Source organism: Streptomyces violaceusniger Tu 4113 (genome assembly GCF_000147815.2).
Taxonomy (GTDB): Bacteria; Actinomycetota; Actinomycetes; order Streptomycetales; family Streptomycetaceae; genus Streptomyces; species Streptomyces violaceusniger_A.
The window spans coordinates 6068228-6125898 of the sequence record NC_015957.1 but is presented as its reverse complement, the minus strand read 5'-3'; the positions used below and the strand labels follow the sequence as shown (position 1 = coordinate 6125898).

33 protein-coding genes and 7 pseudogenes (2 of these 40 running past the window's edge) are annotated in these 57671 nt (G+C 71.2%); 20 read left to right on the top strand and 20 right to left on the bottom strand.

The features are described 5' to 3' along the window. The 6 genes and pseudogenes from STRVI_RS54770 to STRVI_RS25100 all read left to right on the top strand — a co-directional run. Positions 1–4483 (top strand): annotated as a pseudogene (locus STRVI_RS54770) (type I polyketide synthase); its annotated part reaches 26804 nt to the left of the window's first position; the annotation flags it as partial. 105 nt (positions 4484–4588) lie between these two features. Beyond that, a pseudogene (locus tag STRVI_RS56465) lies at positions 4589–4927 on the top strand (polyketide synthase dehydratase domain-containing protein); the annotation flags it as partial. Beyond that, a pseudogene (locus tag STRVI_RS56460) lies at positions 4910–5440 on the top strand (SpnB-like Rossmann fold domain-containing protein); the annotation flags it as partial. The pseudogenes STRVI_RS56465 and STRVI_RS56460, both read left to right, overlap by 18 nt. Continuing rightward, positions 5441–5959, top strand: a pseudogene (locus STRVI_RS56455) (KR domain-containing protein); the annotation flags it as partial. A gap of 123 nt (positions 5960–6082) precedes the next feature. Then, complete coding sequence (locus STRVI_RS56450; protein WP_435532624.1) at positions 6083–6553, top strand: acyl carrier protein; 471 nt, start codon at positions 6083–6085, stop codon at positions 6551–6553. 116 nt (positions 6554–6669) lie between these two features. Next, positions 6670–7863 carry a cytochrome P450 gene (locus STRVI_RS25100; RefSeq protein WP_014058436.1) on the top strand — a complete coding sequence of 398 codons (1194 nt, stop codon included), beginning with the start codon at positions 6670–6672 and terminating at the stop codon, positions 7861–7863. A gap of 83 nt (positions 7864–7946) precedes the next feature. Here STRVI_RS25100 and STRVI_RS25095 read toward each other — a convergent pair whose 3' ends face one another. The 7 genes and pseudogenes from STRVI_RS25095 to STRVI_RS25065 form a co-directional block, all read right to left on the bottom strand. Then, positions 7947–8378, bottom strand: a complete 432-nt coding sequence (locus tag STRVI_RS25095; protein ID WP_014058435.1) for a hypothetical protein — start codon at positions 8376–8378, stop codon at positions 7947–7949. 76 nt (positions 8379–8454) lie between these two features. After that, entirely contained in the window at positions 8455–9168 is a 714-nt protein-coding gene (locus tag STRVI_RS25090; protein ID WP_014058434.1) for a DUF1775 domain-containing protein, read from the bottom strand. Positions 9169–9637: 469 nt separating this feature from the next. Then, entirely contained in the window at positions 9638–10921 is a 1284-nt protein-coding gene (locus tag STRVI_RS25085; protein ID WP_014058432.1) for a lanthionine synthetase C family protein, read from the bottom strand. Further along, on the bottom strand, positions 10918–14040 hold the full coding sequence (locus tag STRVI_RS25080) for a lantibiotic dehydratase (RefSeq protein WP_251982733.1): 3123 nt from the start codon (positions 14038–14040) through the stop codon (positions 10918–10920). Before STRVI_RS25080 ends, STRVI_RS25085 begins: the two co-directional genes overlap by 4 nt. Before the next feature lie 144 nt (positions 14041–14184). After that, a complete protein-coding gene (locus STRVI_RS25075) occupies positions 14185–14367 on the bottom strand; it encodes a hypothetical protein (RefSeq protein WP_014058430.1) in 183 nt (60 codons plus the stop codon). A 210-nt stretch (positions 14368–14577) separates the two neighbouring features. Continuing rightward, positions 14578–14873: pseudogene (locus STRVI_RS25070) on the bottom strand (MFS transporter); the annotation flags it as partial. Positions 14874–14903: 30 nt separating this feature from the next. Further along, positions 14904–15758: a LysR family transcriptional regulator gene (locus tag STRVI_RS25065; RefSeq protein ID WP_014058429.1), complete on the bottom strand. Its 855-nt coding sequence runs from the start codon at positions 15756–15758 to the stop codon at positions 14904–14906. Between the two features lie 68 nt (positions 15759–15826). On the opposite strand from STRVI_RS25065, the gene STRVI_RS25060 reads away from it, so the two are divergent. From STRVI_RS25060 to STRVI_RS25045, 4 genes are all read left to right on the top strand, one after another. Beyond that, positions 15827–16834 carry an EamA family transporter gene (locus STRVI_RS25060; RefSeq protein ID WP_014058428.1) on the top strand — a complete coding sequence of 336 codons (1008 nt, stop codon included), beginning with the start codon at positions 15827–15829 and terminating at the stop codon, positions 16832–16834. A 174-nt stretch (positions 16835–17008) separates the two neighbouring features. Continuing rightward, complete coding sequence (locus STRVI_RS25055) at positions 17009–17527, top strand: hypothetical protein (RefSeq protein WP_014058427.1); 519 nt, start codon at positions 17009–17011, stop codon at positions 17525–17527. 68 nt (positions 17528–17595) lie between these two features. Continuing rightward, the gene (locus STRVI_RS25050; RefSeq protein WP_150112916.1) at positions 17596–18804 is read left to right on the top strand and encodes a sensor histidine kinase; all 1209 of its coding nucleotides are present in this window, start codon (positions 17596–17598) and stop codon (positions 18802–18804) included. Further along, the gene (locus STRVI_RS25045) at positions 18795–19430 is read left to right on the top strand and encodes a response regulator (protein ID WP_014058425.1); all 636 of its coding nucleotides are present in this window, start codon (positions 18795–18797) and stop codon (positions 19428–19430) included. The genes STRVI_RS25050 and STRVI_RS25045 overlap by 10 nt, the downstream gene beginning before the upstream one ends. Positions 19431–19647: 217 nt before the next feature. Here STRVI_RS25045 and STRVI_RS25040 read toward each other — a convergent pair whose 3' ends face one another. Together STRVI_RS25040 and STRVI_RS25035 are read right to left on the bottom strand one after the other, a co-directional pair. Then, positions 19648–20406, bottom strand: coding sequence for a nucleotidyltransferase domain-containing protein (locus STRVI_RS25040; RefSeq protein WP_014058424.1), 759 nt, complete (start codon positions 20404–20406; stop codon positions 19648–19650). Positions 20407–20695: 289 nt separating this feature from the next. Beyond that, positions 20696–23104 (bottom strand): beta-L-arabinofuranosidase domain-containing protein, encoded by a 2409-nt coding sequence (locus STRVI_RS25035; protein WP_014058423.1) that lies wholly within the window; start codon positions 23102–23104, stop codon positions 20696–20698. Positions 23105–23304: 200 nt separating this feature from the next. On the opposite strand from STRVI_RS25035, the gene STRVI_RS25030 reads away from it, so the two are divergent. Together STRVI_RS25030 and STRVI_RS25025 are read left to right on the top strand one after the other, a co-directional pair. Continuing rightward, positions 23305–24036 (top strand): class I SAM-dependent methyltransferase, encoded by a 732-nt coding sequence (locus STRVI_RS25030; RefSeq protein ID WP_043239731.1) that lies wholly within the window; start codon positions 23305–23307, stop codon positions 24034–24036. A 134-nt stretch (positions 24037–24170) separates the two neighbouring features. Further along, a complete protein-coding gene (locus tag STRVI_RS25025; RefSeq protein ID WP_014058421.1) occupies positions 24171–25025 on the top strand; it encodes a hypothetical protein in 855 nt (284 codons plus the stop codon). Between the two features lie 108 nt (positions 25026–25133). Here the strand turns inward: STRVI_RS25025 and STRVI_RS25020 are convergent, their stop codons facing one another. Both STRVI_RS25020 and STRVI_RS25015 read right to left on the bottom strand, forming a co-directional pair. After that, complete coding sequence (locus STRVI_RS25020; RefSeq protein WP_014058420.1) at positions 25134–25529, bottom strand: hypothetical protein; 396 nt, start codon at positions 25527–25529, stop codon at positions 25134–25136. A gap of 106 nt (positions 25530–25635) precedes the next feature. Then, complete coding sequence (locus tag STRVI_RS25015; protein ID WP_251982732.1) at positions 25636–27222, bottom strand: glycoside hydrolase family 43 protein; 1587 nt, start codon at positions 27220–27222, stop codon at positions 25636–25638. A gap of 360 nt (positions 27223–27582) precedes the next feature. On the opposite strand from STRVI_RS25015, the pseudogene STRVI_RS25010 reads away from it, so the two are divergent. Beyond that, a pseudogene (locus STRVI_RS25010) lies at positions 27583–28644 on the top strand (pectate lyase family protein); the annotation flags it as partial. Positions 28645–28683: 39 nt separating this feature from the next. Here the strand turns inward: STRVI_RS25010 and STRVI_RS25005 are convergent. Continuing rightward, positions 28684–29394 (bottom strand): annotated as a pseudogene (locus STRVI_RS25005) (FAD-dependent oxidoreductase); the annotation flags it as partial. On the opposite strand from STRVI_RS25005, the gene STRVI_RS25000 reads away from it, so the two are divergent. Then, the gene (locus STRVI_RS25000; protein WP_050993747.1) at positions 29393–29626 is read left to right on the top strand and encodes a MarR family winged helix-turn-helix transcriptional regulator; all 234 of its coding nucleotides are present in this window, start codon (positions 29393–29395) and stop codon (positions 29624–29626) included. The pseudogene STRVI_RS25005 and the gene STRVI_RS25000 sit on opposite strands and share 2 nt — an antisense overlap. A gap of 2 nt (positions 29627–29628) precedes the next feature. On the opposite strand, the gene STRVI_RS24995 is transcribed toward STRVI_RS25000, so the two are convergent. Beyond that, the gene (locus STRVI_RS24995) at positions 29629–31158 is read right to left on the bottom strand and encodes an FAD-dependent oxidoreductase (protein ID WP_014058417.1); all 1530 of its coding nucleotides are present in this window, start codon (positions 31156–31158) and stop codon (positions 29629–29631) included. A gap of 108 nt (positions 31159–31266) precedes the next feature. Between STRVI_RS24995 and STRVI_RS24990 the strand changes: the two genes are divergently transcribed. Next, entirely contained in the window at positions 31267–31971 is a 705-nt protein-coding gene (locus tag STRVI_RS24990; RefSeq protein WP_014058416.1) for a TetR/AcrR family transcriptional regulator, read from the top strand. 12 nt (positions 31972–31983) lie between these two features. On the opposite strand, the gene STRVI_RS24985 is transcribed toward STRVI_RS24990, so the two are convergent. From STRVI_RS24985 to STRVI_RS24965, 5 genes are all read right to left on the bottom strand, one after another. Beyond that, a complete protein-coding gene (locus tag STRVI_RS24985) occupies positions 31984–32457 on the bottom strand; it encodes an SRPBCC domain-containing protein (RefSeq protein WP_014058415.1) in 474 nt (157 codons plus the stop codon). A 161-nt stretch (positions 32458–32618) separates the two neighbouring features. Then, positions 32619–33365 (bottom strand): succinate dehydrogenase/fumarate reductase iron-sulfur subunit, encoded by a 747-nt coding sequence (locus tag STRVI_RS24980; protein WP_014058414.1) that lies wholly within the window; start codon positions 33363–33365, stop codon positions 32619–32621. Next, positions 33362–35320 (bottom strand): fumarate reductase/succinate dehydrogenase flavoprotein subunit, encoded by a 1959-nt coding sequence (locus STRVI_RS24975; protein ID WP_014058413.1) that lies wholly within the window; start codon positions 35318–35320, stop codon positions 33362–33364. Before STRVI_RS24975 ends, STRVI_RS24980 begins: the two co-directional genes overlap by 4 nt. Before the next feature lie 2 nt (positions 35321–35322). Continuing rightward, the gene (locus STRVI_RS24970) at positions 35323–36051 is read right to left on the bottom strand and encodes a succinate dehydrogenase (protein ID WP_043239718.1); all 729 of its coding nucleotides are present in this window, start codon (positions 36049–36051) and stop codon (positions 35323–35325) included. A 146-nt stretch (positions 36052–36197) separates the two neighbouring features. After that, positions 36198–36779 carry a TetR/AcrR family transcriptional regulator gene (locus STRVI_RS24965; RefSeq protein WP_014058411.1) on the bottom strand — a complete coding sequence of 194 codons (582 nt, stop codon included), beginning with the start codon at positions 36777–36779 and terminating at the stop codon, positions 36198–36200. 160 nt (positions 36780–36939) lie between these two features. Here STRVI_RS24965 and STRVI_RS24960 point away from each other — a divergent pair, with 160 nt between their 5' ends. Together STRVI_RS24960 and STRVI_RS24955 are read left to right on the top strand one after the other, a co-directional pair. Continuing rightward, positions 36940–38763 (top strand): flavin-containing monooxygenase, encoded by a 1824-nt coding sequence (locus tag STRVI_RS24960; protein WP_014058410.1) that lies wholly within the window; start codon positions 36940–36942, stop codon positions 38761–38763. Between the two features lie 35 nt (positions 38764–38798). Further along, positions 38799–40466 (top strand): hypothetical protein, encoded by a 1668-nt coding sequence (locus tag STRVI_RS24955; protein WP_014058409.1) that lies wholly within the window; start codon positions 38799–38801, stop codon positions 40464–40466. 64 nt (positions 40467–40530) lie between these two features. On the opposite strand, the gene STRVI_RS24950 is transcribed toward STRVI_RS24955, so the two are convergent. After that, positions 40531–41493, bottom strand: coding sequence for a zinc-dependent alcohol dehydrogenase (locus STRVI_RS24950; RefSeq protein ID WP_014058408.1), 963 nt, complete (start codon positions 41491–41493; stop codon positions 40531–40533). A gap of 191 nt (positions 41494–41684) precedes the next feature. Here STRVI_RS24950 and STRVI_RS24945 point away from each other — a divergent pair, with 191 nt between their 5' ends. Together STRVI_RS24945 and STRVI_RS24940 are read left to right on the top strand one after the other, a co-directional pair. Then, positions 41685–42314, top strand: coding sequence for a malonic semialdehyde reductase (locus STRVI_RS24945; RefSeq protein ID WP_014058407.1), 630 nt, complete (start codon positions 41685–41687; stop codon positions 42312–42314). A gap of 587 nt (positions 42315–42901) precedes the next feature. After that, positions 42902–45775 (top strand): helix-turn-helix transcriptional regulator, encoded by a 2874-nt coding sequence (locus STRVI_RS24940; protein WP_014058406.1) that lies wholly within the window; start codon positions 42902–42904, stop codon positions 45773–45775. Here STRVI_RS24940 and STRVI_RS24935 read toward each other — a convergent pair. After that, complete coding sequence (locus tag STRVI_RS24935) at positions 45772–47439, bottom strand: bifunctional 3-(3-hydroxy-phenyl)propionate/3-hydroxycinnamic acid hydroxylase (protein WP_014058405.1); 1668 nt, start codon at positions 47437–47439, stop codon at positions 45772–45774. The two genes, STRVI_RS24940 and STRVI_RS24935, sit on opposite strands and share 4 nt — an antisense overlap. 223 nt (positions 47440–47662) lie before the next feature. Between STRVI_RS24935 and STRVI_RS54765 the strand changes: the two genes are divergently transcribed. Then, positions 47663–57671, top strand: partial view of a type I polyketide synthase gene (locus tag STRVI_RS54765; RefSeq protein WP_014058404.1) — the 5' portion only. Its footprint extends 6431 nt past the window's final position; only the first 10009 of its 16440 coding nucleotides appear in the window; it begins with the start codon at positions 47663–47665; its stop codon lies off the right edge, out of view.

The following is a 57671-nucleotide window of genomic DNA, read 5'->3' as shown; positions in this document are numbered from 1 at the left end:
CTTCGACCGGGTGGACGTGGTGCTGAACTCGCTCGCGGGCGAGTACGTGGACGCGTCGCTCGGTCTGCTCGCCGACGGTGGCCGTTTCCTGGAGATGGGCAAGACCGACATCCGCGACGGTGAGCGCGTCGCCGCCGAGCACGGGGTGCGCTACCAGGCGTTCGATCTCATGGACGCGGGCCCCGACCGGATCGGGGAACTGCTCCAGTTGCTGGTGTCGCTCTTCGAGCAGGGGGTCTTCACTCCGCTGCCGACCCGGTTCTGGGACGTCCGGCGGGCGGGCGACGCGCTGCGTTTCCTCTCGCAGGCGCGCCACATCGGCAAGCTGGTGCTCTCCGTTCCGCAGCCGCTGCGGGAGCGGGACACCGTGCTCATCACCGGCGGCACCGGCACCCTGGGCGGGTTGGTCGCCCGTCACCTGGTCGAACGGCACGGGGTACGGGACGTCGTCCTGGCCGGACGGCGGGGGCCGGACGCCCCGGGCGCGGCCGAACTCGCCGCCGCCCTGCGGGAATCGGGTGCCCAGGTGCGGGTGGTGGCCTGTGATGTGGCCGATCGGGACGAGCTGGCCCGGCTGCTGGACACCATGCCCGGTCTGCGGATGGTGGTGCACACCGCGGGCGTGCTCGACGACGGGGTGGTGGAGTCGCTCACCGCGGAGCGGGTGCGCGAGGTCCTGCGGCCGAAGGTGGACGCCGCATGGCATCTGCACGAGCTGACGGCCGGTCGTGAGCTGGCGGAATTCGTGGTGTTCTCCTCGGCCGCGGGTGTTCTGGGCAGCCCGGGACAGGGCGCCTACGCGGCGGCGAATGCCTGGCTGGACGCGCTGATGGCGCATCGCCGCGCCGCCGGGCTGCCGGGTGTCTCCGTGGCATGGGGACTGTGGGCCGAACGCAGTGGGATGACCGGCCACCTGTCGGACCGGGATCTCGCCCGGATGGCGAGGGCCGGTGCCACTCCCCTCGCCACCGATCAGGGGCTCCGCCTCCTGGACAGCGCCAGGGCGGCCACCGAGGCGGTCGTGCTGGCGACACCGCTGGACGCCGCGGCACTGCGAGCGCAGGCCGATGCCGGTGCGCTGCCCGCGCTCTTCCACGGTCTGGTCCGCGCGCCGATCCGCCGCGCGACCGGCGCGGGCTCGGGCGAAGACGCGTCGTCACTGCGCGACCGGATGACCGCGATGCCGGTGGTCGAGCGCGAACAGCATGTGCTCGACCTGGTCCGTACGCATGTGGCGACCGTGCTGGGACACGGCACCCCCGCCGATGTCGACACGGCGCGTACCTTCGCGGAGACCGGATTCGACTCGCTCACGGCCGTCGAGTTGCGCAACCGGCTGCGCACCGCCACCGGGGTCGGACTGCCGGCCACCGCGATCTTCGACTACCCGACACCGGCGGTCCTGGCCGGTCGTCTCCTCCGGGAACTGGACGGCACCGTCGACGAGGCCGTGCCGCCGCCCGCCGCCCCGGCGGCCACCGGCCACGACCCGGTCGTGATCGTCGGGATGGCCTGCCGCTATCCGGGCGGGGTGACCTCGCCCGAGGAGCTGTGGGAACTGCTGGACACCGGGCGTGACGCGGTCTCGGATCTGCCCGACGACCGCGGCTGGGACCTGGACGGCCTGTACAGCGCCGATCCGGACAGCACGGGAACCTCGTACGTCCGCGCCGGTGGCTTTGTCTACGACGCGGGGGAGTTCGACGCCGGGTTCTTCGGGATCTCGCCGCGTGAGGCGCTGGCGATGGATCCGCAGCAGCGGCTGCTGCTGGAGGTGGCCTGGGAGGCGGTGGAGCGGGCCGGTATCCCGGCGGCGTCGCTGAAGGGAAGCCAGACCGGGGTGTTCGTCGGCGCCGCATCGCAGGGCTACGGAACGGGAGCCGGCCAGGCGGCCGAGGGGTCCGAGGGCTATTTCCTGACCGGTGGCGCCGGCAGCGTGGTCTCCGGCCGGCTCTCGTACACCTTCGGTCTGGAAGGGCCGGCGGTCACCGTGGACACCGCCTGCTCGTCGTCGCTGGTGGCGTTGCACCTGGCGGCGCAGGCGCTGCGGTCCGGCGAGTGCTCCCTCGCCCTGGCCGGCGGGGTGACGGTGATGGCGAACCCGGGCATCTTCGTGGAGTTCTCCCGGCAGCGCGGACTGGCCGCCGACGGCCGCTGCAAGGCGTTCGCCGACGCGGCGGACGGCACCGGCTGGGGCGAAGGCGTCGGCCTGCTGCTGCTGGAACGGCTGTCCGACGCCCGCCGCAACGGCCATCGGGTCCTCGCGGTCGTACGGGGCTCCGCCGTCAATCAGGACGGCGCCTCGAACGGCCTGACCGCGCCGAACGGACCCTCGCAGCAGCGGGTGATCCGGGCCGCGCTGGCCGGCGCCGGGCTGGCCACCTCGGACGTGGACGCGGTGGAGGCACACGGCACCGGCACCAGTCTGGGCGACCCGATCGAGGCACAGGCGCTGCTGGCCACCTACGGGCAGAAGCGCGAACGCCCGCTGCTGCTGGGTTCCATCAAGTCGAACATCGGGCACACCCAGTCGGCCGCTGGGGTGGCCGGTGTGATCAAGATGGTGCTGGCGATGGGGCACGAGATGCTGCCCCGGACCCTCCACCTGGACCAGCCGTCGACCCATGTGGACTGGTCGGCCGGTGCGGTGGAGCTGCTGACCGAGCCCGTGGAGTGGCCGTCGGTCTCCCGCGTCCGCCGGGCCGGGGTGTCCTCTTTCGGGGTGAGCGGGACCAACGCCCATGTGATCCTCGAACAGCCCCCCGCGGAGCCGGGGGCCGATCCGGAGCCGGCACCCGAGCCCGCCCCGGCACCCGAGCCCGCCCCGGCACCCGAGCCCGCCCCGGCGGTGCTGCCATGGGTGCTGTCCGGCCGGGGCGAGCACGGACTGCGGGCGCAGGCCGCCCGGTTGCGGTCCTTCCTGGCCGCGCACCCCGGACCCGACCCGGTGGACGTGGGCTGGTCGCTGGCCACCACCCGTTCGGCGCTCTCGCACCGCGCCGCGGTGGTCGGCGCGGACCGGGCGGAGCTGCTGGACGGACTGGCCGCGCTGGCGGCCGGCGAGCCCACGCCGGGCGTGGTCCTGGGCACCGCGGGCCCCGGCCGGGTGGCCCTGCTCTTCGCGGGCCAGGGTGCGCAACGCCCCCGTATGGGACGGGAGTTGTACGAGACGTTCCCGGTGTTCGCGGTGGCGTGGGACGAGGTCTGCGCCGCGCTCGACCCGTATCTGGACCGTCCGCTCGACGAGGTGGTGTCCGACGCCACCGGCGCGCTGGACGCCACCGCGTATGCGCAGGCGGGCCTGTTCGCCCTCGAGGTGGCGTTGTTCCGGTTGGTGTCCTCCTGGGGTGTGCGCCCGGACTATCTGCTGGGCCACTCCGTCGGAGAGCTGGCCGCAGCGTATGTGGCCGGCCTCTGGTCGCTGGAGGACGCCGCCAAGGTGGTCGCGGCCCGGGGCCGCCTCATGGGCGCGCTGCCCCCGGGCGGCGCGATGGTGGCCCTGGCCGTACCGGAGGACCAGGCACGGCCGTTCCTGACCGACCGGGTCGCCCTTGCGGCCGTGAACGGACCGTCGTCGGTCGTGGTGTCCGGGGACGAGGACGCGGTGAACGGCGTGGCCGAGGCAATGGCCGCCCGTGGGGTGAAGACGCGATGGCTGCGGGTCAGCCACGCCTTCCACTCACCGCTGATGGACGAGATGCTCACCGCGTTCGCCGAGGTGCTCGGCACCGTGGACTTCCGCACCCCGCGGATACCGGTGGTCTCGGACCTCACGGGCTCGGTGGCGGGGGAGGAGCTGTGCTCTCCCGCGTACTGGGTGCGGCAGGTGCGTGAGACGGTGCGGTTCTCCGACGGGCTGGACCGGCTGCGGGAGCTCGGCACCGGCACCTTCCTCGAACTCGGACCGGACGGCACCCTCACCGCCCTGGCGCAGGCCCAGGTCACCGGGGCCGACGCCGAGTTCATCCCCACCCTGCGCGCCGACCGGCCCGAGCCGGTCACGGTCACCACCGCCCTCGGCCAACTGCACACCCGCGGGGTGGAGCTGGACTGGGCCGCCGTCTTCCCCGGCACCCGGCGGGTCGAGCTGCCGACCTACGCCTTCCAGCGCTCCCGGTTCTGGCTGGAGCCCTCCCGTACCCCCGGCGACGCGGCCGGTCTCGGGCTCGGCGCGCTGGACCATCCGCTGGTCGGTGCGACGGTGCCGCTGCCGGACGCGGACGGTGTCCTCCTCACCGGCCGTATCTCCGCCGACGCGCACTCCTGGCCGACCGGTCGGCGGGCCCTGGGCGTGCCCCTGTTCCCGGCGGCCGGCTTCCTGGAGCTGGTGCTCCAGGCGGGGCTTCAGTTCGACTGCCGGACGGTGGACGAACTCACCCTCCATGAACCCCTTGTCCTCCCCGAACGGGGCGGGGCCGAGGTGCAGGTGTCCGTCCGTGACGCGGACGAGTCCGGCCGCCGCCCGGTCACCGTCTACTGCCGCCGGGACCGGCGGTGGGTCCGCCACGCCACCGCCGTCCTCGGCGCGGATCAGCCGCCCGCGCCGGCGTCGCACACCGAGAGCTGGCCGCCCACCGGCGCCCGCCCGCTGGAGTCCACCGGGACACCGGCGTGGCGCCGCGGCGACGAGGTCTTCCTCGACATCGAGCTGCCGGAGACCTCCGGGGCCAAGGCCGGGCGATGGACCCTGCATCCCGCCCTGCTCGACCGGGCCCTGTGCGCGGAGGCGCTGGCCGGGCTGGTCACCGAGCCCGAGCGGACCCATCTGCCGTTCTCCTGGACGGGGATCACCCTGCACACGGAGGGTGCCACGAGACTGCGGGTCACCCTCGCGCCCACCGGCCCGGACACGGTCTCGCTCCAGGCGGCCGACACCGCCGGTACTCCCGTGTTGTCGGTGGACTCGCTGGTGCTGCGCCCGGTATCCGGGCAGCGGCTGCGGCAGGCCAACGCATCACTGTTCAGGACGGCGTGGACGGTGTGTGCTGCGCCGTCCGAACCGGACCTCGGCCTTGTCCGGTGGGGGCTCGTCGGCGACCCGGACGCCTGGAAGCCGGACACGCTCGGCGCGCCGGTCGCGGTGTATCCGGACCTGGCGGCCATCGAGGATGTGCCGGACGTCGTGCTCCTCCCGTGCGTGTCCGAGGGCGCGACGGCGTCCGAGGTGGCCCTCCGGACCGCCGCTGCCGTACGGACGTGGCTGGACGAGGAACGCTTCACCCCCGCACGTCTGGTGCTGGTGACCGGGCGCGCGCTCGCCGTGGCGTCCGGTGAGGAGGTCGAGGACCTGGCCGCGGCCGCGGTGTGGTCGCTGGTCGAGGGCGTCCAGGCGGCCCACGCGGGACGGATCACACTTGTCGACACCGATGCGTGCGATCTGCGTCTGCTGCCCGCCGCGGTGGCCGTGGGGAAGGGCCGGATCGCGGTCCGGGCGTCGGCGGTGCTGGTACCCGAGCTGGCCGCGGCGGCGGTCACCGAGCAGAACCCGCCCGTCTGGGGGCCGGGCACGGTGCTGGTGACCGGCGGGTCGGCCATGGACGTGGCCCGGCACCTGATCGTCGAGCGAGGCGTGAACGACCTGGTCGTGGCCGGGGAGGGCGACACGGCCCGGAACGGCGACACGGCCGGGCTGGAAGCCCTCGGCGCGACGGTCCGGCTCGCCCCATGCGATCCGGCGGACCGTCAGGCGCTGGCAGGGCTGCTGGAGACGATTCCGCGGCTGCGGAGCGTGGTGCACACCGCGGCCGCGGACCCGGAGCGGACACCGGCCCACGCACTCACCCCGGAAATCCTGCGGGCACGGCTGCGGTCGGGGCTTGAGGCGGCGTGGAATCTGCACCTTGCCACGCGGGACCTGGAGCTGGACCGCTTTGTGCTGCTCACCTCCGCCGACGGGACACTGACCCCCGCGTACGCCGACGCGCTGGCCGCATACCGGCGGGCCCTGGGACTGCCCGCGGTCTCCGTCTCCACCGACCTGGGCCTCGCCCTGTTCGACGCGGCATGCGCCGGGCCCGGGGAGGCGGTCCGGGTCACCACCGCGGCAGCGGTCCCGGCCCGCACCGAACCGGCCCAGCGGCCGGTGGATCAACCCGTGGCGGCCGAGGTGTCCGCGACCACACTGCTGGAGCGGCTGGCCGGGCGGTCGGAGGACGAGCAGGAGGAGATCCTGCTGGAGCTGGTCCGCGACCAGGTCGCGACGGTCCTCGGCCATCCGGATGCCGCCATGGTCGACCCGGACCGGGGTTTCGTCGATATGGGCTTCGACTCGGTGGCGGCCGTGAAGCTGCGAAACCAACTGACCCGGGCCACCCGGCTCGAACTGCCCGCCAGCCTCACCTTCGACCACCCCACGGCCGTCGAACTCGCCCGCCATCTGCGTACCGAAATGCTGCCGGACGACGCGGCGGCCGCCATTCTCGTGCTCGAAGAGCTCAACAAACTCGACGAGTCGATCCTCGACCTCGACCCGGCAAGCGCGGCACGGGTGCGGATCTCGACCCTGCTCCAGGATCTGTCCGCGAAATGGATCGAGCGGACGGATCATCCATGACCACACATCCATGACCACACATCCATGACCACACATCCATGACCACATACGAGCGGACACACCGCATCGTCCCTGACGCACCATCCGCCCCTGAGGCACATACGAGGGAGTCAACAGTGAGCGAGACCTTGCCCCTTCCCGGGACCGTGAAGGCCGAACGGCGTTGTCCGTACGACCCTCCGGAGAACCACCGCCGACTGCGGGACGCGGGTGAACTGGGCAAACTGGAGCTGCCCGGCGGCCTGGTGATGTGGTTTCTGACCAAGCACGACGACATCAGGGCCATGCTGGCGGACTCCCGGTTCAGCGGCTCCAGGGTGCCGTTCCCGGCGATGAGCCCGGAGATACCGGCGGGCTTCTTCTTCTCCATGGATCCGCCGGACCACACCCGCTACCGCCGCACGCTCACCGCCGAGTTCTCGGTACGCGGTGCGCGCGAACTGACCGGCCGGATCGAGCGGCTGGCCGACCAGCACCTCGACGCCATGGAGGCGATGGGCACGAGCGCCGATCTCGTGGCGGCCTATGCCAACCCGGTGCCCGCGATGGTGATCTCCGAAATTCTCGGAGTGCCGTACACCTACCACCAGAAGTTCGACCACGAGGTACGCACGCTCAGGGAGACCGGCGGCGACGACCAGGCCGTCGGCGCGATGGCGACCGCGTGGTGGGACGAGATGCGCGGATTCGTACGCGCCAAGCGGGCCGAGCCCGCGGACGACATGATCAGCAGGATGCTGCATGGCGAGGTCGAGGGCGGGGCGCTGACCGACGAGGAGGTGGTCGGCATCGCCATGACCATCATTTTCGCCGGTCATGAACCCGTGGAGAACCTGATCGGCCTCGGCATGCTGGCGCTGTTCGAGGACCCTGAGCAATTGACCCGGCTGCGTGAGAATCCCGACCTGCTCGACGACGCCGTAGAGGAGTTTCTCCGCTACTTCCCGGTCAACAACTTCGGCACCGTGCGCACCGCCACCGAGGACGCCGTGATCAACGGTCATCCCATCGCGAAGGGCGAGATGGTGGCCGGTCTGGTGTCCACCGCCAATCGGGACCCCGAGCGCTTCGCCGACCCCGACCGCCTCGCCCTCGACCGGCCGCACGCCTCCCATCTCGCGTTCGGACACGGTGTGCATCAGTGTCTGGGCCAGCAGTTGGCGAGGGTTGAACTGAAGGTGCTCCTGCAACGGTTGCTCGCCAGGTTCCCCAGCCTGCGTCTGGCGGTGGCCCCGGAGGAGATCCGGTACCGGGAGAACACCTCGTTCTACGGTGTCCACGAGCTGCCGGCGACCTGGGCGGCCGAGTAGCCCCAGCCGGTGGCCGGAAGGTCAGGGGCCGGCGGCGGTGGCCGGCGCGGTGGGAAAGAGGCCGCGTACGCCGACGGCGGTCCTCAGACGCCGAGCCGGCCACCGGTCAGCCGTGCGAGCGGGCGGCGGCGACGTGCGGCGCGCCTGCGCAGGACCACCGCGGTGGCGCCCGCCGCGGCGGCCCCCGCACCGGCGACGGCTGCCTGGACCTTCCGCGCCTTGAGCGCCATCCAGGCCGAACCGGCCGCCGCGGCCGCCTTCTTGGGGGCCTCGGCCGCCACGGTACGACCCGTGGCCACGGCCTTCTCGGCAGCCACATAGGCCTTGTCGGCGGCGATATGAGCGGTGTGCGCGGCCGTCGTCGCGGCGCTCGCGACGGCGGTCTTCGCCGTGGTCTCCGCCTCGCCCGCGGTGTCCTTGGCCTTTGCTGTCGTCTCCTTGGCCTTGGTGGTGGTCGCCTTCGCGTGCGCGTTGGCGCTCCTGACACTTGTGTGTGCGTTCTTCTTCTCGGTCATGTCCACCGCGTTACCACTCGGCCGGACAGCAAACCCGGGGCGCGGGGCCGTCGGCGCGGCGGGACGCCGCCTTGGCTCATTCGGTGCCCGAGCCGCGCCGCTGCTGGAACAGCACGAAACCTCCGGCCAGGGCGACCAGACAGACGCCGATGATGACTCCCACGGCGGGCCACGGGGACCCGTCGTCCGAGGTCGCTGCCTTCGAGGGCGACTTGCCGTCCGAGTCCGGCGCCTCGCTCTCCGGCCGCGGGGAGGCCGAGGGCGAGGCGGTCGGGGCGCCGCCGGCGGCCGCGGACTCGACCCTCAGCAGCGGGGCGGGATTCTCCGGCTTCGGCTCGCCCTCTGGGGCCACCTTGATCCAGCGGGACACCTTGCCGCCTTCGTAGGTGTCGACGGTCTTGAAGGCCAGCGACGTGGCATCGGGCAACTGCCTCACCACGACGCTGTGTTCGGCGTTCTCGCCGAGCGCGAGCGCCGGGCCGCCGACGGTGTGGCCGTCATCGGTGCGCTTCAACTTCCAGCCCTTCGGGGCCTGTTTCAGTTCCACGTCGCCGGGGCCGATGCCCTTGGGCAGGACGGTCCGGATCTCGGTGAAGCCGGCCTTCTCGGCCTCCGCCTCCGACTCGAACGTCAGCGTGACGTTCTTCGCCAGGGCGCGGGAGTCGGAGGTGCTCACTTCGGTGTGGGCCAGGGCGGGGGCGGCCGTGGTGAGGACGAGTGCCGACGTGGCGAAGGCCAGGGCGCCGATCCGCCGTGGTCGCGGGCGGGACGGCAGATGATGTGCGTTCACGGTATCTCTCCTCGTCAAAGGGGCGGACACCCGAGCCCTCCTCACCGGTCACCAGGTTTGTTCACCAGGTGTGTCACACGTGGCGGTACGTACGGCCCGGGCGTGATGTTCACCGTGCCCGGGCAGGGAGGACCACGCCATGCGCGGGTGGCGGGCTACGAGGAGGAGGCGGTCCAGACCGTCCCGCGCGTCGAACAACGCGATGTGCACGCGCAGCGGTCCGCTCCGCCGTGGCGCGGCCGTCGCCGTTCTGGTGTTCACGGCGGTGGCCGTGAGTGGCCCGGCGGCGATGGCCGCCCCGCCCGCCGCTGTCGTCCGGCTGAGAAAGCGTCCGCGTCCCATCGGAGTGCCTCCTGTCACTCGCGGTCGTACCCGTTCAGTATTCGGACCGGGGAGGGAGGAGTTCCGGCGTCTTCGTGGATCGCTTCATGGTCCACGAAAGGCGGATCGAGGGGTCAGGGCCGAGGGGTCAGGACAGCATGAGGGCCGCGTCCCAGTGTGGTGGTGTGTCGGGTCGGTGGAGAGCGAGAGCCACTCCCGCGGCGCCTTCCAGGAACGTGGGGGCGTCATAGGGGGCCGGATGCGTCACAGTGGGGTAGCCGAAGGCCGTGTCCGGGGCGAAGCCCGCGCGCAGGCGTTCGGTGAGGGCGTCCGCGTGGCCGGTCAGGGCCGGGTCCTGGAGGTCGGAGGCGATGACGCGGGTGATGTAGGCAAGACCGGCCAGGCCGTGGCACAGGCCCGGGTCCGTCAGGTCGGTGAGACCGCCGGGGCGGCGGTGGACGGCGTGCATGGCGTCCGTCGCCGAGCGCACCCACTCCTCCTCGCCCAGCGCGGCGCCGGCGAGCTGCATCGCCCGTGCCACGCCCGGTGTGCCGTAGCACCAGCTGGGGCGGTGCGGGGGCCGCGGCGCACGGTGTTCGGCGAGTTCCTCCTGGGCCGGGAACAGCGCGGGCCAGTAGGGGCCGCTGTCGTCGGATTGCCGCCAACTCATCAGCCACTCGGCGATGCGCAGGATGGCGGTGTCCTGGTCCGGCACCCTGATGCCCCGGGTCCAGCACAGGGACAGCAGGGCCAGCGGGCCCGCGGCGCCGTGCCCCAGGCCCAGATCGATCTGGTCGCCGTCCGTCTCCCGGCTCGGCCAGGGGGTTGCGGTCCAGCCGGGCAGCGTGTGTCCGTGGCGGCGGATCGGCTCGGTCAGGGCGGTGAGATAGCGCAGGACCTCGCGGACGGGTTCCGGATCCGCCGGCTCGGCAAGGAAGTAGCGGGCCAGTCCACTCGCGCCGTTGATCACGTCGAACCGCTCCCGTGGCGCCGGCTCCGTGCCGTCCGCCATCCGGGCGTGTTCCAGGTCGAGGATGTGCTGGAGCCGGTCGCGCACGACGGCGTTCAGCTGGGTCAGCACGGTGGCGTAGTCGCCGGGGGCGCGCACGGCCGCCTTGATGGCGAACGCCAGCCCCGCCAGGCCGTCGTAGAGGCCGTGACCCCCGGATCCCGGGGCGGAGCCGATCGTCTTCGCCGCGGCGGCCAGCCGGGCGTGAGCGGTCGGCCTGAGCGCGGGATCGTCCCTGCTGAGCTCGACGAACAGCAGGGCGGTACCGGCCGAACCGCCCGCCAGCCCGATCGGCAGGTCGGCCGGTGGAGTCCACGCTTCGGCCCGCCCCGCGATCTCCGCGACCACGGCCTCTCGGCTCATACCGACGGTCATCGAGGTGGCCGGGTGCGGTGCCCCGGACGGGCTGCCGGTCGTGTTCATCGGTGGTTCCTCCTGCGGTCCCGCTCGGTGGCTGCCATGCCGCGGGCCACCGCGAGCGAGCGCAGCTCCGCGTCACGCCGGACACCGGCCAGCCGGTTGTGGTGCATGTGAAGGACGCTGGCCAGAACGGCGCGCCGGGACGCCGCGGGAAAGTCACGCAGTGCCTGTGCCCGTGCGGCGCGGCTGCTCACGTCGAGGGCTCCCTCGACGAGGAGGCCGAGCGCCGTCGACCGGTGCTTACGGAAGAAGGGGTGGTGCTCGTCGTCGCGCGGCATGGCGAGGAACCAGTCGGGCCAGTCCTCCCCGTGGACCTGCCGCACCAGGTCCACGTAATGGGCGGCGACGAGGACGCCGGTCGCAGTGGTGTCGGCGCCGGAGGCCAGCCGGGTCAGCTGCTCGATCACGCTCAGGCTGTCGTGGTGGAAGAACCGCTCCGCCGCGTCAATGGCCTCCGGGCCCCCGTAACGGACGGTCTCGGGCTCGTAGGTGTCCACCACCATGCGCCCGGCCAGCCGCTGCCCGTGCAGGTCGTCGGCCCAGTCCAGGACGGTCGGCGCGATCCGCGACCACACCAGGTCCGGGTCGCCGTGGAACCGCAGCCGCAGATGGGGATGGGGATCGGCGTACCGGATGAAGAACCACCGGCCGCCGTCGTTCGGCAGGGCCGCGAGCAGCCGCGGCAGATGGTCGACCAGCACCTCCTCCTGCTGGGCGGTGGCGGTGTAGAGCTTGCCGTAGAACCAGGAGCGGTGGCGGCGGTCGTCCTTGCCGACGGGCCGGAGTGTCACGGTGCCCGTGGTGCCGCTCCCCGGGCGGGGCACTGCCTCGTCGGCGGTGCGCGCCGTGGTGCCGGCCGTGTGGCCGGGCAGGACGGGGATGAGCAGTTCGCTGCGGTGCGGGTTGCCACGGTCGTCGCACAGCCAGTTCTCGCCATGCCCGCAGGCCTCGGGCGTCTCGTGCACCACCAGCTCGCCACCACGTGCCAGATCGCGCCGGAGCAGGGCCCGATGCAGCGGTGCCGACAGGTCGAGCACCACCCGGCGGTCGGAAAACCCCACGCTCACCTGCCGGGGAACGTTCCAGCGGCCGCGCCACGCGTCCAGCGCCCGGCCCCACACCTCGTCGGTGGCCGTCGAGTCGGTCAGCGCGGGCTCGGACAGCCTCCAGCGCGCGGCGGCCAGGATCGTACGGCCGTAGCGGACCCTGGGCAGGTGGGGGGCGTTCTCCAGCGCACCCCACGACCATACCGACCACACAGGCCGGCCCATCGCGGGGATCTCACGCAGCAGCCGTACGGCGGCCGGTGCCATGGCGAAGTTCAGCACGGTGGCGGACTGCGGCACGATCTCCTGTCCGGTAGCCGTGTCCACCACGTACAGCCGCTGCTCGTCGGCGGCCAGGGCCACGTCGGCGACGCCCTGTACGGTCACACCGGGCGGGGTGTCCGGGAAACATCCGGCCGACAGCCGCCGGTCCCAGAACGCGGGCACTCGGGCGACGTTCGCGGCCCCGCCCGACATCGGCTGGAAGTCCAGGAGAACCGGCTCGGCCTGGGGACGGCACGCCGATGCGGCGGCTTCCCGTGCCAGTCGGGCCACCGGCTCGGGGTCGTCGAGCAGATACGCGAACCGGCCGAACATCCCGCCGGGCGTGGCCGATCCGGTCGTCTGCGACAGGACGAGGGAGAACTCCCCGCGCTCGAGATCCTCCGGAGACGGCGCGGTCAGGTGGGCACACAGCTCCGCCGCGACCGGCGGTATCCGCCGCACCGTGCCGGACAGCCGCTCCAGCGCGGCGTCGTCCAGGACGATCTCCCGCTGTCCCGCGGCGATCGCGGACAGTGCCCACTCCGTCAGCACCTCGTCGCGGGCCGCGTTCCGGTCGGCGGCCTCGGGCGTCAACTGCCGTTCGCTGGCGGGATATTCATAACTGGCCGGCGGGCCCAGCCCGGTGTGCGGGTCCAGCACGTCCATCAGCGGTACCGCCTGACCGGTGCCGTACCGTTCCATGAACGCCTGGTGATACTCGGTCAGGTGCCGTACAGACTCGTTCTTTGCGGCCGCCCGCCACAGCGCTGTCGCGGCTCGCTCCGCCTCACGCAGCACCTCCCGCGGCAGCACGACCTCGGCGTCCATCCGTACATCGACCTGTAGCGGCCGGTCGTGCCGGTACAGCGACCGCAACTCCCCCATCGCGGCCTGCCAACGGGACACGCCCGCGCCGAGTGGTTCGGCCTCACAGCCCTCCGTCAGCTTCGCCACCCGGGCGATGGTGTCGGCCTTCTCGCTCTCCCCGAGGGACGTCAGAACGTCGCGGAGATAGGACAGCGGGTCGGTGCGGGTCAGTGGCGGACGCAGCTCGGTGAGCAGGAAACCCTGCTGTACGAGGCCGACGAGCAGCCCTTCCACGACCGGCCTTCCAACCGCCGGGTACGCTGCCGTCAACCGCTCGACGATCTCTCCGGCGGTGCGGGGCCGTTGCGCGCACTCGAGCGCCAGCTCGACCGCGGGAGTACCGCGTACGGAGACCTCCTCGGTGCGCGAGGTCGGCACATCGCTCTCGTCGGGAGCGGGCGCGAACGGGAGCACCCAGCGCCCGCCGCGCCGGAACGCCAGGCCGTTGGTGACCACGCGCAGCTTGCACAGCACCTCCGGATCGCTCTCCCACGGCCGGATCAGCCCGAGCAGCCAGCCGCCGTCCGGCCGTACCGCGCCACGATGCGCGTCGCCCACCCGCACCCGGGCCTCGTCCGCGAAGGCAACCGGCGCGACACCGGCCATCAGGCCGAACGGGGTGGGACGGCCGGCCGCACGCAGGACGTAGCGCGTCGCCCCCAACACCAGTTTGCGCAAGGCTGCCGGTTTCATCGGCGCCCCGCTGAACAGGGTGTGCAGGGCGTGGTCGAGCGATGGGCTGGAGATGGCGAGCGCCTCGCGGATCCGCTCGTCGGCGGTGAGCGCGGTGAGGTAGCGCTCGGCCTGCCGTCTGTCGCGAGGATCGAGTCCCACGTCCGCCGCGACGGTCTTCTCGACCATGGTGTGCGGCAACAACGGCATGCGGAGCATGCCGACTTCAGCGGCACGGAACGAAACGCTGTCGCCGGACGAAGACACGGCCACTCTCTCTCCCTCGCGCGTCCGCGGTCCGCGAACGGCCTCGCAGTGCATGAGTCCCTCTGGCAAAGGTGGTGCGGAGCCGGTCCGAGGCTCGGTGGCCTCGGACCGGCCCTGCACCGTTGTGCAATCAGGAGCTGACGTCAGGCATCAGCACCCCGAGAGCACCGAGCAGAAACACGAGCTGGTGAAGGGGCCGTTGGGGATCGAGACGCTCTTCGCCGCCGTCGCCCCCTTGTTGTCTTCCAGGTCACGGAGGCTGGAACGGATGTCCAGGTCGAAGTCCGCATTCGCGGAGTCCACGGCAGCCTGGCCCTCTACACGCGTCGTCATATTGGTTCCTTTCCCGATCAGGTGAATTCAGCTGGCCCGAGGAGTGATCGAACAATTTTCCTCAGAATCCAACAAGGACATGTCAGTCTGTGGTTGCATCTGACAACCTGTCCAACCCTGACCGCGCAATCTAGGGACAACACCAGTGATCTTGGGCATGATCATGCCGCCCTCTTATGGAGGGCCGCCTGCCGCCGGTGGGCAGGGGGTGGTGACGGGTGTGGCGCCGAGGGCATCGGCGCCGGCCGCGAGACCGGGCCCGCGGTCGGCGGGCAGGCGGACAGGACGACCGCGGGTGTCACCAGTCCGATCGGCAGATTGATCAGGAAGATCCAGTGCCAGCTGAGCGCGTCGGTGAGCAGGCCGCCGAGCACCTGGTCGGTCGAGGCTCCGGCGGCGCCGGTGAAGCTGAACACGGCGATGGCCTTCGCGCGTTCGGCGGGTTCGGTGCAGAGCGTGACCAGTATGCCCAGGCTGACCGCGGACGCCGACGCGCTGCCGATCCCCTATCCGGAACAGTCCTTACCCGGGGCGGGTCAGCCGTTCCGGTAGAGGGTGGTGAGCAGCTCGATCGCGGTTTGGGTGGCGGGGTGCGGGTCGTCCCGCCACCAGGCGAGGCGTACCGCGATCGGCTCGGCGTCGCGGACCGGCCGGTAGGCGATTCCGGGCCTCGGGTACTGGTTGGCGGTGGACTCCGCCGTCATGCCGACGCAGCGGCCCGCGGAGATCACCGTGAGCCAGTCCTCCACGTCGTGGGTCTCCTCCGTGGCCGGCCGGGAGTCGGGCGGCCACAGCTCCGCGGTGGTGGTGCCGGTCCGCCGGTCGACGAGCAGAGTGCGTCCGCTGAGGTCGGCCAGCCGGACCGAGCGGCGCCTGGCGAGGGGGTCGTCGGCGGCCACGGCGCACAGCCGCCGCTCCAGCCCGACGATGGCGGAGTCGAAGCGGCGCTCGTCGAGGGCTCTGCGCACGACGGCCAGGTCACAGACGCCCTCCGCCAGCCCGGCGGTGGCGGAATGCACACGGACGAGGTGCAGATCCGTCTCGGGGTACGCCTGGGCCCAGCGGCGCTGGAAGGCAGGGGTGTGGCGGCCGAGCGCGGACCAGGCGTAGCCGATCCGCAGATGGGCGTGGCCCGATATGGCCTCCCGGATCAGGCCGTCCACCTCGGCCAGCACCCGCCGGGCGTGTGCCACCACGCGCAGCCCGGTGCCCGTAGGGGTCACCTCGCGGGAGGTACGCCGCAACAGCCGTGTCCCCAGGGCGCGTTCGAGCGAGGCCAGGGTCCGGGAGACGGCCGCCTGGGAGACGCCGAGCGCGATGGCGGCGTCGGTGAAGGTGCCCTCGTCGACGATCGCCACGAGGCAGCGCAGTTGCCGCAGCTCCACATCCATACGTCCAGCGTATAGATAAGACACCGAACGCATTATGTGCATGCGTGAGCCCGGCGCACGATCGACGCATGCGACCAGCTCCCGCGTCACGTATCGCCACCGCACGATCGACGGGAACCGCACACCGGGTCTCGCCGACCCCCGCCGACTCCGACCCGGTCCCCGGCCTGGATTCGGTCCCCGGCCTGGATTCGGGCCCGGGAGCGAGCCCGGACCCGGCCTCGGACCCCGATCAGCAGCCGACCGCGCGTCGGTTCGCCGGTGTGGCCACGATGATCGGCAGCGGGCTGTCCAACCAGACCGGCGCCGCGATCGGATCCCACGCCTTCCCTGTCCTCGGCCCGGTCGGGGTCGTCGCCGTCCGCCAGTACGTGGCCGCGATCGTCCTGCTGGCCGTCGGCAGGCCCCGGCTGCGGAGCTTCACCTGGTGGCAGTGGCGGCCGGTGGTGGGTCTTGCCGTGGTGTTCGGCACCATGAATCTCTCCCTGTACACCGCCATCGACCGCATCGGCCTCGGGCTGGCGGTGACCCTGGAGTTCCTCGGCCCGCTGTGCATCGCGCTGGCCACCTCACGGCGCCGGGCGGACGCGTGCTGCGCGCTGGTCGCGGCCGCCGCCGTGGTGACACTGATGCGTCCGCGGCCCTCGGCCGACTACCTGGGCATGGGGCTGGGGCTGCTGGCCGCCGTGTGCTGGGCGTCGTACATCCTGCTCAACCGCACCGTGGGCCGACGGGTCCCCGGCGCTCAGGGGTCGGCGGTGGCCGCGGGGCTCTCCGCCCTGATGTTCCTGCCGGTCGGGATCGCCGTCGCGGTCCATCAGCCGCCGACCGCGAGCGCCGTGGCGTACGCCGTCACCGCGGGCGTCCTCTCCTCGGCCGTGCCGTACCTCGCGGACCTGTTCACCCTGCGCCGCGTGCCCGCCCAGGCGTTCGGGCTCTTCATGAGCGTCAACCCCGTCCTCGCCGCCCTGGTCGGCTGGGTCGGCCTGGGGCAGAACCTGGGGTGGACGGAGTGGACGAGCATAGGCGCCATCGTCGCGGCCAACACACTGAGCATCCTCACCCGGCGCGGCTGAAGGACCGCCTACCGCCGCGGACGGCCGGTGCGCGACACTGCCGCCGGTCCCGTCCCGGGGGGTACGACGCCACTGCGCACAGTGCGGTGCCCGGGTGTGGGTGGAGGCTCAGATCCACCCGGGGTCGACCTGTGGGTTGACGTGTGCGGCAGGGCTCCGGCCGAGCATGGCGGCATGGATATCAAGGACTGGCTGATCGATATCGCCCTCGTGGGCATGGTGCTGCTGCAACTGCGTGGCCGACGGTTGACGGCGAAGACGCTGCTGCTCCCGGTGGGGATCGTCGGATGGGCGGCGACGAAGTACCTGCACGAGATCCCGACGTCGGGCAACGATCTCCTTCTGATCGTGACCACGACGCTGATCGGGCTCGCTCTGGGCGCGGGGGCCGGGGCGCTGACCCGGGTGTACCACAACGACGCCGGTGAGGTCATCGCGCGCGCCACGGCCATGGCAGCCGTGCTGTGGGTGGTGGGCTGCGGCTTCCGTATGGCCTTCCAGCTCTTCGCCACGCAGGGCGGCGACGAAGCGATCGGCCGCTTCTCGACCGACTACCACCTTGATCCGACGGCCTGGGCCCCGGCGATTCTCCTGATGGCGCTCGCCGAGGTGATCGCCCGCACCGCCATCGTGGCCTGGCGTGGACGGGAGGCGCTCCTCGGTTCGGACCGGGGCCGGCTGGGCGTCCAGTGAGCGACGGGCCACGGTGCGAGCGGTGGCCCCCGGGGCTGGGCAGGTCACGGGCACGGCATGCTGGTCGGATGAGTACTGGTGATCTCCGGTCGGCCCCCGGCGGACCGTCCGTCCGGCCGGACGGCAACGAGCCGACCGCGGAATGGGCCGTGGGCCTGCTCGCCCTGGGCGGCTTGATCTACGGGGCGGTGCGGGCGACACATCCCGGCCTCGACGCCCGCGGCCTGGTCGCGCTGGTGGTCACCGTGGGCCTGGGCCTGGGCTGGATCGGCTGGCTGGTGGGCCTGCGGAGAGGCCGACCGACGGTCGGTGTGTGCGCGGTGGCCCTGGTGGCGGTCTGCGGCGGGATAGCGGGGGCGTGGGCCTCGTTCGGCGCGGTGGTCGTGGGGGTGGCCGCGATGTGCGCCGTCATGCTGGTGGGGCTGCTCCCCGCCACGGCCCTGGCCGGCCTCGGCATCGCGGCCACCGCCGTCGCCCTCGCCATCGACGGACAGGACGTCGCGATGCTCGCCGCCGTGGGGGTGGCCGCGCTGCTCGGCCTGCTGCTGGGCGTCGTACGCCGCCAGCGCCGGGAACGGCTGCGGTCCGAGGCGGAGCTGGCGGTGGCGCGGGAACGCGGCGCCGTCGAGCACGAGCGCGCGGAGCTGTTCGCCGAGCGCAACCGGATCGCCCGGGAGGTGCACGACGTGCTGGCCCACACGCTGTCGGCGCTGTCGGTGCAGATCACCGCTCTTGATTCCATCGTCGAGGACGGCGCCGGCACCGACGAGGTGCGGGCCGCGATCGGCCGGTCCCGTCGCCTTGTCGTGGAGGGCCTGGACGAGACCCGCCGGGCGGTGCGGGCGCTGCGCGAGGAGCCGGTCGCCCTCGACGAACAGCTCACCGCCCTCACCACGGCCGAAGGCGCCGACTTCCGGATCACCGGGGCCGTACGGCCGCTGCCGCCGGCGGCCGGAATAGCCCTGCTGCGGGTCGCCCAGGAAGCACTCACCAACACGCGCAAGCACGCACCGGGCGCCGCCGTCACGGTCACCCTGGCCTTCGGCGAATCGTCCACCCGTCTGACGGTCACCAATGAGGCGGCGGTACGAACTGGCGTCGATCCGGCCGGAGAGCTTGCCGAGACCGGCGGTGGCTTTGGCCTCACCGGCATGCGCGAGCGCGTGGAACTGCTCGGCGGCACACTCGACGCAGGTCCCGAAGACGTGGGTTCCAAGGACGCAGGTCCAAAAGCCGGTGGCTGGAGTGTGGAAGCGGAGGTCCCGGCGTGGAGGTGATCATTGTGGACGACCAGACCATCGTCCGCGACGGGCTGGTCACCATCTGCGAGCGGCTGCCCGATGTCGAGGTGGTCGCCGCTGTCGGCGACGGTCGGCAGGCCCTGGCCGCGGTCGCCGAGCATTCCCCGGACGTGGTGCTGATGGACCTGCGCATGCCGCACATGGACGGCATCGAAGCCACGCGGCACATCACCATGGACCATCCCGGAACGCATGTCGTCGTGCTGACCACCTTCATCGACGACGAATCGATCAACGCGGCGCTCACCGCCGGAGCCCTGGGCTACCTCACCAAGGAAGCCGGGCGCGAGGACGTCGATCGGGCGCTGCGGGCGGCCGCCCGTGGGCAGGCCCTCCTGGACCCCGCCGTACACGCCCGACTCGTCGCACTCGCCCGGCAGCAGCCCGCCGCCGGATCGGGGGAACTGCCCGCCGGGCTGACCGCACGCGAGGCCGAAGTGCTCATCTGCATGGCCAAGGGCCTGTCCAACCGCGAGATCGCCCGATCGCTGTTCGTCAGCGAAGCCACCGTCAAAACGCACGTCAACCGCGTCTTCGCCAAGACCGGCAGCCGTGACCGCGGCCAGGCCATCGCCTACGCACACCGGTACGGACTGGGCTGAGCCCAGGCGCATCGTTCGCCCTCACCGCGGGCCTTGGAACTGGTGTGGGCGTAGCAGCGGATGCCCGTGCCGAGGGCGCCGGTGTGCGTGTAGAGGCGTGACGTTGCCGAGGCGCCGGGATGTGCGTGTACGGCACGAGGTTTGCCGGGGTTCCGCCGTGCGGGTGCAGCGTGGCGTTGCCGAGGTGCCGCGCTGCCAACGTGCCCAGGCCCACCGCTCAGTCGGCGGCTGCGAACAGCGCCTCCGCGTCGGCGACCGCCTCGGCAAGCACGGCGGGCTCCGGCCGCAGCCCTGCCACGATCGTGTCGATGCCGCGCAGGCCCGCCCGCTGGAGGAGGCGTTTCTCATTGGTGGCCCACTCACCGCGCGCCGCCAGCACCGCGTGCGCCGTCTGCAGGGCGGCGGTCGCCACCGCCCCCGCCACCTCGGTGGCCTGGCCCCGTCCGACGTACGCGGCCGAGGCGTACCGCAGTGTCAGAGCCGAGCGCCCGCGCCACACCGGGGGCGCCGCCTCGCGCAGCGCCTGCGGGTATTCGGGGCGCGGCAGGGCGCCCCGCAGCACCTGGTTGAGGGCGAGTTCGGCCACCACCAGATAGCTGGGGATGCCCGCGAGGTGGAACATCAGCGGCTCCCAGCGGAAGCGGCCCAGCCGCGACTCGGCGAGTTCGTGTTCCACCACCTCGAGGTCGCGGTAGTGGATGTCCACGAGCCGTCCGTCGATCGTCAGCCAGGCGCCCCCGTTGAAGACACCTCCGCCCCACTCGCCGATCTCGGAGACCTCGCCCGCCCAGCCGATGGCCCGCAGATCGGCCGGGTCGAAGCCGCCCCGGTAGTACACGGCCAGGTCCCAGTCGCTCTCCGGGGTGTGGGTGCCTTGCGCACGCGAGCCCCCGAGGGTGACGGCGCGTACGGCGGGCAGGGCGGCGAGCCGCTCAGCGACCTCGTCGAGAAACATGGCGTCGGTCAGCTCGGTCATGTCGGTCATGGGTTCCGATCGTGTGAAGTGGATGACGGGTGCGTCGGGCACACCGACCGGACGCCGGAGCACAGGCTCGTACGGCGTTCACGCGGTTCGCGATCGGTGCGCCGGGTCATCACTTCATGACGCCGACCATACCGCCCCCGCCGGACCCGAGCCCGGCCCGCCGGAACACCGACGCAAGGCGGGGCGGACGGCCCGGCGCCGATGGCCTCATCCCTTGATGTGGTGCCGACGCCTTCCAAGGGAGTGTGGCCGCGGCCGCGATGTCATGTTCCGGGCCCGATCACACGAGCCGCCACAGATGGTCGTCGGTTCCGTTGTCGTCGTACTGCACCACCTGGGCGCTGTTGGCGGTGGACATGCCGTCGACGCCCAGCACCTTCTGGCTGTTCTTGTTGAGGACGCGGAACCAGCCGTCGCCGTTGTCCACCTTCCTCCAGAGGTGATCGGCCGTGCCGTTGTCCTCGTACTGGACGACAATGGCGCTGTTGGCGGTCGACATCCGGTCGACGCCCAGGACCTTGCCGCTGTGGCCGTTGCGGATCAGGAACCAGCCGTCGCCCCGGTCGATCCACTGCCAGGCGTGGTCTCCCGTCGGCGTGTTGTCGAACTGCACCACGCGGGCGCTGTTGGCGGTGGACATCTCGTCGACCGCCAGCACCTTGCCGCTGTGCTTGTTCCGCAGGCGGCGGAAGGGCGGCTCCGGGGTCCATGTCCGGCCGTCCGGCGAGGCCGTCGGAAAGCAGGTGATGCGCAGCCGGGCCGCGCCCATGGGGATGAGGGTGACCGTCTCGGCCGGTGTGTCGGCCCGGGCCGGGCTCTGCTGCAGCGGGGTGACCACCTGCTCGTCGTCGGAGACCCACTCGGGGATGCGACGCGCCTGGGCGGTCATGCGGACCGGGGTGCCCTCGTGGGTGAAGGGGTTGGCGGCGAGCGGTCCGTCGTCGCGGGTGAGGACGGGGAGGGTGCCGGGGGTGAGGCCATAGTTCCACGGCGTGGTGGCGTGCACTTCGTACTCGGGAAAGGCGTCGGTACCGGCGTAGCGCACGAAGTCCTCGCCGATGCGCAGGGAGTACGTCAGCGGGCCGTGGTCGACGCTGACCGCGTCGTGCTGCGCGGACCAGGTGCGCAGGGTGGTGCGCTGCGGCAGGCGGATCGTCACCACATCGCCGTCCGTCCAGCTCCGGTCGACCTTGACGAACGCCGGACCGCCGCCCGCGGCCACCGCCCGGCCGTTGACCTCGATACGCGGGTTCTCGCACCAGCCGGGGACGCGCAGATGAAGCGGGAAGGCCACCTTCTCGCGGGTGGACAGAGTGAGCCTGATGGTCTCGTCGAACGGATAGTCGGTGTCCTCGGTGAAGGTGACCGTCGTACCGTCGGCCACCTTCGCGCTCACCTGGCACGCGGCGTAGAGGGAGGCGGCGAGCCCCTTGTCGGGAGTGGCCAGCCACAGCTCCTCGGCGAAGTACGGCCAGCCCATGCCGTAGTTGTGCGGACAGCAGCGGTACTGGTCGACGCCCGGCTGGTACGACTGCATCGCGAAGCCGTTCTGGAACTGCCCCTGGGACTTCACCGCGTTGTTCAAATCGATGCTGTTCGCGCTGGTGATGTAGTGGGTGCCGGTGCCCTGGGGGTCGAGGGCGGCGGGCAGCATATTGAAGGCCAGGTCTTCGCAGCGGTCCGCCCAGACCGGGTCGCCGGTGATCCGGGTCAGCAGCTCATGGCTGGCCATGAACTCGACGATGCCGCAGGTCTCGAACCCTTGCCGGGGGTCCGCGAAACCCGGGCGGTAGTTCTCGTCGCCGGCGATGCCACCGCCCGGGAACTGGCCGTATGCGCCGAGCACCGACGCGTAGGTGCGGTAGGTCGCCTGTCCGAGCTCGGCGGAGCCGGTCACTTGCGCGTACTGGGCGGGCTCGCGGAAGCCCTGGGCGATATTGACGTTGTGCGGGCTCGGGATGTTGTCGACCCAACTGGCGCCGTACGTATGCATCTTGCGTACGAGGTCGAGGAGAAACGCCTCGCCGGTGCGGCGGTACAGCCACATCGCGGTGTCGAGCCCGTCGCCCCAGCGGTAGGAGACCCAGCTCGAGCCGAAGGCGCCCGGCCCCTGCGCGTTCATGAAGCTCAGGAAGCGGGTCAGGAAGGGGACGACGCGCTGGTCGCCGGTGAACTCCTCATGGGTGCGCAGGGCCATGAGGAGGGGGAGGAACGGCCAGAAGTCGGGGCCGCCGTTCAGCTTTGTCCGCAGGGAGCGTGGCCCGAAGAAGCCGTCGCTCTGCTGGGTGGCGAGGACGGCGTCGATCCACTTGCGGGAGTTCGCGAGCGCCGCCTGGTCACGGGTGGCCACGGCCAGCGGGACATAGCCACGCAGCCAGTAGGGCACCTCCTCCCAGCCGTCCTGGTCCGGATGGGTCCACCCGGTGGCGTCGAAGTCGAGGAAGTGCGAGCGCTCCTCGTACCGGCCGCAGAGCCCATGGAGTTGGAGACGCAACTGCTCGGCCAGCCATCCGCGCGGGGTGATGCTCCCGGACGGCAGCCGGTCGAAGGCGTCGGCCAGTGGGGCCCTCGGCCGCCGGGCCGGGGATGCCGGGGATGCTACGGCGGCCGGGGCCAGGTGGGCGGCGAGCGCGGGGGCGCCAAGGGTGAGGGCGCTGGTGCGGAGGAAGCGACGTCGGTCGATGGGCATCGTGCGGCTCCTGTCGGTGGGGTGCCGAGGAAGTGCCGAGGGATGGTCGAGGAAGTGGTGCCTGACATCGTTGTCGCGCATCACAGCACGCCACCGGCGTCCTGTCCAGGTGCATGACAGGCCGGGAGTACGACAGGCCGGGGGTACGACAAGTCGGGAGTACGACCGCCCTGCCCCGGTGGGGCTCTATGCTGAGCGTGATGTCCGCACCCCGGGGCCCCACCTTCCGTGAGCTCGTCGTCCAGGCGCTGTCCTCCGTCGAACACGGCTACGATCTGCTGTCCCCGAAGTTCGACCACACCGGGTACCGGACCCCGGCGTCGGTGCTCGACTCGGTGACCGGCGCGCTGCGCGGGCTCGGGCCCTTCGACAGCGGCCTCGACGTGTGCTGCGGAACCGGCGCGGGCATGGGCGTGCTGCGGCAGGTGTGCCGGGAGCGGATCACCGGCGTCGACTTCAGCGCGGGCATGCTGGCCGAGGGCCGGGCCCGTACGCCGGTGGTGCCGGACGCACCGCGCACGGTCTGGGTACGCGCCGACGTGCGCGCCCTCCCATTCGGGCCGGTCTTCGACCTGGCGGTGAGCTTCGGGGCGTTCGGCCACTTCCTGCCGCGGGAGCTGCCGGGGCTCTTTGCCCAGATCCACTCGGTGCTTCGCCCGGGCGGCCGGTTCGCCTTCCCGATCGGGGCACCGGCCCGTCCGGGATCCCGGCAGTACTGGGAGCTCCTGGCGTTCGACACCGCGATGCGGGTGCGCAACGCGGTGTGGCGGCCGTGCTTCGTCATGTACTACCGGACCTTCCGGCTCGTGGAGGTGCGGGAAGAGCTGGTCCGGGCCGGGTTCGAGGTCGAGCTGCGGGCACTGGAGGACCTCGGCCGGCGGGCGGACGGCAGCCCTCGCTGCCGACTGGTCGTGGCCACCCGGCCGGTCTGAGCGGGCCCGTTGGCCACCGGCCGACGTGAGCGGGACCACGCGTAAGCGGCGATCGCGGAGACATGGCGGCAACCCAAGCGACGGTGGCGGCGACCTGAGGCTGACAACTTGTCAGCTATCCAAGGGAGTTCACAGTGCGCTCATTCCTCGCGCGCCTGGCCACCGTGCTGGCCGCCCTGGCCGCGCTGGTCGCTGCGCCGGGTGTCGCGACGGCCGCCCCGTCGCGGGTCGCCGACGACTGGAACCCGCCCGCCAACCTGGTGCAGCCGCTCGGCGAGGTGTGGAACCACGTCGAGTCGACCTACCCGGATCTCTACGGCTTCCGCAATTACGGCTGGGACCAGGTCATGGCCAACAGGGGAAGCGTCAACTACTGCGTCCGCTGGGAGTCCGACGCCCCCGTCAGCGCCGCCCTGCGCGACCAGATCCACGCCGCCGTGAAGAAGCAGTACGCCAAGTGGATGGCGACCATGGTGGAGAACGGCCAGGGACACAACGCCTGGCCCTACACCAACGTCCCGGTCAACATCGTCGGCTGGGCCGTGAAGAACCGCTCGACACTCCAGTGGACCGACAACTCGGTCGACATCTACGCCGGGAACCTCGACGGCGGCGGCGCCCCGCAGTGCTCCCCCGACTGCGGACGCTTCTTCCACCAGGACGGTAACTACTCGCGCTGCCCGGGCGGTGCGGCCCGCCACTACGACCAGTCGCTGTGGCTGACGAAGGGCTTCCAGGGCGGCGCCGGCGGGGACTGGGGCCAGCGCGTGGGACAGGAGTACTTCACCGGTGCGCTGAACCAGGAGAATATCCACATCTACCTGCATGAAGTCGGCCACACCTTCGGCCTCGACGACTTCTACGACTGGACGCCGACCGGCCAGTGCTGCTTCCTCATGAATGCGGGAAGCGCCACGCAGATCACGGAGTTCGACAAGTGGATGCTCCGTGACTTCTGGCGCCATCTGAAGAGCCGCTACGGCCTCTGAGCGGACGGTGTCCGCACCCGCTCACCATGACCCCTGGCCTCGTCGGCCGAGCCGTACCGGGCCTTCGTCGACGTCCTCTGCCCGGCCGGGCAGAGGACGTCCGCCCGTTCAGTCGTCACATTCGCCGCGCCAAGTGAGGCTGGTCAGGGTGGCCTTGGAGCCGATGATCAACTTGTAGTCGCCGGGGCCGGGGTTGAAGTGGAGGCACCTGCCAAATGTCTGTCCGTTGAAGACCCAGGTGGCCTGGATGTGATCGTGGCCCGGCTGACGGGTGCCATTGTTGAAGATCGTGCTGCCGACGGTGCCGGTCGGGTGGGAGCCCCTCCAGTTGCCGGCGCTCTTGATCACGGCCGGACCGTCGGTGCTCGTGTTGCTGTCGAACACGCAGACGTTCCCCGGGGGACAGTCGGGCGGGCTGGGCTCGGCCGAGGCGATGGGCGCGCTGGCGAGCACGGCGACGAGGGCCGCGGACAGGGCTGTGGTGACGGCGATGCGCTGGTGCATGGTGTTCCTCCCGGCTTCCGCTGGGGGCGCCCTCCTGGGCGCGCCTTCTGCCGACAGGGCACCACGAACCGGCGGGGACTGGTCCCGAAGGCCCGCTCCCGGCCATCTACGAGGAAATCGGTCTTATCCGGAACCAGTCGAACTCCGCCACGCCGCCCCTGCCGCCGGTCGCCGGACCGGTGGCGAAGAGTCCCACGGTCGCCCCGATCCACTTGCCCGCGGTCGCCGGGAACGGCGCCCCGAGCGGTATGAGCCCCCGCCCGTCCACCTCGGCCGCGAACTGGCACACCGCTCCCGGCCGCACAGTCACCCGGAGCCGTACGGCCGAGCGCCCCCTCAACGGCACCGGTGTGACGGCGTCCACCTCGGCGGCGTCCTGGGCCGCGGTGCGGCATACGAGGACGATCCGGTCGCCGTCGTGGCGCAGGCCCACCCAGGCGTAGGTCTGACCAAGAACCACCAGCCCGGCCCGGGAGCCGGCGGTCATGGTGGAGACGCTCATCGAGGTCGTCGCGGTGAACGATTCGGCGGGCAACCGCTGGGTCAGCACATGGGGCAGCAGCCGTAAGTCACCGGCGACCGGGCTCGGTTGGCAGACCAGGGCGAGCCGGCCCGGGGAGCGGCGCAGCGACCACCACGCCGGGTCGGCGTTCGCCTGCCACATCCACTGCCGGCCCAGCTCCGCCCCGGTGAACTCGTCGCCACTGGCCGGCGCGGTGACCTCTGTCCGGCCGTTCACCCGGGGCTTGGTGTGCACCAGCACCGGCGTGCCCCGGCCGCTGCCGTCGTCGGTGCCCATCACCGGCCAGCCATCGGCGCGCCACCGCATCGGCTGGAGGTGCACCACCCGTCCGTAGGCATCACGGTCCTGGAAGTGCAGGAACCAGTCCTCACCGCTCTCGGTGGTCACCCACGCTCCCTGGTGCGGCCCGTTGACGGGGCTGTCGCCCTGGGCGAGGACGACGCGGTCCTCGTACGGGCCCCAGATGGAGCGGGAGCGGAACGCCGACTGCCAGCCGTTGGTGACGCCTCCGGCCGGAGCGAAGATCCAGTACCAGCCGTCCCGCTTGTAGAGTTTCGGGCCCTCCAGCGTGGTGTAGCCGGGGAGGTCATCGCCGTTGATCACGATCCGGCCCGCGTCGAGCAGCTCGGTCCCGTCCGGGCTCATACGGTGCAGGGTGAGCCGGTTGTTGATGCCACTGCGGCTCTTCGCCCACGCGTGGACCAGATACGCCTGCCCGTCGTCGTCCCACAGCGGACACGGGTCGATCAGCCCCTTGCCCGGTTTGACGGGATGCGGTGTGCTCCATGGCCCTCGCGGATCGGTGGCGGTCACCACGAAGATCCCGAAGTCGGGGTCGGGATAGAAGATCCAGAACCTGCCGTCGTGATGGCGCAGGGCCGGGGCCCACACCCCTTCGCCATGCCGCGGCTCGCTGAAGTGGTCCTTGGGCTCCAGCTCGGTCAGGGCATGACCGATGACGCTCCAGTTGACCAGGTCGACCGACCGCAGTACGGGCAGTCCCGGAACGCGGTTGAAGGTGGAGGCGACCAGATAGAAGTACGGGCCCACCCGGATCACATCGGGGTCGGACCAGTCGGCGTTGAGCACCGGGTTCTGATAGCGGCCGTCCCCCAGGTCGGCCACCCATGGCAGAGGTGTCCGGGCCGAGGCCGGTTCACTTGCCGTCACCGCGCCACCTGCCTCGATCGGCCCGCCTGGCCGTGGCACCGCCGAAGCCGGGGTGGTGGCGCCGACGCCGCCGAGCACCGTCGATCCGGCGACCGCGCCGAGCCCGGTCCGTAATACCTGCCTGCGACCGTGTTCCCTCACTGTTCCCTCCGGGGCGACTCATGGGGGTGCGTCCGTCGGTTGGGTGGTGCGTCTGCCGGTAAGCGCTTTCCGTCTTCCGTCGGAGTCTGTCAGCGCGTCATGGCGCGGGCAAGACCGGCGAGAATCCGCCACCGGACAATCGGCGGCCCCGGCAACCTCCTGGCGCGCGGTGGCGACAGTCGCACGGCAGATGTCGTCGAGCAGTGGGAGTGGTGGGCCATGGAAGCCGAACGTCGGGCGGTGGGGCGCGGCAGGCGCCGTGGGCTGGCAGCGGTCGTCGGGGCCCTGACGCTGGCGGGAGCGGTCGCTCTGCCGGGGGAGGGAGCATTCGCCGAAGGCGCGCGCGGACCGGCCGCCGCGCCCTGGAGCGCCGATGTCGCCGACGGGTTCGCATCCGTCAGCGCGCTGGGGCAGAACGGGACGTACGGGGGCCGGGACGGCCGTACCGTCACCGTGCGGACCCTCGCCGATCTCGAGAAGTACGCGACGGCAGCCGAGCCGTACGTGATCGTCGTGGCCGCGGCGATCACGATGGATCCCAAGGGCAAGGAGATCAAGGTCGCCTCCGACAAGACCATCGTGGGCTCGGGCACCTCGGGTCAGATCGTCGGTGGCGGCTTCTTCCTGGGCCAGGGCGTGCACAACGTCATCATCAGGAACCTGACGATCCGTGACTCCTACGAGGGCACCTGGAACGACAAGGAGCACGACTGGGACGCCATCCAGATGGACGGCGCCCACCATGTGTGGATCGATCACAACGAACTGCGGCATATGGCCGACGGGCTGATCGACAGCCGTAAGGACACCACCTACCTCACGGTGTCCTGGAACCGGCTGCAGCAGAACAACAAGAGCTTCGGGATCGGCTGGACGGAGAACACCACGGCCGACATCACGATCCACCACAACTGGTTCCGCGAGAGCGAGCAGCGCAACCCGTCCGCCGACAACATCGCCCATGCGCATCTCTACAACAACTACCTGCAGGACGACCCCGGGACGGACATCAACTCCTCCTACGGCAACTACGCCCGGGGGAACACCAAGATGGTGCTGGAGAACAGCTACTTCCAGGGCTTCAAGAACCCCGTCATCAAGGACACCACCGCCACCCTGGTCCAGCGCGGCAACGTCTTCGTCAACACCACCGGCCGCAACGAGAGCGGCGGCACCGCGTTCGACCCGAAGGCGTATTACTCCTACTCCCTCGACCCCGCCGACCGGGTGCCGGCCATCGTGACCTCCGGCTCGGGCCCCACCCAGGCCGTCGGCACCACCGGCTGACCCGGCCGGCGCCGATATCGGCGTGACCTGCCTTTACGCGGCGTCGTAGCCGGGGAGGGCCAGCGCCGAGTGCGCGTGCCGCCCCGTGCTGTTGAGCACGGGGGACGGGTCGCGCAGCGCCTCGTTGCGCCGTGCCAGATCCTCGGGGGTACGGGGAGACAGGCCCGCGCTTCCTTCGGTGGCGAGTGCCTGGTTCATCTCCACGAACGACCGCACGGTGCGCTCGTACCTCTCGTAGGCGTCGGCGTGGTCGGGGCCGGCGGCCAGCTCGCCGGCGAGGACGTACGCGCCGACCAGCGCCAGGCTCGAGCCCTGGCCGGAGAAGAACGACGGCGCGTAGGCGGCGTCGCCGACCAGGGCGACCCGGCCGGTGGACCACCGTGGCATATGGATCTGGCCGACCACGTCGAAGAAGAGATCGTCGCTGTCGCGCATGGCGGCGACCATGCGCGGGATCTCCCATGCGTATCCGGCGAACGTCCCGGCCACGAGGTCGCGCTGGGCGGCGGGGTCGCGGAAGGCGTCGAGGGGCGGGTCGGGGCGCAGGAAGCTGAGGAAGGCGTGCACCCGGTCGCCGTCGCGGGGTGCGTAGAGGACCGCGGTTCTGCCCGGCACGTTCCAGGTGAGACCCTCATGGGCGAGCCCGAGGTGGTTGGGCATGGTGAATCCGGCGAAGCTGTGGCCGAGATGGCGGTGGTAGGGCTCCTCGGGGCCGAAGGCCAGGCCCCTGGTGTGCGAGTGGATGCTGGTCCACCGGGTCACCGATCCGGACGATCAGCGCGCTCGGCTCATCGAGCCGACCGCCGAAGGGGCGGCGGCGACCGACCGCTATATGCGGACCGTCCTCGGCTGGTTCGGCGACGCCCTGGCCGGCTGGAGCCCGGACGACCGGGAGGCGTTCGGTCGGCTTCTGGCGCGCTTCGTCGACGATCTCACCGCCCATCTGGACTCCTTCGACGACGATCGGCCCGGATGAGCTCACCGGGGCGGTCTGCGCTGCCCGCACGGCCCAGCCAGGGGAGAGGGGGCAGGGCAGGGCGCAGGCAGTCGTCGATGGCCGCCTCGTCGTGGGTGCGGACGGCGATGTGCCCGTCGGGGCGGACCAGGACGTACTCGCCCTCGGTGGCGGCGTACGGCCCGCCGGGCGTGGCCGCCGGTGTCGGTGATCTCGCCGCCGGCCTCGCCGTCGATGGCCACGGCGCGGACCGCGGGGTGCGATGGCCGGGGCCGTACCCCGAATCCGTAGAGGGTCCAGTGACCGCCGCGCTGGAGGTCGAACAGCCGCACCCGCCGCCCGTCGGCGCGGTGGCAGGGAGCGTCGGGTGCGCGGTCCCCGGCGCCCGGACCCTCCGCCTCGGCGGGCGAGGCGGGGGCGAGCGGCCCGCCACGATAGGTGTGGCCGATCTGCAGCATCCGCTCGGTGTCCTCGCCGTGCTCGCCGATGCCCTGTCCCATGAGGCGGGAGGACAGGCCGAGTACGGCCGCCGCCACCGGAAGCCGCTCGGCCTGGTAGGTGTCCAGGAGGGACTCGTCGGCGCCCTGGAGTACGGCGGCCAGCTTCCAGCCGATATTGACGGCGTCCTGGACACCGGTGTTCATGCCCTGGCCGCCGGCGGGGGAGTGCACGTGTGCGGCGTCCCCGGCGAGGAAGACCCGGCCCACGCGGTAGCGGTCGACCATACGGACGTTCAGCCGCCAGCGCGAGAGCCATGTAGCCTCGCGCAGCCGTACCGCGTCCGGTCCGATCAGCGTGTCCACGAGGCGCTGAAAGGTCTCGAGGGTCGGTGCGCCGCTGTCGCCGGGGGCGACGGGCGCCTGGATCTGGAAGGTGTCGGTGGCCGGCAGCGGGCACAGCGCGACCGAACCGCCCTGGGGGCCCTGCCAGATGTGCCAGTGATCGCGGTCCAGGCCGTCCAGCCGGACATCGCCGAGCAGCATCCGCTCGTCCTCGTCGGTCGCGCCGAGGAACGCGACGCCCAGCAGGCGCCGGACCGCCCCGGAGCCGCCGTCGGCGCCGATCACATAGCGGGCCGTGGCGCGCCCACCGTCGGCGAACACCACCTCGACATGGCCGGTGTGCCGCACCAGATCGGCGACCGGGCTGTTCCACTCCACCGTGGTGCCCAGCTCCTCCAGGCGCTCGCGCAGGGTCTCCTCCACCCGCCACTGCGGGATCAGCAGGGTGCGCGCGTACGGGCTGTCGGGCGTCGGCTCGGCGCCGCCGCTGAGGTCCACGTCCCGGAAGGTGCCGTCGGCGTCGTGGAACCGGAGCGGCATGCGGAAACGGCCGAGGGTGATCAGGCGCCCCGCCACCCCGAGGTTGTCCAGGACTTCCAGGGTGCGTGGTTGCAGACCCTTCCCGCGCGAGCCATTGAAGGGGGCCGCCGCCTTGTCGACGACGCGGACGCTGACGCCGCGTCGGGCGAGTTCGCAGGCGGCGGTGAGGCCGGTCGGACCGGCGCCCACGACCAGCACGTCGCAGTCGGCGGCGGGGGCGGTGGTGTCCATGGTGGCGCTCCAGATGTCGGGACGGCGCGGGGTCGCGGAGGGCGCGAGACCTCCTCGCGTACGTCGTACGCGTCGAGTACAGCGTACGCTAGCGTACGATCACTGCCCATGGTGAACTGGGAGAAGGCCGCGCAACCGGCGAAGGCGGCACGAGCCGCCCTGTCCTACGAGGCCATCGCGACCGCCGCCATCGAGGTGGCGGACGGCCAAGGGCTCGACGCGGTGACCATGCGGAAGGTCGCCGAGCACATCGGCGCGGGCGCCATGTCCCTCTATCGCTATATCGACAGCCGCGACGACCTGATCACCCTCATGGCCGACCGGGTCAGCGCCGAGGCCATCGCCCCGCCCCCGACCGGCGACTGGCGTGCCGACCTCACCGAAGCCGCGCACCGGATCCGCCAGGTGACCCTGCGCCACCCCTGGCTGGCCCGACACGCTCTCAACGCCGAGGACTTCGGGCCGGGCACGCTGGCGATGACGGAGTCCACCCTGGCCCTTCTGGACGGCCACGGGCTGGACACCGGCGACATGCTCGACGCCTGGCGGACCCTGCTCGCGTTCGTCCAGGGGCATGCCTTCGCCGAGGCCCGCCGGCACGAGGCCCGACAGCGCCGGACCGACGCGAGCGAGACCGGCGCGCCCGGGCCGTCGTTCCTGGACAAGGCCGCCGAGAGCGGTGAGTACCCGCTCTCCACGCGCGCCCTGCGGGAGGCCCCCCGGCCCCCCGATCCGCAGGACGCCTTCGACCGCCGTCTGGGCCATGTGCTCGACGGCCTGGCCCAGGCGTTCTTCGACCGCGACCGGCGGTAGTCGCGGATCCTCTTACCGAGGCTCCCGGCCCGTCTCGACGAGCTCGGCCAGCTTGTCCAGGCTCATGCGGGTGCCCAGCTCGTTGTCGGCGGCCGGTACGGCGTCGGGGAGCCCCTCGTGCAGGATGTGGACGTCCGTGCCGCCGCCCTCCGCGTCGGTGAGCGTGGTCGTCATCGTCATCGTGGTGCGCAGGGCGGGATCCGTGGTCTCGAATTCGGACACCTCGACCACCTGCTCGTCCGGCACCAGCCGGCTGAAGCGGCCGTGGTAGGTGTCCGTACGGCCGCCCGACTTGCCGGTGCTCGCGGGGTCGTCGTAGAGGAGCGAGATGCGGAAGGTCCCCCCTTCGCGGGGGTCGAACTCATGCACCCGGCAGGTCATGCCGTCGGGCACCCGCCAGGCCGCGACGGCGCTCGCGTCGAGAAGCGCCCGGTAGACGGCCGAGCGCGGAGCGTTCATACGTCGGGAGACCCGCGTGGCATACATGCGCCCAACCTAGCGGCCGGGTGGCGGGCACATAAGCCGATGGCCCGGCGCCCGGCCGCTGGGTTGGGCGGCGGAGGTCTTGCGTCCGGAGAGACCTCCGCCGCCGGGACACCCCATCCACGGAGCGTTGTCGAGGGGTGCCGTTTTCGGGGGAGTGCGGGTCAGCGCTTGACCTTGCGGGTCGCCCGCAGCCACTCCTTGTTCATCGCGGTGATGGAGAACAGGGGGATGCCCTTGGGGCAGGCCGTGGCGCACTCACCGGTGAGGGTGCAGCCGCCGAAGCCCTCGGCGTCCATCTGGGACACCATGTCCAGCACCCGGGTCTCCCGCTCGGGAGAGCCCTGGGGCAGCACATTGAGGTGGTTGACCTTGGCCGAGGTGAACAGCATCGCCGCACCGTTGGGACAGGCCGCCACGCAGGCGCCGCACCCGATGCACTCGGCGTGCTCGAACGCGAAGTCCGCGTCCGCCTTGGGCACCGGAGTGGCGTGTGCATCCGGCGCGGCCCCGGTCGGGGCGGTGATGAAGCCACCGGCCTGGATCACCCGGTCGAACGCGGAGCGGTCCACCACCAGGTCCTTGATGACCGGGAAGGCGGAGGCACGCCACGGCTCGATGTCGATGGTGTCGCCGTCCTGGAAGGACCGCATATGGAGCTGGCAGGTGGTGGTGCGCTCCGGACCGTGGGCGTCACCGTTGATCACCAGGCTGCACGCACCGCAGATGCCCTCGCGGCAGTCGTGGTCGAAGGCCACCGGCTCCTCACCCTTGACGATGAGTTCCTCGTTGAGGATGTCGAGCATCTCCAGGAAGGACATGTCCTGGGAGACGCCGTCGAGCTGGTAGGTGGCCATGGCACCGGGGGTGTCGGCGTTCTTCTGGCGCCAGACGCGCAGGGTGAGCTTCATGCGTAGCTCCGCTGAGTGGGGTGGACATACTCGAAGGTCAGGTGCTCCTTGTGGAGCACGGGGGCGGCGCCGGTGTCGGTGAACTCCCAGGCCGCGGCGTAGGTGAACTCCTCGTCCCTACGGGCGGCCTCGCCGTCGGGGGTCTGGGACTCCTCGCGGAAGTGGCCACCGCAGGACTCGGCCCGGTGCAGGGCGTCCAGGCACATCAGCTCGGCCAGCTCCAGATAGTCCACGACCCGGTTGGCCTTCTCCAGCGACTGGTTGAACTCCTCACCGGTGCCCGGCACCTTGATCCGCCGCCAGAACTCCTCGCGGATCTGCGGGATGCGGTCCAGCGCCTTGCGCAGCCCCTCGTCGGTGCGGGCCATGCCGCAGAACTCCCACACCAGCTCGCCGATCTCACGGTGGAAGGAGTCGGGGGTGCGGTCGCCGTCGACGGCCAGCAGCTTGGCCAGCCGGTCCTCGGTCTCCCGCACCGCCTCCACGGCCGCGGGGTGACCGGCATCGACCTCTTCCTTGTGCGGGTGGCGGGCCAGATAGTCGTTGATCGTCGAGGGCAGGACGAAGTAGCCGTCGGCCAGGCCCTGCATCAGCGCGGAGGCGCCGAGCCGGTTGGCACCGTGGTCGGAGAAGTTGGCCTCGCCGATCGCGAACAGCCCGGGCACGGTGGTCTGCAGGTCGTAGTCGACCCACAGCCCGCCCATCGTGTAGTGGATCGCGGGGTAGATGCGCATCGGGACCTCGTACGGGTTCTCCGCCGTGATCCGCTCGTACATGTCGAAGAGATTGCCGTACTTCTCCTCGACCGCCTTGCGGCCCATCCGGGCGACGGCGTCGGAGAAGTCCAGATAGACGCCCTGGCCGCCGGGTCCGACGCCGCGACCCTCGTCACAGACGTTTTTCGCGGCGCGGGAGGCGATGTCGCGCGGCACCAGATTGCCGAACGAAGGATAGATCCGCTCCAGGTAGTAGTCGCGCTCGTCCTCGGGGATCTCGGCCGCCGGCCGGGTGTCGCCCTTCGCCTTGGGCACCCAGATCCGGCCGTCGTTGCGCAGCGATTCGCTCATCAGGGTCAGCTTGGACTGGTGGTCCCCGGAGCGCGGAATGCAGGTCGGGTGGATCTGGGTGAAGCAGGGGTTGGCGAAGTACGCGCCGCGCCGGTGCGCCCGCCAGATGGCGGTCGCGTTGGAGTTCATGGCGTTCGTCGACAGATAGAAGACGTTGCCGTAGCCGCCGCTGGCCAGCACCACCGCGTCGGCGAAGTACGTGGAGATCTTGCCGGTCACCAGGTCACGGGCGACGATGCCGCGCGCCCGCCCGTCGACCACGATCAGGTCCAGCATCTCGGTGCGGGCGTGCATCTCCACATTGCCCGCCGCGATCTGGCGGGACAGCGCCTGGTAGGCGCCGAGCAGTAGCTGCTGGCCCGTCTGACCGCGGGCGTAGAAGGTGCGGGAGACCTGCACGCCGCCGAACGAGCGGGTGTCCAGCAGACCGCCGTACTCCCGGGCGAACGGCACGCCCTGGGCCACGCACTGGTCGATGATCTCCACCGAGATCTGCGCCAGACGGTGGACATTGGACTCGCGGGCGCGGAAGTCGCCGCCCTTGACGGTGTCGTAGAACAGCCGGTGGATCGAGTCGCCGTCGTTGCGGTAGTTCTTCGCCGCGTTGATCCCGCCCTGGGCGGCGATGGAGTGGGCCCGGCGCGGCGAGTCCTGGTAGCAGAACTGCACCACGTGGTAGCCCTGCTCGGCCAGGGTGGCGCCGGCGGCGCCACCGGCCAGGCCGGTGCCCACCACGATGATGGTGTGTTTGCGGCGGTTGGCGGGGTTGACCAGCTTGGCCTGGAAGCGGCGGGTGTCCCAGCGCTCGCTGACCGGTCCGGAGGGGGCCAGCTCGTCCTCGATCGGCTCGCCGACGGTGTAATCGGTGTATTCGCTGTACGAGGTCATGGTCAGCTCACCACTCCGGTCATGACACCGACGGGTATCGAGATGAACCCGGCGGTGAGAAGAATCGCCAGCCCATTGGCAGTGGCCTTGAGGGCACGGTCACGGGTGCGGCTGCCCGCGCCGAGGGTCTGCGCGGCGCTCCAGAAGCCGTGCTGGACGTGCATGCCCATGGCCAGCATCGCCACGATGTAGATGACGTTCCCGTACCAGGTGGAGAAGGTGTCCACCACGTTCTGGTACGGATGGCCCTCCTGGAATCCGCCACTGTGCGTGGTGCCGGTGGTGAGGTCCAGGATGTGCCACACGATGAACAGGGCCAGGATCACCCCGCCCCAGCGCATGGTCCGGGTGGCATAGCTCATCCGTGGCTTGGCGTGGACGTACCTCTGCGGGCGGGCCTTGATGTCAAGCCTGCTCAGCTGGTAGGCGGACACAGCGTGCAGGATCACCGCGGCGACGAGGACGATACGGGCGATCCACAGGCCCCACTGATGGTGCAGAACGGGCGCCCCCATGACGCGCAGCCAGTGTCCGTAGCCGTTGAACTCCCCGGGACCGAAGAAGATCTTCATGTTTCCGAGCAGGTGGGCACAGAGGTAACCGATCATGATCAGACCGGTCACGCCCATGACGATCTTCTTGCCGAGCGTCGATTGCCAGAATGTGAGCGCCATGGACGGCCGTCGCTCCGCCCGCGTCGGACGCTGCTCCGGCCGCGTTGTCAATGCCATGAACACGACGGTAGAACCCGGCGGGTCGAAAGGGCCAAGATATGATTCTGATCATCTCGATAGTCAGTGCCTATCGAGGGCCGCTCAGATCCGGCCACGCTTGGCCCAGCCGTCCCCCTGGCCGTCCCCCGGCCGGGTGAAAACGGTCAGCAAAAGCCCTCGCGGGTGATGCCGATGGCCTGCCGGAGCAGGTCCACGACATCGCGCTCACGGCGTTCGAGAGCCGTCTGCCCGACGACGCGGAAGGCGGCGAGCAGGGTCGCGGCGAGGACCTGGGCCCGCAGCGGGGTGTCCGGCCCGGCGGGGAGGCGCTCTTCGGCGGCCTCGGCGAGATCGCGCTCGGCGGCGGCGTAGGTGGCCACCAGCTCCGGGAGCAGCGCCGGATGCAGCCGCAGGGTCCGGTACTGCTCCTCCTGCGCCGGGTCGGCGGCGAACTCGGTGGAGTGCTGCTCGGCGGCGCGGATGACCGCCGTCATCAGGGATTCCCCCGCCGGGCGGGCGCGGATCAGCTCGACCAGCCGGACCGTACGCGCCCTGTCGTGGTGCAGCAGCGCCTGTTCCTTGCTGGCGAAGTAGTTGGAGAAGGTGCGCCGGGAGACGGTGGCGGCATCGGCGATGGCCTCCACCGTGAGGTGCTCGACGCCGTGCTCGGCGGCGAGGCGCACGGCGGCATCGTGCAGCGACTGGCGGGTCGCCGCCTTCTTGCGCTCGCGCAGGCCGGTAGTCATCGCCGGTGAGCATACGCGAGAAGGCCGATTCTTGCCCACTGGGAAACCTTGCGCAGTGAGAACGTTTTCTGTGAGGCTGAACCCGCGTCGCCGATCAACGGACCCCGGGCGGCGCCCGAGCCCCGCAGACCTTCCGACGCCTAAGGCACGAGGACCCCCTATGTCCACCCCCCACCATCCGCCCACCGCCAGCACGTCCATGGACGCCGAGGAGCTGGGATTCGACCCGGACGCCCTGCGGGCGAAGTACCGGGCCGAGCGTGACCGCCGGATCCGCCCCGACGGCAGAAAGCAGTACCGGCGCATCGTCGGCTTCGATTCCTACGCCCAGGACCCGTACGTAGAACCGGAGTTCACCCGGGAACCACTGCACGACCGGGTCGAGGTACTGATCATCGGGGGCGGATTCGGCGGTCTGCTCGCCGGTGCGCGGCTGCGGCAGGCCGGTGTGCGGGAGATCCGCATGATCGAACAGGGCGGGGACTTCGGCGGCACCTGGTACTGGAACCGCTATCCGGGTGTCCAGTGCGACATCGAGTCCTATGTCTATCTGCCCCTGCTCGAGGAGATCGGCTACGTACCGCGGTGGCGATACGCGCCGGGCGAGGAGATCAGACAGCACGCGCGGGCGATCGGGCGCCACTTCGACCTCTACCGCGATGTCTGCTTCCGGACCCAGGCGACCGAACTCCGCTGGGACGACGTTGAGTTGGAGTGGACCGTCCACACCGACCGCGACGACCGCATCCGGGCACGCCATGTGGTGATCTCCAGCGGAACACTCAGCCGGGCGAAACTCCCCGGCATCCCCGGGATCGAGACCTTCAAGGGCCATACCTTCCACACCAGCCGCTGGGAATACGACTACACCGGCGGCGACGCGAGCGGCGGACTGCACGGCCTCGCCGACAAGCGCGTGGCTCTCATCGGCACCGGCGCCACCGCCATCCAGGTCGTGCCACATCTGGGACGGGACGCCGAGCACCTGTATGTGTTCCAGCGCACGCCCTCCTCGGTCGATGCGCGCGGCAACCGCCCCACCGATCCGGGGTGGGCCGCATCGCTGACCGCCGGCTGGCAGCGGCGCCGCAGGGACAACTTCCTCGCCGTCGTCACCGGCGGCCAGGCGGCCGAGGACCTGGTGAACGACGGCTGGACGAGCACCGCGCGGCTGCAGCAGAAGCTCATCCCGACCGACAGCTACGCGGGCTTGCCACCCCAGGAGCGCGAACGCCTCTACGAGATCGCCGACTTCCAGAAGATGAACGGGATCCGCGGCCGCGTGGACTCCATCGTCGAGAACACGGCGACGGCCGAGGCGCTCAAGCCCTGGTACCGCTACATGTGCAAGCGCCCCACGTTCAGCGACACCTATCTGGACACCTTCAACCGGCCCAACGTCACACTCGTGGACACGGCCGACCACGGGGGCGTCGAGCGCATCACCGAGAACGCCGTCGTGGTCGACGGGGTCGAGTACGAGGTCGACTGCGTCATCTTCGCCACCGGCTTCGAGGTCGGCGTCTCCGGCGTCACCTCCGGACTCCTCCCGGTGCACGGCCGGGGCGGTGTCACCCTGACCGAAGCCTGGAGCGACGGCCCGAAGACGCTCCACGGCTTCTACAGCCACGGCTTCCCCAACCTCTTCCAGCTGGGCCCGCTGCAGAACGCCAGCGCCGTCAACTATGTGCACATCCTCGATGAGCAGGCGATCCATGTCGCCGAGGTGCTCGTCGAGGCGCGCAAACGCCGGGCCCGGTATGTCGAGCCGACCGCCGAGGCCGAGGCGGCCTGGCGCGCCACCATCCGTGAGAAGGCGGCGGACCTGTACGCCTTCCAGGCCGAGTGCACCCCCGGCTACTACAACAACGAGGGCATGCCCAGGGAGCGCAGCGAGTCCTTCGGCGACGGGCCGATCGCCTTCCATGAACTGCTCAGGCGCTGGCGCGCGGACGGCGGCATGAACGACGTGCTGGTCGTCTGACCCCGATGGATATCACCCACTCCCAAGGAGCGACGATGCACCCCAGCCGGTTCGACGGCACCGGCCGCGGCCAGGCCACCAGCGACCGCCTGGAGGTGCGTCGACTGACCAGGACGAACCGGCTGTGGGGTTCCAACGGCGTCACGTTCGGCCCCGACGGGCGGCTGTACGTGGCGCAGTTCCTCGCCGGGCAGATCAGCGCCGTGGACCCCGCCTCGGGCGACGTCGAGGTGGTGGTGCCGCTCGACGGCCCGGTGGAGGCGCCGGACGACCTGGCCTTCGGGGCGGACGGCTCGATGTACATCGCCGATCTGACCCCCGGCCGGGTGTGGCGGCGCAGCTCGGAGGGCGCGTACAGCCTGGTCTCCGACCAGGTGTCGGTGCCCAACGGCATCACCTGCGTCGGCGACCGCCTCTTCGTCAACGAGATGAAGATGAACGGCCGGCTGATGGAGCTGTTCCCCGGCGGCGGTGACCCTGCGGTGCTGACCGACGGGCTGGCCCTGGGCAACGCGATGCAGCTCGGCCCCGACGGCTGCCTGTACTACCCGCAGATGATGCGCAACCAGGTCTGGCGGATCCCGCCCGACGGAGGCGTGCCCGAGCTGGTCGCCGAGGAGGTGGACGACCCGGTCGCGGTGCGGTTCGACCGGGGCGGCGTGCTCGTCGTCCTGTCCCGTGGCAGGGCCGGTCTGGTGACCAGGATCGATCTGAACACCGGGGCACGGATGGTCGTGGCAAGCGGCATCGTGGGGCTGGACAACGCCGCGTTCGACCACGAGAACCGGATGTTCGTCTCCAGCTTCGCCAGTGGCGGGATCGCGGAGGTGCACACGGACGGCAGGACCCGGGTGGTGGTCCCCCAGGGGTTCGACGGGCCGTTCGGCATCACCGTCGACCTCGGTGGCACGGTGTACGCCGCCGACCACTTCCGCCTGGCGAGCCCGGACGTCTCCGGCTCCGGCTCCGGTCCCGATCTCGGTGCCGACTTCCGTCCCGGCTCCGGTCCCGGCGCTGGTGAGGATGGCGGCGAGCCCGGTGTCGTCACCCACGAGCTGATGTACGCCGTGCACAACGTCACCGCCGACGACGGCCTGCTGCACCTCACCTCTCAGCTCGGCGATGTGCGCACTCACGACCCCGTCAACAAGACCATGCGAGTACGGGCCACCGGGCTGGACCAGCCCACCGGAATCGCCGTCGCACCGGACGGCTCCCTCGTGGTCGCCGAGACCGGTGCGGGCCGCATCCTGCGCATCGACGACACCGACACGGTGAGCGTGCTCGCCGAGGGACTCGACCACCCCCTGGACGTCGCCTTCGACGGCGAACAGCGCTGCTACGTCAGCGACGACCGGCGCGGTGCGGTGCTCCGGCTGGAGGACGGCACGGCGGTGGTCGTCGCGGACGGGCTCGGCGCACCGCAGGGCCTGGCCGTGCGCGGTCACGAGCTGTTCACGGTGGAGGTCGCGCACCGGCGGCTGCGGGCGATCTCGCCGGCCACGGGTGAGAGCAGGATCGAAGCCGAAAACCTGGCGGTCGGCCTGCCGCCCGGGATCACACGCACCGAACCCGAGCCGGTCCCCGGGGTCCCCGGCCGCCCGCGCCAGTTCGCCGGGCTCGCCGTCGCCCCGGACGGGGCCCTCCTCGTATCGGCCAACGGGGAGGGGAGTGTGCTGCGTCTGACCGGGCCGGCCGAATGAGGTTCGCCGCGGGAGCGGCCGCGCCTGAGCGGCTGCGCCTGAGTGGCTGCGCCTGAGCCGCCGTTCAGGAGAGGTCGACCCACACCTTTCCCGCCGCGGTGTACGCCGCGGTGAACGCCTCCTGGACGTCCTCCAGGGCATAGCCGTCGCTGACCACCGCCCCGAGCCGGGGCGGTGTCCGCGACTCCAGGGCGCTGACGGTCCGGGCGAAGTCCACCGGATGGTCGTAGATCATGCTGCCGATGAGGGTGATCTGTCCCACCACCAGATCGCGGGGCGAGACCCCGAGAGGAGAGGTGTTCATCCCGATCAGAACGGCGGTGCCGGGTTTGGCGAGCCGCCGCAGCCCCTGCTCGATGACTCCGGGGGCGCCGGAGGTCTCGAAGAGACAGGGGAGCCCGTCCGTGTCCGGTGGCAGGGGCGTCGCGCCCAGGGAACACGCGCGGTCGAGCCGGGCCTCGTTGGGCTCCTGGACGAACACCGTCACACCGTGGTCGACCAGCGCCTGACACAGCAGCAGACCCTGGGAACCGGCCCCGATCACCAGGCAGCTCTGCCCCGGAGCGATGCCCGAGCGCCGCATCGCCGCCCGGGCCACGGTCGCGGGTTCCACACAGACCAGGTCCTCGAGCGGCAGCCGCGGGGCGACCGGCCAGACGAACGCGGCGGGTGCCACGACGTAGTCACTCAGCAGACCGGGAACGGTCAGTCCCACAGCGGCCCGGCCGGCGCAGGCCGACGTCCTCCCGGCCCGGCAGGGGGCACACGTCAGACAGCAGTAGTCCGGTTCGATGACCACGTCCTGGCCGGTGCGCAGACGGCTGACCGCACTGCCCGGCTCGACGATCCGCCCCGTCCCCTCGTGGCCCAGGATCCAGGGCAGACGCGGTGGCCGCCGGTGTCCCGCGTGCACCGCGAGATCGGAGCCGCACAGCCCCGTGCCCCGCATCCGGATCAGCACGTCCCCGGGGCCGCAGGACGGCTCCGGCACGGACACCACGGACAGCGCACCGGGCTCCGTCAGCACGGCGGCCCTCAAGGGACCGCCTGCTTTCCGGAACGACGCGCCGCCAGCATCATGCCAAGAGCGTGCCACACATGATCCGCGCGGCGGTAGACCACGCCACCGGCGCACCTGACCAAGTCTCAGCCGCCGCACGCCACCTACGCGTACGCTGAGGGCGATTTGCCATACCGTGAGCAAGGAGTGGAACGGCCATGTCGGACAGCACCCTGGCCCCCGATATCGATCAGGCCCTGTACGCACTTTCCCCCGAGGGGCGGAAACTTCTCTTCACCGAGGCCAAGACGGCCTATGACTTCAGCGACAAGCCGGTGGGCGACGACCGTCTGCAGGCCATCTACGAACTGTTCAAATGGGCCCCGACCTCGGCGAATATCAATCCGCTGCGCATTGCGTACGTGCGCACCGAGGAAGGAAAGCAGCGGCTGCTGACCGGGGTGGCGCAGCCCAACCAGGAGCAGACCGCCTCGGCCCCGGTCACCGCGGTGCTGGCCGCGGACACCCGGTACCCGGAGTATGTGCCGTTCCTCGCGCCGTCCAACCCGCAGTTACAGCAGATGCTGGAAGCCAACCAGGAACTGCGCGAGTCCCACATGGACTTCAACGCGGTACTCCAGGCAGGCTACTTCGTGCTGGCCGTCCGCGCGGCGGGGCTCGCCGCCGGGCCGATGAAGGGCTTCAACGCGGCAGCGGTGGACAAGGAGTTCTTCCCCGATGGCCGGTGGCGGTCGATCCTGCTGGTCAACATCGGTTACCCGGGCGCCGAAGCCTACCGGGACCGGCTGCCGCGCCCCTCGTACGAGCAGGCGGTACAGCTGGTCTGACAGCAGTGAGGTGATGTAAGGCGCGCACACCCATGGGATCAGGCCACTTCATGCGCGGTGACCTGATCCCTCGTCGCGTCGGGCGGCGCTCCCCTCGCCGTGCCGACCTCGTTCGGCGGCGGTACGCCGAGCCACGTACGCGGGACCCCTCGAGGACCGTCGACTTTCGGCCCAATCACCGGCCCCCACCACGCGTCCACACCGCCCGTACGGTGCCCTCCCGTAGGGACGAGGGCCACGCCGAGGCGGCCGAAAAACGCGGCGTGATCGTTTCGTGATGTACGACTCACTCGCTTGACAGCGCGGCGCGCCGGGACCTACGGATAGGACCCGAGACTGCCCCTATCCGGTGCATGTTGCAGCCACAGGCTGTTTACATGCTGTTGAAACAAAAGACTCCGGCCCGGCTCGTGTATTTCCCTCACCCTTTCTCTCCCCTAGTGGTGCGCCGCAGGCATCGAGGGTGGGCAACGCGCTTGTGCCGCTGAGGAGTTCTGCCTGCTCGTCATGCGCTTTCGCGCGGACATGCCCTATGAGCGGCCGCGCGGATTGAGGAATTTCAGAAAGCTGGGGTGCCTGTGAGCTTGATGGAATGCCACGATTCCACGGCCGACGCCGGTCGGCCGGCGATCGGTTTCCGGAGGGACCAGGAGGGCCAGGGAAACCAGGGGGACCGCGGGCCCGGCGGCGGACCCCCCGACCTGGTCGAGCGCGAAGACATCCTGGCCGGCCTGGGCGGGCTGCTCGCCGATGCCTCCAGGGGCAAGGGACAGCTCGCCGTCGTGGACGGGCCGCTGGGCAGTGGCAAGAGCCGGCTGGTGCACGAGTTCCTCGAAACCCTGGAACCGGACGGCGCTCTGATCCTGAGGGCCACCGCCTCGCTCCGGGAACACCTTCTGCCGTTCGGCGTGGTGACCCAGCTCTTCCACGGCATGACGCTTCCGCCGCCCAGCCGGGACCGGGTGCGCGCCCTGCTCACCTCGGCGGTCGAGCACACCGTCACCGACGGTGAGTTGGCCGGGGGCGGCTCGGAGGTCCAGATCGTCGACGTCTTCCAGAAGCTGACCATGGAGCTGGCCCAGCTTGCCGAGACCACCCCCTTGGTGATCTGGGTCGACAACGCCCACTACCTGGACCCGCCCTCCCTGCACTTCCTCGCCGGCATCGTCCCGTGGCTGCATTCCGCCCGCATCCTGGTGCTGCTCACCGATGACCACACGCTGCGGTGGCCGCGTTCGCCCCTGCTGGCCGGACTTCTCTCGCAGAGCCCCAACGCGCACCGGATCCCCCTGAGCCCTCTGAGCCGCGGCGCGGTCGACGCCCTGGCCGTCCGGCTGCTCGGACCGCACACCGCCTCCCCCCGGCTGACCGCGGAACTCCACCGCATCAGCGGTGGCAACCCCCTGGCCGTCCAGGCCCTGATCATCGACCAGCAGGCGGGCGGCGCATGCTATCCGGAGGGCTGCGGACGGGCTCTGCTCGACCTCGTGACGCACTCCCGGCCGTCGATGCTGTCCGTGGTGCGCGCCCTCGCCGTGCTCGGCGGCGCGGCGTCGGTGGCGGACGTCGCCCGGCTGGCCGGGGTGGACGCCAAGGTGACCAGTTGGGCCCTGCACGCCCTGGTCAGCGCCGGACTGCTCACCAAGGGCCATGCCTTCCGCCATCCGGTGGCCGCCACCGCCGTGCTGGACGACATGCCCGCCGACAGCCGGGCCGCCCTGCACCGCGCGGCCGCCGAGCTGCTGCACGAGGCCGGCGCGCCCGCCCTGACGGTGGCCGGGCAGTTGATGAGCGCCGGGGACCCCGGTGCCGACTGCGCCACCGAAGTGCTGGTGACGGCCTCGGATGAGGCGCTGGCGGCCGGTGATGTGGACACCGCGCTCGGCTGCCTGGACCTCGCCCAGCGCACCCGGACCGACGACCCCACCGCGGCGCGCATCCGCGCCCGGCTCAGCCGCCTGGAGTGGCAGTTGAAGCCGCAGGTCGCCGTCCGTCATCTCCGTCCCCAATTACGTGACTTCACCGCGGGCCACCTGGACCGGCGGGAGGTCTCCGAGCTGGTGCTCGGCCTGGCCAATGCCGGTGCGCTCAACGAGCTGACCGCTCTGCTGGACGCCCTGCGCACCCGCGCCCACCAGGGGGCCGGCTCCGGGACCGAGGACCTCCGCCCGCTGACGAACTGGGCGGCGATGGCGTACCCCCTCCACACCGGGCTGCGGAAACTGGCCCAGTCGGTCGCCGCGGCCACCCCCGAGGCCGCCCCCTGCCACGACCCCTGGCTGCCCTCGGCGGTCACCCTGGCCGACGACCTGATCCGCGGACGCAACGACCAGCTCGTGCACCGCGCCGAACTGCTGCTGCGCACCTTCCACCTCGACCACGGCTCACTGTGGAACGCCGAGGCCGGAGCGCTCGCCCTGCGCGCGCTGCTCTACGCGGGTCGCCTGGACGAGGTCGTGGCCTGGTGCGAAAAGCTCGAGGCCGAGGCCGCCGCCCACCATGCCGTCGCCTGGCAGGGGAAGTTCCTCGCCATCCGCGCCGAGGCCCATCTGCGGCAGGGAGACCTCATCTGCGCCCACGACCTGGCGGCCCGCGCCATGGCCCTCGTAGCGCCCCAGGGCTGGGGAATCGGCCTGGCCGGGGTGCTGGGCTGCGCCCTCCTGGCCGCCACCCGGTCCGGCAGGCTGGAGCAGGCCGAGAAGTACGTGGCACAGCCGATACCCGAAGCAGTCCTGCACAGCCGCCACGGCGCACACTATCTGCACGCCCGGGGCCACTACCGGCTGGCCACCCACCACCCGCAGGCCGCGCTCGCGGACTTCCTCGCCTGCGGCAGATTCGCCGAGACCTGGCACGCGCCCGGCGCCGACGCGGTCTCGTGGCGGACCAGCGCGGCCGAGGCATGGCTGGCGCAGGACGACCAGGACCAGGCCAAACGTCTGGTACGGGAACAGATAGCCCGGCTGTTCCCGGGCCCCTCCCGGGCCCGCGGGCTGTGCCTGCGCACCCTGGCGGCGGTCAGCCGGGTCACCCGCCGCCCGCAACTGCTCACCGAGGCCGTCGACATGCTCAAGGACAGCGGCGACGACTACGAACTGGCCCGTGCGCTGATCGACCTCAGCATCGCCTTCAAGGACTCCGGGGACCAGCGCAACGCCCGCCGGGTGGCCCACCGCGCCTGGCATCTCGCGAAGCAGACCGGGGCCGAGCACCTGTGCCGGGAGGCCGCCCTCGACCCCATCGACCCCGAGGCCGAGCTGGCCGCGAAACAGCGCCAGGACGGGCTGTCCGCGCTCACCACGCAGGAGCGCAGGATCGCGCTACTGGCCGCCAAGGGCTACACCAACCGCGAGATCGCCGCCAAGCTCTACATCACCGCGAGCACGGTCGAGCAGCACCTCACCCGGGTGTTCCGTAAAGTCAACGTCAAGCGGCGCCAGGATCTGCCGCATTTCCTCTAGCCTTGTCGTTCCAGCAGCCCGGACCTGAACTGGCCGAGCAGCGCGGTCAGTTCACGGGAGGTGCGGGCCGCGCCGTAGATGTGGTGGTCCGGGCGTACCAGCAGGAACCGCGCCCGCGCCGCTTTCAGAAGCGGCAGATACACCTCGTCGACGTCGACGACGGCACCCGGTGCCGCCTCGGCGTCCACCGCCACCATGTGCACCAGAGGTGTGCCGAGCCCGGTGAGGAAGGTGAGCTGAGACTCCTCCAGCGCGGCGGCCGGATCCGCCGACCCCAGCAGCACCGGACCGGTGCCCACCACCTCGTCGAACAGCCCGGTGACGCCCTCGTGGCGCACCCGGCCCTGCGGCATCACCTCCCCGGCCGGCGGCACCGGCGTCGTGCCGATCCCGGTGTACAGCAGACCGGTCCGCAGCGGCGGACCCGCGCCGTGCTGCCTGCCCCGGCCGGTGTCCGCGCCCACGCCCGCGAGCAGCGAGGCGTCCCGGCTCGCGGCGGTGGCGGCGTCGGTCACGCACAGCACCCTCCCCAGCCGTACCGAGGTGTCGATGGCCTCCCGCACATGGTCGATGCGCTCACGCGGATAGGTGTCCAGCAGCCGCTCACCGGCGGCGCCCCGCAGCACCAGGTCCAGTTTCCAGGACAGATTGAGCACATCCCGGATGCCCGCGCACATGCCCTGGCCGGTGAACGGCGGCATCAGATGGGCGGCGTCCCCGGCCAGCAGCACCCGCCCCCGCCGCCATTCGTCGGCCCAGGCGGCCTGGAAGCTGTAGACGGTGTGCCGCCGCAGGGCGGCGTTCTCCGGGGTGACGTCGAAGCGTTCCAGCAGGCGCCAGGCCGTCTCCGTCCGGTTCAGCTCGGCCACGCTCTCCCCGGGCAGCCGCATGAACTCCCAGCGCCGGCGCCCCGGTCCGCTGCCCACCGCCGTCGTCGGCCGGTCCGGATCGCAGTGCTGCACATTGAGCGGCGAGAACACCCGCGGTTCATGGAGCACCACATCGCACAGCAGCCAGTCGAAGGAGAAGCCGAGATCCGTGGTGCGCACCCCGATGTGGTCGCGGACGAAGCTGTTCGCCCCGTCGCAACCGACCACCCAGGAGGCGGTGCACCGCAGCCGCCCGCCCGCCGTGTCCGTCGTCGTGAGCTCGACCCCGGTGCCGTGGTCCACCAGGTCCGTCGCGGCGTAACCGCGCAGCACCCGCAGATTGGGCAGCCGCTCGGCGCGGGCGCACAGCACCGCCTCCAGCGCCGGCTGGTGCATCGTGGTCGTCTCCGGCCAGCCGTGCACACCCCGCTCGGCCAGCTCGACCCGTAGCAGGGACCTGCCCTCGGCGTTGCGCCAGTCGTAGGCGTCGGCCGGCAGCCCGATCTCCGGATACGAACCGGCCACCCCCAGCGACGCCAGGGTCCGGGCCGTCTCACCGTCGAAGCTGGTCGCCCGGGGCAGTGTGTAGGGGGTCTCCCACCGCTCCACGACCAGCACGCGCCAGCCTCGGGTGGCCAGCAGGATGGACAGCACCTGACCGATGGGTCCGTAGCCGACAATGAGCACGTCTGCTTCCGGCGCGTCCGCTTCTGGTGTGTCCGCTTCCGGCGTGTCCGGTTTCGGCGCGTCTGCCTCTGGCGTGTTCGGCCCCCGCCCAGAGCCCGCAGGGCGCATCCGCTTCTCCCTCCTCCGGTGCGGTGAACCTATCAGCGGGTGCCGGGCGAACCACGAAGAGCAGCCCAACGGACCACGGATCAAGGGGGCTTGGCGATCACCAAGTAAGGGGGGATGAGGGGGGTGAATCAAGGGATTCTTCTAGTTTTCCGGTGTGAAGCTGGAGTCGGTGAAGCCGCTGACGCATCACCGGGAACCCTGACCGCAGGGAGGGGAGAGGTGCATGCTGCGCACCGAACTGATCCGCCCGATCCAGGACCTCCTCACCGAGCAGAGCCGCCGCTTCGGCGACAAAACCGCCTACATCGACGCCCGTCGCGCCATCAGTTACGCCGAACTGGAGGTGCGCACCCGCAGGCTCGCCGGCCATCTGGCCGGACTGAGTCTGCTGCCGGGTGACCGCGTGGCCATGTACCTCGGCAATCGCGTCGAGATGGTGGAGAGCTACTTCGCCGTCGTCCGCGCCGGTGGCATCGGCGTCCCGGTCAATCCGCATGTCTCCCCGGCCGAATTGGAGCATCTGCTCACCGTCAGCGGCAGTCAGGTCGTCATCACCGACACCGCCCACCTGCCGCTGCTGCGCCGGTTGGCACCCGGGGCGAGTCCGCCGACCGTGCTGGTCGTGGGGGAGGACCCGGTCCCCCCGGGCTGTCTGTCCTACGAGCGGTTCGCCACCACCGAGCCGGACACACCGGCCCGCGACGACCACGGGCTCGACGACATCGCCTGGATGCTCTTCACCTCCGGCACCACCAGCAAGCCCAAGGGCGTGCTGGCCACCCAGCGCAACTGCCTCTGGTCGGTCGCCGCGTCGTACGTACCCGCGCTCGGCCTCACCGCCGAGGACCGTGTGCTCTGGCCGCTGCCCCTCTTCCACAGCCTCTCCCACATCGTGTGCGTGCTGGCCGTGACGGCCGTCGGGGCGACCGCCCGGATCACCGACGGACACTCCGCCGAGGACGTACTGGAGCAATGGGCCCAGGAGCGCTCCACGGTCATCGCCGGTGTCCCCACGCTGTACCACTTCCTCGTCCGCGCCTCCAAGGCGCCCGGGTTCACCGCCCCCGAGCTGCGGGTGGGCCTGGTCGGCGGCGCCGTGACCACGGCGGCGCTGCGGCGCTCGGTCGAGGACGCCTTCGGGGCCCCGCTCATCGACGCGTACGGCAGCACCGAGACCTCGGGCTCGATCGCCATCAACTGGCCGACCGGGGCCCGGGTCGAGGGCTCCTGCGGACTCCCCGTCCCCGGTCTCGCCCTGCGGGTGGTCGACCATCGCACCGGGCTCGACGTGCCCGACGGGACCGAGGGCGAGGTGTGGGTGCGCGGACCGAACATCATGGCGGGCTACCACAACCAGCCCGAGGCCACCGCCGAGGCGCTGCGGGACGGCTGGTTCCACACCGGTGACCTCGCCCGCCGTGACCGGGACGGCTATCTGACGGTCACCGGACGGCTCAAGGAACTCATCATCCGCGCCGGGGAGAACATTCACCCCGTCGAGGTGGAGGACGTCCTGCGGATGGCGCCCGGCGTGGCCGACGCCGCCGTGGTCGGCAAGCCGCACGAGGTGTTCGGCGAAGTCCCCGTGGCCTTCGTCGTCCCGGCGCCCGGCGGCTTCGACCCGGCCCAGGCGCTCGCCCTGTGCCGGGAGAGGCTGTCGTACTTCAAGGTCCCCGAGGAGCTGTACGAGATCGCGCGGATCCCGCGCACCGCGACCGGCAAGGTCACCCGGCACCGGCTGCTGGACGGCCCGGCACGACTGCGCGCGGTCGGCAACACCTACCATGACGCGCTCTTCCGTACGAATTGGATGCCTCAGCCGTCTACTTCCCAGCCCCGGGCCGGTCGTTGGGCCCTGCTCGGACAGCAGGCTCCCGGGCTTGTCGGCCTGTTGCGGGCCACCGGCGCCGAGCCGGTCGAGTACGTCGACACGGATGGCCTGAGTGCGGCGGTGGCCGCCGGAAGCAGCCCCCTGCCCGCCGTGGCGCTGCTACCGGCTCCCGTGGATACCGGGGCCGACACCACCCGTCAGGGTTCCGGGCGCGCCGCCGCGACCGAGGTGGTGCTGAGGGAAGTCGAGACGTGGCTCGCCGCCGCCGAACTGTCCGATGCGGTGCTGGTGGTGCTCACGCACAGCGCTGTGGCCACCACCACCGGCGAAGACGTGCGGAATCCGGAACAGGCCGCGCTGTGGGGACTGGTGCGGTCCGTGCAGGCCGCTCATCCCGGCCGTATCGCCATCGTCGACCTCGACGAGCAGGATGATGAGGAGTCTGTCGCCGCCCTGGTGGCGACGGTGGCCTCGGGCGAGCCACAGAGCGCGGTGCGCTCGGGCGTCGTGCTGCTGCCACGGCTCGAACGCGTGGCGCTGGACGTGGGCTTGGGCGTGGGCGTGGGGCCGGATGTGGGCCTGGATGTGGGCGTGGGTATGGACGCGGAGCGGGACACCTCCGTGTCCTTCGACCCCCACGGCACCGCGGTCGTCACCGGAGTGGACACCCGGCGCGGCGCCGCCATCGCCCGCCACCTGGTGGCCGGTTACGGCGTCCGCCGACTGTTGCTGATCGCCCCGCCAGGGCAGGGCGCCCGGGCCGCTGAGCTGTGCACCCAGCTCACCGACGCAGGGGCCGATGTGCGGCTCGCCGAATGCGACCTGGACAACCGCACGAAACTGAGGCGGGCGCTGGCCAAGGCAGGCAGCCCCTTGAGTGTGGTCGTACACGCCTGGGAGGCCGTGGACGAGCCGTCCGACGCGCGAGTGGCCGCCGAGGCCAGAACGCTGCACGAGCTCACCCGGAACGCCGACCTCACCGCGTTCGTGCTCTCCTCCTCGACCAAGGGGCTGCTGGGCGCGGCAGGGGAGACCACCGAGGCGGCCTCCGCCGCCTTCCTCGACGCCTACGCCCAGCATCTGCGCATGCGGGGGATACCGGCCCAGTCCATCGCCTGGGGGCCATGGGAGGGGGAGACCGACGCGACGACCGGTGCCCTGAGCCCGCAGCAGGCGCTCGCGGCACTGGACGCCGCCCTGGCCGTGGACCAGGCCCAACTCGTCGTGATGAAGCTCGACCCGACGGCCGTGCCCACCGGGACGTCCTCCCCGCTGCTGCAGGACCTGATCGACGTACCGGCCCGTACCGCCACCGTGGACGAGGCCGTCGCGGTCGACCTGCGGGAGCGGCTGACGGATGCGCACGAGGCCGATCGGGACCGGTTGCTCACCGATCTCGTCCGCACACACCTCGCCGACCTGCTGGGCCTCGCCGACAAGCAGGCCGTCGAGCCCGAGCGGGCCTTCACCGACCTGGGCCTGACCTCGATCACCGTGGTGGAGCTGCGCAACCGGCTGAGCGAGGCCACCGGGCTCCGCCTGCCCGCCACCTCCGCCTTCGACCACCCCACACCGCTGGCGTTCGGGAGCATGCTGCGGCGGGAGCTGCTCGGTGGCGGTACGGCAGCGGCATCGGGGTCGCCGACCGCTGCGCTTCCGGCACCCGTTCCGGCCGTGGTAGCGGGCGCGGGCGCAGTCGATGAGCCGATCGCGATTGTGGGGATGGCGTGCCGGTTGCCGGGTGGCGTTGGCTCGCCCGAGGAGCTGTGGGAGCTGGTTCTGGCCGGGGGTGAGGGCATCGGGGATTTCCCCGCGGATCGGGGGTGGGATCTGGAGAACCTGTTCGATCCGGATCCGGATCACGCGGGGACGAGCTATGCGCGGCAGGGCGGCTTTCTCTATGACGCGGGGGAGTTCGACGCGGAGTTCTTCGGGATCTCGCCGCGTGAGGCGCTGGCGATGGATCCGCAGCAGAGGTTGCTGCTCGAGACGTCGTGGGAGGCGTTGGAGCGGGCCGGAATCGATCCGGGCTCGTTACGAGGCCAGGACGTGGGCGTCTTCGCCGGGATGATGCATCAGGACTACGGAGTCGGCTCCACCGAAGGAGCAGACACACCGGCCGGGCTGGAAGGCCACCTGCTGACCGGCACCTCGGCGAGCGTGGTGTCGGGTCGGGTGTCGTATGTGTTGGGGTTCGAGGGGCCTGCGGTGACGGTGGATACGGCGTGTTCGTCGTCGTTGGTGGCGTTGCATTTGGCGGCGCAGGCGTTGCGGGCGGGTGAGTGCTCGATGGCGCTGGCCGGTGGGGTGACGGTGATGGCCGGGCCGGACGCTTTTGTGGAGTTCTCCCGTCAGCGTGGGCTTGCTGTCGACGGCCGCTGCAAGTCGTTCGCGGCGTCGGCGGATGGTACGGGGTGGGCCGAGGGTGTGGGTGTGTTGGTGGTGGAGCGGTTGTCGGATGCGGAGCGGCGTGGTCATCGGGTGTTGGCGGTGGTGCGTGGCAGTGCGGTGAATCAGGATGGTGCGTCGAATGGGTTGACGGCGCCGAATGGTCCGTCGCAGCAGCGGGTGATTCGGCGGGCGTTGGCCGGGGCGGGGCTGGTGGCGTCGGATGTGGATGCGGTGGAGGCCCATGGGACAGGCACGCCGTTGGGAGATCCGATCGAGGCGCAGGCGGTGTTGGCCACGTATGGCCAGGATCGTGATCGGCCTTTGTGGATGGGGTCGTTGAAGTCGAATATCGGTCATGCTCAGGCGGCCGCGGGTGTGGCTGGTGTGATCAAGATGGTGTTGGCGTTGCGGTATGGGGTGTTGCCGAGGACGTTGCATGTGGATGAGCCGTCGTCGCAGGTGGATTGGTCGGCGGGTGCGGTGGAGTTGTTGGCTGAGGGGCGGGTGTGGCCGGAGGTGGGGCGTCCGCGTCGGGCTGGGGTGTCGGGGTTCGGGGTGAGTGGGACGAATGCGCATGTGATTTTGGAGCAGGCTCCGGACCGGTCGGGGGATGGTGTTCCGACGCCGGAGGTGCCGGGTGGTGTGGTGCCGTTGGTGGTGTCGGGGCGTGGCGATGCGGGGTTGCGGGCGCAGGCGCGGCGGTTGCTGGACTTCGTCGAAGGCCGACCTGATGTGGGTGTGGCGGAGCTGGGAGCAGCGCTGACGTCCGGTCGGGCAACGTTGTCGGACCGTGCGGTGGTGGTGGCTGGGGATCGGGTTGAGGCGTTGGCGGGGCTGGCGGCGGTTGCGGAGGGTGGTGGGGCGGGAAGGGTGGATGTTCTGGGTCGGGTGGTGTTTGTTTTTCCTGGTCAGGGGGCGCAGTGGGTGGGTATGGGTGCGGAGTTGTTGGGGTCGTGTGGGGTGTTTGCGGAGGCTTTGGGGGAGTGTGCGGGGGTGTTGGATCCGTTGACGGGGTGGTCGTTGGTGGATGTGGTGCGGGGTGTGGGGGGTGGGGTGTCGTTGGGGCGGGTGGATGTGGTGCAGCCGGTGTCGTTTGCGGTGATGGTGTCGTTGGCGCGGGTGTGGCGGTCTTTTGGGGTGGAGCCTGCGGCGGTGGTGGGTCATTCGCAGGGGGAGATTGCGGCGGTGTGTGTGGCGGGTGGGTTGTCGTTGGAGGATGCGGCGCGGGTGGTGGTGTTGCGGAGTCGGGTGGTTGCGGCGGGGTTGTCGGGTCGGGGTGGGATGGTGTCGCTGGGTGTGGGGGTGGAGGAGGCTGGGCGGCTGGTTGAGGGCTGGTCGGGTCGGGTGGAGGTGGCGGCGGTGAATGGGCCGTTGTCGGTGGTGGTGGCCGGTGAGGTGGGGGCGCTGCGGGGGCTGGTGGAGGAGTGCGGGGGTGTGGGGGTGCGGGCGCGGTGGGTTGATGTGGATTACGCGTCGCATTCGGCGCAGGTGGAGGCGGTGGAGGAGGAGCTTGCCCGCTCGTTGTCGCAGATCCGACCGGTGTCGTCCCGTATTCCGTTTTTCTCGACGGTGGAGGCGGGGTGGGTGGATACGGCGGAGTTGGATGCCGGGTACTGGTACCGCAACCTGCGGAGCATGGTGCGGTTCGCCCCGTCGATCGATCGGTTGATTGAGGAAGGCTTTGCGGCGTTTGTTGAGGTGAGTGCGCATCCGGTGCTGACGATGAGCATTGAGGCGGCGGCCGAGCAGGCGGACGCCGGACCGGTTGTGGTGACCGGGACCCTCCGCCGGGACGAGGGTGGCATGCGCCGCGTGCTCACGTCCCTGGGCGAGGCGTACATACGCGGTGTCCCCGTCGACTGGACAGCGCTGCTCGGGGACATCCCGGCGCATGCCGCGTTGGATCTGCCCACCTACGCCTTCCAACACCAGCACTACTGGCTGAAGAGTGGCCACCGATCCGGCGAGGTGACCGCCGTCGGCCTCGATGGTGCTCAGCACCCCCTACTGGGCGCATGGGTGGAACTGCCCGACATGGAAGGGGTGTTGTTCACCTCGCGACTGTCGCTGAGCACTCACCCGTGGCTGGCCGACCACACGATGGCAGGTGCGGTCGTCCTCCCTGGATCGGCCTTTGTGGAGCTGGCGGTACGTGCCGGTGACGAGGTCGGCTGCGGTGTCGTCGACGAATTGCTCATCGAGGCCCCGCTTGTGCTGACGGAGAGCATGAGTGTGCAGCTCCAGGTGGTCGTCGGTGGGGCGGATGACTCCGGCCGACGCCGCCTCACCGTGCACTCCCGACGGCAGGGCAACGGGGCGAACGGGACGGGCTGGACCCGACACGCCACGGGCACGCTCGCCGAGGCCACCACCGCACCCGATATCGACCTCGCACCGTGGCCGCCGGCCGGAGCCACCCCCGTCGATGTGGAGCAGGTGTACGACGATCTGGCACGGGGTGGACGTGGCATCGGCCCGGCCTTCCGTGCTCTGCGCTCGGCGTGGACCCGTGGCACCGACATCTTCGCCGAGGTGGAACTGGCCGACGACCAGCACGAGGAAGCAGAGCGCTGCGCACTGCACCCCGCACTGCTGGAAGCCGTATGCCACGCCGACACTCACGGCGAGGCGTCGGCGCTGCCCGTCGCCTACCGCGCGGTGTCCCTGTCCGCGACGGGGGCGACCGCGCTGCGCGCGCGGATCAGCCGGGACGGTCAGGGAGGTGTGGCGCTGGAGCTGGCGGACTCCGCAGGTCGGGCGGTCGGGTCCGTGGGCTCGGTGATGTCGCGGCCACTCCCCGCCGACGGGCTGGTGACGGGCGCCGGGACGGATCCGCAGGACGCGCTGTTCCAGGTCGAGTGGTTTCCCCTCCCGGTCGCCTCGGCCGCATCCGCCCTGGCCACCTCTGATCCGCTGTTGGCGACACTGACAGTCACGAGCCCGGCCGAGTTGACGTCGCTCGCCGCCCACGGGAACGTACCGCCCTTCGTCTGTGTGGACTTGGCGGACACCACCCACGGCCTCCGGGCGCTGACCTCACAGGCGCTGGAGTGGGTTCAGGCGTGGCTGGCCGCGCCGGAGACGGATTCGCGGCTGGTCATCGTCACACGCGGGGTCACCGACCCGATCTGCGCGGCGGTCTGGGGGCTCGTGCGTTCCGCACAGTCGGAGGCCCCGGACCGGCTGGTCCTGGTGGCGATGGACGAGGACGCCGCCTCCGGCGCGCTGCTGCCCGCCGTACTGGCCACCGGCGAACCGCAGATCGCCATCACCGCCGGGGCGGCATCCGTACCGAGGCTCGTGCGCGCGACGCCGGATGAGGAGGAGTCACGGCGGCCGCTGGACCCGGCGGGTACGGTTCTCGTCACCGGTGGCACGGGCGCACTGGGTCGGCTGTTCGCCCGGCACCTCGTGGCCGAGCACGGCGTGCGCAACCTCCTGCTGGTCAGTCGCCGTGGCGGTGCCGCCGAAGGCGTGGCGGAGCTGGAGTCCGAACTGGGCGCGCTGGGCGCGTCCGTACGCACCGCGGCCTGCGATATCGGCGACCGGAGGGCGGTGGCGGAACTGCTGGCCTCGCTTCCCGCCGAAGCGCCCCTCACGGCGGTCGTCCACACCGCCGGGGTCCTGGACGACGGCGTGATCACCGCCATGACCTCCGAACGGCTGGACACCGTCCTCCGCCCCAAGGCGGACGCCGCCGTCATCCTGCACGAGCTGACGCGCGACATGGACCTCGCGGCGTTCGTGGTGTTCTCCTCGGCCGCGGGCGTCTTCGGCAACCCCGGACAGGCCAACTACGCCGCGGCCAACGCCTTCCTGGACGCACTGGCCCAGCGGCGCAGGGCGGCAGGGCTCCCGGCCACCGCGCTCGCCTGGGGCCACTGGGCGCTCAGCAGCGAGATGACCGCACATCTCACCGCGGCCGACCTGCGCCAGCACACCCGGCGCTTCGGCATGACCGCCCTGTCGGAGCAGACCGGTCTCGCACTGTTCGACACCGGTCTGCGCAGCGCCACGCCCGCGCTGGTGGCGGCCCGGTTGGACCTCGCGGGCCTGCGTGCCCACGCGGCCACCACCCCGGTCGTCCCTGTGCTGCACAAGCTGGTGCCACCGGGCCGCCGGATCGTGAGCCGGACGGCGACGCCGCCGACCGACCTCGTACGACGGCTGGAGTCAGCGGACCCCGCCGAACGGGAGCAGACGCTGCTGGACCTGGTCACCCGCCATGCCGCCCAGGTGCTCGGACACTCCTCGGCGGACGGTCTCGCCGCCGGACGGGCCTTCCGGGATCTAGGCTTCGACTCACTGACCTCCGTGGAACTGCGCAACCGGCTCAACGCGGCCACCGGGCTCCGGCTTCCCTCGACCCTGCTCTACGACCACCCCAGCCCACTGGCCCTCACCAGGCATCTGCACACCGAACTGCTGGGGTCGCCGAGCACCCCCGCCGCCCCGGCACCGGCGGACAAGGCATCGGACGATGGCATCGCCATCGTCGCGATGAGCTGCCGCTTTCCGGGCGGGGTGCACAGCCCCGAGGACTTCTGGCGCCTGATCAGCGAGGGCGGTGACGCCGTCGGCGACTTCCCGGACGACCGTGGCTGGGATCTGTCGGCGCTCTACGACCGCGACCCGGATCACCCCGGCACCTCCTACGTCCGGCACGGCGCGTTCCTGCCCGATGCCGCCGGGTTCGACGCCGAGTTCTTCGGGATCTCGCCGCGTGAGGCGCTGGCGATGGATCCGCAGCAGCGGCTGCTGCTGGAGACCTCATGGGAAGTGTTCGAGCGGGCCGGGATCGACCCGACCGCGGTGGGCGGCAGCGCCATCGGAGTGTTCACCGGGATGAACACCCAGGACTACGCGATCCGCCTGCGCCACGTCCCGGACGAGGTGGAGGGGCACCGGATCACCGGCGTCTCCGCGGCCGTACTGTCCGGGCGCGTGGCCTACACCCTGGGCCTGGAGGGTCCCGCGGTGACGGTGGACACGGCGTGTTCGTCGTCGTTGGTGGCGTTGCATTTGGCGGCGCAGGCGTTGCGGGCGGGTGAGTGCTCGATGGCGCTGGCCGGTGGCGTGACGGTGATGGCCGGGCCCGACGCCTTCGTGGACTTCTCCCGCCAGCGCGGACTGTCGGTCGACGGCCGGTGCAAGCCCTTCGCCGCCTCGGCCGATGGCACAGGGTGGGCGGAAGGCGTGGGTGTGCTGCTCCTGGAGCGCTTGTCGGATGCGGAGCGGAACGGTCACCAGGTGCTGGCGGTGGTGCGGGGCAGCGCGGTCAACCAGGACGGTGCGTCGAACGGTCTGACGGCGCCGAACGGTCCGTCGCAGCAGCGTGTCATCCGTCAGGCGCTGGCCAACGCGGGTGTGTCGGCCGCGGACGTGGACGTGGTCGAGGCGCATGGCACGGGAACGGCACTGGGCGATCCCATCGAGGCGCAGGCCATCCTCGCCACTTATGGACAGGACCGCGACCGGCCGCTGTGGCTGGGCTCGGTGAAGTCGAACATCGGTCATGCCCAAGCCGCCGCGGGCGTGGCCGGTGTGATCAAGACGGTCATGGCGATGCGACACGGTGTCCTGCCGCGGACGCTGCACGTCGACGCCCCCACCCCGGAGGTGGACTGGTCGGCGGGAGCGGTGGAACTGCTGACCGAGGAACGCCCGTGGCCGGAGGCGGAACGCCCGCGCCGGGCCGGAGTGTCCGCGTTCGGCGTCAGCGGCACCAACGCGCATGTGATCGTCGAACAGGCGCCTGCCACCGCCACCGGGCCCGCTGCGGCGGACCCGGACGCGATCCCCGCCGTACCGTGGGTGATCTCGGCCAGAAGCGCCGACGCGCTGTACGGCCAGGCGGCCCGGCTCGCGGAGTTCGCCCGCAGGCACCCGGAACTCGACCCGGGCGACATCGCCCACTCGCTCATCACCACACGAGCCGCGCTCGACCACCGGGCCGTGGTCGTGGGCACGGGGAGCGCGGAGTTGCTGAGCGGGCTGGACGCCATCACCG

Coding starts and splice junctions, on each gene's coding strand:
- STRVI_RS24935 (WP_014058405.1), bottom strand. CDS start 47,439: ATGCGCCCTGCGGGCTCTGGGCGGGGGCCGAACACGCCAGAGGCAGAC.
- STRVI_RS24945 (WP_014058407.1), top strand. CDS start 41,685: ATGTCGGACAGCACCCTGGCCCCCGATATCGATCAGGCCCTGTACGCA.
- STRVI_RS25055 (WP_014058427.1), top strand. CDS start 17,009: ATGGATATCAAGGACTGGCTGATCGATATCGCCCTCGTGGGCATGGTG.
- STRVI_RS24975 (WP_014058413.1), bottom strand. CDS start 35,320: ATGACCTCGTACAGCGAATACACCGATTACACCGTCGGCGAGCCGATC.
- STRVI_RS24965 (WP_014058411.1), bottom strand. CDS start 36,779: ATGACTACCGGCCTGCGCGAGCGCAAGAAGGCGGCGACCCGCCAGTCG.
- STRVI_RS25040 (WP_014058424.1), bottom strand. CDS start 20,406: ATGACCGAGCTGACCGACGCCATGTTTCTCGACGAGGTCGCTGAGCGG.
- STRVI_RS25075 (WP_014058430.1), bottom strand. CDS start 14,367: ATGACGACGCGTGTAGAGGGCCAGGCTGCCGTGGACTCCGCGAATGCG.
- STRVI_RS24990 (WP_014058416.1), top strand. CDS start 31,267: ATGGTGAACTGGGAGAAGGCCGCGCAACCGGCGAAGGCGGCACGAGCC.
- STRVI_RS25065 (WP_014058429.1), bottom strand. CDS start 15,758: ATGGATGTGGAGCTGCGGCAACTGCGCTGCCTCGTGGCGATCGTCGAC.
- STRVI_RS25020 (WP_014058420.1), bottom strand. CDS start 25,529: ATGCACCAGCGCATCGCCGTCACCACAGCCCTGTCCGCGGCCCTCGTC.
- STRVI_RS25050 (WP_150112916.1), top strand. CDS start 17,596: ATGAGTACTGGTGATCTCCGGTCGGCCCCCGGCGGACCGTCCGTCCGG.
- STRVI_RS24970 (WP_043239718.1), bottom strand. CDS start 36,051: ATGGCATTGACAACGCGGCCGGAGCAGCGTCCGACGCGGGCGGAGCGA.
- STRVI_RS24960 (WP_014058410.1), top strand. CDS start 36,940: ATGTCCACCCCCCACCATCCGCCCACCGCCAGCACGTCCATGGACGCC.
- STRVI_RS25030 (WP_043239731.1), top strand. CDS start 23,305: ATGTCCGCACCCCGGGGCCCCACCTTCCGTGAGCTCGTCGTCCAGGCG.
- STRVI_RS24985 (WP_014058415.1), bottom strand. CDS start 32,457: ATGTATGCCACGCGGGTCTCCCGACGTATGAACGCTCCGCGCTCGGCC.
- STRVI_RS24995 (WP_014058417.1), bottom strand. CDS start 31,158: ATGGACACCACCGCCCCCGCCGCCGACTGCGACGTGCTGGTCGTGGGC.
- STRVI_RS25060 (WP_014058428.1), top strand. CDS start 15,827: ATGCGACCAGCTCCCGCGTCACGTATCGCCACCGCACGATCGACGGGA.
- STRVI_RS25035 (WP_014058423.1), bottom strand. CDS start 23,104: ATGCCCATCGACCGACGTCGCTTCCTCCGCACCAGCGCCCTCACCCTT.
- STRVI_RS25000 (WP_050993747.1), top strand. CDS start 29,393: ATGCTGGTCCACCGGGTCACCGATCCGGACGATCAGCGCGCTCGGCTC.
- STRVI_RS24955 (WP_014058409.1), top strand. CDS start 38,799: ATGCACCCCAGCCGGTTCGACGGCACCGGCCGCGGCCAGGCCACCAGC.
- STRVI_RS25095 (WP_014058435.1), bottom strand. CDS start 8,378: ATGACCGAGAAGAAGAACGCACACACAAGTGTCAGGAGCGCCAACGCG.
- STRVI_RS25085 (WP_014058432.1), bottom strand. CDS start 10,921: ATGAACACGACCGGCAGCCCGTCCGGGGCACCGCACCCGGCCACCTCG.
- STRVI_RS24940 (WP_014058406.1), top strand. CDS start 42,902: ATGGAATGCCACGATTCCACGGCCGACGCCGGTCGGCCGGCGATCGGT.
- STRVI_RS24980 (WP_014058414.1), bottom strand. CDS start 33,365: ATGAAGCTCACCCTGCGCGTCTGGCGCCAGAAGAACGCCGACACCCCC.